This is a genomic window from Acidisoma sp. S159, assembly GCF_009766125.1.
Taxonomy (GTDB): domain Bacteria; phylum Pseudomonadota; class Alphaproteobacteria; order Acetobacterales; family Acetobacteraceae; genus Acidisoma.
The window spans coordinates 376,043-433,713 of sequence record NZ_LMUG01000059.1 but is presented as its reverse complement, the minus strand read 5'-3'; the positions used below and the strand labels follow the sequence as shown (position 1 = coordinate 433,713).

The window sequence follows — 57,671 nt, the reverse complement described above, 5'->3', positions numbered from 1 at the left end:
CCGCCACCGCGACCATGCAGGCCGCCCTCACCCAGCAGCGCGTCGAAACCGCCGCCAAGCTGCGCGACGCGGAGAACGCCACCGCCGCCGCCGCCGAGCAACTCGCGGCACTCGCCGCCAAGAAGAAGGCGGTGACGGCGGGCCTGGTTGCTCGCGCCGCGGCCTTCGCGCCGCTGCTGCCGCTCATCGAACGACTGGCGCTTTTCCCATCTGAGACGCTGCTCGCGGTGCCCGCCCCGCCCCGGGATACGCTGCGAGGGCTTCTCGTGCTGCAAGGGCTGTCGCAGGAGATCGAGCGGCAGTCGGCCGAGCTGAAGGCGCAGCGCGAGGCGCTCGACCAGATCAGCGCACAGATGGAGGCGGCGGCACCGGCTTTGGCCGAGGCGGAGGCAGTGCAGGCCCGGCAGGGTGCGGTGCTGGAGGCTCAGATAGCGAGCGCCCAGGCGAGCCAGCAGGCGGCGCTCGATGCGGCCGACCTCGCCGCCAAGGCGGCGGCGCAGGACGCGGCGCAAGCCCAGGACCTGCGTGCGGTGCTGGCCCGCATCGCCGCGGCACATCAGGCGGCACTGGCGAAGGCGGCACGGGCCGCGCGACTCGCCGAGCGCCGGAAGAAGACAAATGCCGCCGCCGCCCAGCAGCGCGAGGCGGAACTGGCGGCACCGGCCGGCCCCGGCCTCGGCGCGCCCTCCGGGCAGCTTCGCCAGCCGGTGGCCGGAAGGCTCACGCGCAAGTGGGGCGATCGTACCCTCGCGGGTCCTGCCACAGGCCTGTCCTTCGCGACGCCGCCGGGCGCACGTGTGATTTCACCCTGCGGCGGTAGCGTGGTATTCGGGAGTCCATTCCGCAGTTACGGGCTTCTGCTCATCGTCGATTGTGGCGGCGGCTATGATTTCGTGCTGGCGGGGCTGGATCGGCTCGATATCGCGGTGGGACAGAAAGTGGGGGCCGGGGAACCCGTGGGCGTGATGGCGGGATGGGACCCTGGCAAGCCCGATCAGCGTCCGCAGCTCTATCTAGAGTTACGGAAGGATGGGACTGCGGTGAATCCTGCTCCATGGCTGCAGGGTCGGGGCTGACAGGCCTTGATCGGCGACTGCATTCCTTCCCACAATGGCTCAGAATGGCAACGTCTCTGACGTTCGGGTACCGCCCCGGCTGCGCGGCACGAGGAAAGATCGGATGAAGTTTCGCTCAGGCTTGCTGCTTGGTGCCACTTTCGCGGCAGGGCTCGCCCTGACCCCAGTGTCGGACGTGCTTCTGCATCGCTATGGCGGCGACCTCTGGATCACCCATGCCCGGGCGGCCGAGGAAAGCGGCAGCGGCACCTACCAGCTGCTTAGCCTGTTCGGTGACGTCTTCGAGCGGGTGAAGGCCGATTACGTCGAGCCGGTGAAGGACAAGTCACTGGTCGAGAACGCCATCAACGGCATGCTTGCCGGCCTCGACCCGCATAGCGCCTACATGGACGCCCAGCAGTATCGGGACATGCAGGCGCAGACCGATGGCCAGTTCGGCGGCCTCGGGCTTGAGGTCACGCAGGATAACGGCGTCATCAAGGTCATCAGCCCGATCGACGGCACGCCCGCCGCCCGCGCCAACGTCAAGCCGAATGACTACATCATCGAGATCAACGGCAAGTCGGTGCAGGGCCTGGCGCTGGACGATGCCGTCGACATGATGCGTGGCCCGCCGGGGACGAAGATTTCACTGACGCTGAAGCAGGCGGACAAGCCGAAGCCCGTCGTGGTGACGCTGACGCGCGAAGTCATCAATGTGCCCTCCGTCCACCAGTCGCTCTATGGCGATGTCGGTTACATCCGCCTGTCGGTCTTCAGCGAGAATGCCGATCAGGGCATCCGGGACGCCATCAGCAAGCTCAAGGCCCAAGCCAAGACGCCGATCCACGGCTATATCCTGGACCTGCGCAACAATCCGGGCGGGCTATTGGATCAGGCGGTGTCGGTGGCAAACGACTTCCTCAACCAGGGCGAGATCGTCTCGACCCGCGCGCGTCATCCTGAGGATAGCCAGGTCTGGAGCGCCAAGCCCGATGGCGACATCGTCGGCGGCGCGCCGCTGGTGGTGCTGATCAATCCGGGTTCGGCCTCGGCGAGCGAGATCGTGTCGGGCGCCTTGCAGGATAATCGCCGCGCCATCGTTCTGGGCCTGCGCAGCTTCGGCAAGGGCTCGGTGCAGACGGTTATTCCGCTGCCGGGGAACGGTGCGATGCGCCTGACGACGGCGCGCTACTACACGCCGTCGGGCCGCTCGATCCAGGATCTCGGCATCACGCCGGATGTGCAGGTCGCCTCCTCCGACCACGAGGATGCGGATCTTCAGCCGCTGCGGGAGGCCGATTTGCAGCATGCGATGGAGAACCCCAACAGCAAGCAGCTGCCGCCCTTGCCGCCGCGCACGGATCTGCCGCCGCTGGCCCATGATATCGCGAGCAAGCCGCCCGCCGGCTGGCCGAAATTCGACGCCACCAAGCCCGCGACGGATTTCCAGCTTCAGGAGGCGATCAAGCTGGTGAACGCGATGCCCGGACAGACCCGCGCCTCCAACTGAGGTGGACGAGATGGTCTCGGCGGAGTCCCTGCCCTATCGCCCGAATGTCGGCGCGGTGTTGTTCAACCGCGCCGGCCGGGTGTTCGTTGCCCGGCGCGCGAAATTTCCCAACGCCGAGGGCCCGGCGGGCGGCTGGCAATTGCCGCAGGGCGGGATCGACGAGAACGAGGATCCGCGCGCGGCGGTATTGCGCGAACTGGCGGAAGAAATCGGCACCGACCGCGCCGAGATCATCGGCGAGCATTCCGAGTGGCTGTCCTATGACCTGCCGCCGGAGCTCATCGGCAAGGCGCTGCACGGCCGGTATCGCGGCCAGCGCCAGCGCTGGTTCGCGCTGCGCTTCACGGGCGAGGACAGCGACATCCGCCTGGACCTCGACCCGCATCCCGAATTCGACGCCTGGCGCTGGGACGAGCTCGCACAACTTCCCGAGCTCGCCGTTGGTTTCAAGCGCGAAATTTATGTGACTTTGGTGAAAGCGTTTGCTGAGTTTGCGGTTATTTGAGATTTTTGAGAATTCCGTGAGGCGCTAAGGTTTTTGGTTTTCCGCCCGCGGAAGGTATGAAGGCGATCGCGGCCCCACGGGAGACGGGGTAGGGGTAGGGGTACGGTTGGAAACAGCGAGGCAATGGGCGACGTAGGCGTCGGCAAAATCGAAGGCGGTACCACCCGTTGACCGAAAGTTGAAAAGCTTACGGCCCTACGGGGGATTCGGAAATTCGTTGTCTGGCGTCAGATGAGCTCAGGCGACTGCCCAAGCTCATCTTTGAATTGAAATTCGAAAATTGCGTGACTTAGGCGAAGCCGTTCGCCAAGTTCGCGTGTCTCGTTAAGACATACCCCAAGTGTGCAAAAAGTTGGCGGTTTGCAGTATCGCCGACTGGTACTCTTCTTCAGTCATACCGAGAGCCTGGCGTGAGCGGTCGCTGTCGAGGTAAGAAGAAGGCGAGCGCGACGGCGATGGAGACCTCGGGATTCCGCTTCTGGCAGCTTGTTGTTGGGCCGACCCTATTTAGGCCGCCATCCGAAAATCTTCTGGCCGAAGACTAGTTGTATAGACATGCTCAAACTGGTCGTTGATGTCACTGGTCGCACTAAAACCGGATTGACCCCCGTTAATAAGACCGTAGTCGCGAGCGCCTGACATGATTTTTCTCCTGTTGAGACCGCAAAATTTCCACAGTTCGCTTAAATTAAGATGAACGGTCCAGTGAAGGCTACGCGATTACGGTTTTGTAAGAAAGTTGTTCAACCCGCCAAATGGTATTTGCGGCATCGGAATGGCTGACCACGTCGCCATGGGGCTTGGGCGCAATTAGTTACAGCCCCCAATAGGTGTTGTGCGCCAGAATGGCTGTTAGCCCCTCACTATGGGCTCGCCTTTGTTGACCCCGAATTAAAAACGACCCACCGTTCCGCCTCGAAAACTGAACCTACCGGAGACTTCGCCATGTCCATGACCAAACTCACCGCCTCTGACGGCCACAGCTTCGGGGCCTACACCGCCGGTGCTAATCATCTGACGGTCGGCCTCGTCGTCGTGCAGGAGATTTTTGGCGTCAATCCCCACATGCGCCATGCGAGCGATGTGCTCGCCGCTGCCGGGTTCAAGGTGATCTGCCCGGCGGTCTTCGACCGCGCCGAGCGCGATGTCGAGCTCGGCTATACCGGCGAGGATATGCAGAAGGGCGTCGCCCTGCGCGGCAAGATCAAGGATGCGGATACGCTGCTGGATCTCGAGGCCGCGGCGACAGCACTCGGCACGCCGCGCGTGGGGATTATCGGCTATTGCTGGGGCGGCACGCTTGCCTGGCTGGGAGCGACCCGGAGCACGAAATTCCACGCGGCCTCAGGCTGGTACGGCGGCGGCATCGCGGCGGCCAAGACCGAGACGCCGCATTGCCCCGTGCAATTGCATTTCGGCGCCAAGGACGACCACATTCCGCTAACCGATGTCGAGGCAATCCGCCAGGCCCAGCCGGGCGTGGAAGTCTTCGTTTATGACGCGGGCCACGGCTTCGGCTGCGAGGAGCGCGGAAGCTTTGACCAGGCGAGCTACGATCAGGCCCAGGCGCGCAGCCTCGCCTTCTTCCGCAAGCATCTCGGCTCGACCGCCAACTAAAGCCAGAGGCTTTTCCGGACGCGGCGGAAGTTCTCCGCCCGTCCGGTCTAGGTGGCGCTCGGACGGCGCACCGTCATCATCTTGCAACACTACACGCTGATAGCTCGCCGTTTTGACAGGCGAGGGCCGCAGGCTGTACGGTCGCGCGTCGTCTTCGACTTCGCGTAAAGCGATCCAAGGCCCAGATGGCGGGATCTGACCCTCTCCCCGCCTTAGCTCATCGCTCGATTTAACGCCTGTCGATGTTGGAGGCCCTGATGGCCCAGCCTTTGTCACCCGAACTTCTTGAGAAAATGCATGCCTATTGGCGCGCAGCGAATTATCTTTCGGTGGGGCAGATTTATCTGCAGGACAATCCGCTGCTCGAAAAGCCGCTCACGATGGATCATGTGAAGCGAAGGCTTCTGGGGCATTGGGGCACCACACCCGGGTTGAACATGCTCTATATCCATCTCAACCGGCTCATCAAAGATCATGACCTGAACATGATCTATGTCATGGGCCCAGGCCATGGCGGCCCCGGCATCGTGGCGCAAACCTATCTCGAAGGGTCTTATACGGAGCGCTATCCGGCGATCGAGCGCAGCCGCAACGGGCTGCACCGGCTATTCCGCCAATTTTCCTGGCCCTATGGAATTCCCAGCCACGTCGCGCCGGAAACGCCTGGCTCGATCCATGAGGGCGGCGAGCTTGGTTATTCTCTGGCGCACGCCTATGGCGCGGCTTTCGACAATCCGGATCTGATCGTCGCCTGCGTCGTCGGCGATGGTGAGGCCGAGACCGGCGCGCTGGCAACAAGCTGGCACTCCAACAAATTCCTCAATCCCGCGCGTGATGGTGCGGTGCTTCCGATTCTTCATCTCAACGGCTTCAAGATCGCCAATCCGACGATCCTGGCCCGGATCAGCCGCGAGGAGCTTACCTCACTGTTCCAGGGCTACGGCTACGAGCCGCATTTCGTCGAGGGCGACGATCCGCAGCTAGTGCATCAGGAACTCGCGGCCACGCTCGACACCATCTACGAAAAAATCCGCGTGATCCAATCGGAAGCGCGCGCCGGCGACGCGAAGGATGTGCGGCGCCCGCGCTGGCCGATGATTATCTTCCGCACGCCGAAAGGCTGGACCGGACCGAAATTCGTCGACAACAAGCCCGTTGAGGGAACCTGGCGCGCCCATCAGGTGCCGATCGCGGACTTCAAGAACCCCGAGCATCTGCGGCAACTCGAAGACTGGATGCGGAGCTACAAGCCCGAGGAACTCTTCGACGCAGACGGCAAGTTTTTCGACAAATACGCGGAGATCGCGCCGACCGGACAGCGCCGCATGGGTGCTAATCCGCATGCCAATGGCGGCGAACTCCTCCAGCCGTTGTCGATGCCGCATTTCCGCGACTATGGCGTGAAGATGGATGCGCCCGGCACGGTTCACGCGGAAGCGACGCGGGTCTTGGGCCATTTCCTACGCGACGTGATGAAGCTCAGTCTCGGCAAACGCAATTTCCGGGTCTTTGGCCCGGACGAGACGGCATCGAACCGGCTGGAAGCCATCTTCGAGGTCGCCGGCAAGGAATGGATGGCTGATGTCGAGGATGTCGACATCAATCTGAGCAAGGAAGGCCGTGTCATGGAGGTGCTGAGCGAGCATCTCTGTGAGGGCTGGCTCGAAGGCTATCTCCTCACCGGGCGGCACGGCTTCTTCTCCTGCTACGAGGCCTTCATCCACATCATCGATTCGATGTTCAACCAGCATGCGAAATGGCTGAAGGTGACACGGAAGATTCCGTGGCGCGAGCCAATCGCGTCGCTGAATTATCTGCTGTCCTCGCATGTCTGGCGCCAGGATCACAACGGCTTCTCGCATCAGGATCCCGGCTTCATCGACCATGTTGCCGCCAAGAAGTCCGAGATCGTCCGCATTTATCTGCCGCCCGATGCGAACACGCTTCTATCGGTCGCCGACCATTGCCTGCGCAGCCGCAATTACATCAACCTGATCGTCGCTGGAAAACAACCGGAGTGGCAGTGGCTCGACATCGATTCCGCCACGCGCCACTGCGCGGCTGGTGCCGGGATCTGGGATTGGGCGAGCAATGATGATGGCGATCCCGATGTGGTGATGGCCTGCGCCGGGGATATTCCGACGCTGGAAACCATGGCCGCCGTCACGCTGCTGCGCAGATATGTTCCCGACATCCGCATCCGCGTCGTCAACGTGGTTGACCTGATGATATTGGAGCCGCAATCCGAGCATCCGCATGGCTGGGAAGACGAAAGCTTCGATGAGCTCTTTACCAAGGATAAGCCGGTCATCTTCGCGTTCCACGGCTATCCGGGCATCATCCACAAGCTGACCTATCGCCGGCACAATCACGACAACATCCATGTGCGCGGCTACAAGGAAGAGGGCACGACCACAACGCCCTTCGACATGGTGGTGCTGAACAACCTCGACCGCTTCCAGCTCGCGCTCGATGCCATCCGGCGCATTCCACGTCTCGCCGATCAGGTGGAAGCCGCGACGGCGCGTTACTGGACCGATATGGAGCGCCACAAGCTTTATATCAGCGAACATGGCGACGACATGCCGGAGATTCGCGACTGGCGCTGGATCGCGTGAACGATCGGCATGAGATGGAGGTACTCGCTCTCAACAGCGGCTCCTCCTCTCTCAAGTTTGGGCTATATCGTGTCGGCTCCACGCGGGCCGAATTACTGGTCACCGGGGAAGCCGAGTCGATCGGCGACCCCGGCGGCAAGCTCAGCGCGAAAGATGCGCATGGGAACAGCCTGCTATCCGAGACGGCATCGCTTCCGAGCCAGAAAGAAGCGATCGCGCGTATCGGCAAGCTTCTCGCCGATACCAAGCAGCCCTCGCCCAAGGCGATTGGCCATCGCATTGTGCATGGTGGCCCCAAGCTGCGGCAGCACTGCATCATCGATGACACTGTTCTCGATGAACTGAAGGCCGCGACAGCCTTCGCGCCGCTGCACACGCCGTCCGCGCTGGCGGTCATCCGCTTCGCGCAGGAGCATTTTCCTGGGCTACCGCAAGCCGCCTGTTTCGACACCACCTTCCATGCCGCAATGCCGGATGTCGCGCGGGTTCTGCCAATACCGAAAGTGCTGCTCGCGGAGGGCATCCAACGCTACGGCTTCCACGGCCTCTCCTGCGAATCAATCCTCCACCAACTTGGAAGCGATCCGCCGCGCCGTTTGGTGATCGCCCATCTCGGCAATGGCGCGAGCGTCACCGCTGTACGCGACGGCAAATCCATCGATACCAGCATGGGGCTGACACCGACCGGCGGTATCATCATGGGCACACGCACCGGCGACCTCGATCCCGGCGTGCTCGTCTATCTGATGCGCGAGAAGAAATTCGACGCAGCCAAGATCGAGGATCTCGTCGATCACCGATCCGGCCTGCAAGGCATCTCGGGCATCGGCCATGACATGCGCGGCCTGCACGAGGCAGCAGCGACCAACCCCGATGCACGCCTCGCCATCAGCATGTTCTGCTATTCCGTGCGCAAGCAAATCGCCGCGATGATCGGCGCGCTCGGCGGTGTCGATATGATCGTGTTCGCCGGCGGCATCGGCGAACACGACGACGCGGTGCGAGCGGAAATCTGTGACAACCTACCCTGGATTAGCGGCACCGCTTCCGGCTGCTCAGTGCGCGTCATCCCTTCACAAGAGGACGAACAAATCGCCCGCCACAGCTTCGCATTGTCGTCAGCCGCCCCGCGCTAGCCCGCCAGCGCCGCTTGACATCGCCCCGACCCGCGATCAAAGGCCGACCGGGGAGATAATAAACCATGGCCCGCCTCGACATCGCCGTTCGTGGACTCTTCGCGACGCCGGTCGCGGCGGTCGAGCTGCCGGATGCGGCGGCCCGCAATGCCGAACTCGCCGAGATCATCCTCCGCCGCCGGGCCGAAACGCCCTCCGTCCAAGCCTCCAACGCCGGCGGCTGGCATTCCGATCGCGACATCATCGAATGGGGCGGCCCGCGTATCACCGAAATCCTGACCCTCGCGCGGCAGGTCGCGAACCATCTCACCGCCGACCGTCAGGGCAAGCCCATCGCCCCGAGCTGGACCATGCAGGCCTGGGCCAATGTGAATGGACCCGGCGCCGGCAATATCAGCCACTACCATCCCGGCAGCTTCTGGTCCGGCACCTATTACGTCGATGATGGCGGCTGCGCGGAGAATCCCGCGCTCGGCGGCGAGTTCGAAATGCTCGATCCGCGCGGGCCCGGCCCCGGCATGTACGCCCCGGCGCTGAAATTCGCCGGCGAGGATGGCGCCTCGGTCGGCGCGGGGGAAACCATCCGGCCACGGCCTGGCCTTTTGTTCCTGTTCCCCTCCTGGCTCTTCCATCAGGTCCGCCCCTATCGCGGCGACGCGCTGCGCATCTCCATCGCCTTCAATCTGGGCCTGCCGCAAAGCGAGCGCGGTTGATGGCGGAGCTGCCGCGCCCCGTCTCCCGCCGGCAGCAGGAGATCGCGACGCTCATCCGGGAGACCGGCCGGGTGGCGGTGGAGGAGCTGGCCGCGCGCTTCGCCGTCACACCTCAGACCATTCGCCGCGACCTCAACGACCTCAGCGAGGCGCGGATCATCACCCGTACCCATGGCGGAGCGGTGGTCGGTTCCGGGGTCGAGAACCTCGCCTATGACGCGCGTAAGCTGGTGGCGCGGAGCGAGAAGCGACGGATCGGCGAGGCCGCCGCGGCGCTCATCCCCGACCACTCCTCGCTCTTCATCAACCTCGGCACGACGACCGAGGAGGTGGCGCAGGCGATTGCCGGGCGTCAGGGTTTGCTGGTCATAACGAACAATATCAACGTGGCAAACGCGCTTTATCGCAATACCTCGATCAGCGTGATCATCGCCGGGGGCACCATCCGTGCGAGCGACGGCGGCGTAGTGGGCCGCATGGCGGCAGAGGTGATCCGGCAGTTCAAGGTCGATACCGCCGTGATCGGCACCTCGGCGATCGACGCGGATGGCACGTTGCTCGATTACGACATCCGCGAAGTGCAGGTCTCGCGGGCCATTATCGAAAACGCTCGGCGGGTGGTGCTGGTGACCGACAGCAGCAAATTCAGCCGCCGCGCCCCCGTGCGGATCGGCCGGCTCGACGAGATCGACGTGCTGGTGATCGACCGCCTGCCCTCCCCGGAGATCGCCGAAATGTGCCGGAGGATGGAAATCGAGGTGATCGAGACAGGCGGCGGGCCGGAGGAGGATTAGTTTTCGGGTCGGCTACGCCGTCGCCCTTGCTATCACAACCGTCATGGCACGCCTTCGCGTGCCATGACGGAGGCGCACGCCCCTGCCCCAGCGCAAAACTCGCAAAAATGCTCGTTTTGGTCGCTTGCGTGTTCGTTTTTTTCGTGATGTAGTCTGATCCGAACGGGCGCACGAAAGAACGCGCCCTGGGATGCGGAACTTCCTTGGACGCGAGCACTTCACCATCGATCTATGACCTCGCCATCATCGGCGGCGGCATCAACGGTTGCGGCATCGCCAGAGATGCGGCTGGCCGTGGGCTGAAGGTATTCCTGTGCGAGCAGCATGATCTCGGCTCGGGCACGTCCTCAGCCTCGACCAAGCTGATCCATGGTGGGTTGCGCTACCTCGAATATTACGAATTCCGCCTGGTGCGGGAGGCGCTGATGGAGCGCGAGGTGCTGTGGGGCATCGCGCCGCATATCGTCTGGCCGCTGCGTTTCCTGCTGCCCTATCACGCGAAGCTGCGGCCGCAATGGCTGCTGCGCACAGGGCTTTTTCTCTATGACCATATCGGCGGCCGCAAGAAATTGCCGCCCACGCGCACGGTGAATCTGACGCAGGATAAAGTCGGGCTTCCGCTCAAGCCCGAATTCAAGCGCGGCTTCGAATATTCCGACTGCTGGGTCGAAGATTCGCGCCTCGTCGTGTTGAATGCGCGCTCCGCCGCCGAATTGGGGGCGACTATCGCGTCGCGTACCCGCTGTGTCTCCGCTGAGCGCGAGGCCGGCCTCTGGCACCTAACGCTGCGCGAGGAAACGGGCGGCGACACTCGGACGATCACGGCACGCGCCCTGGTCAACGCCGCCGGCCCCTGGGTCGGCGAGGTCGCACATTCCGTCGTGCGCAGCAATCAGCGCGCGCCGGTCCGGCTGGTCCAGGGCAGCCATATCGTCGTGCCCAAGCTCTATGATCATGCTGGCTGCTACATCTTTCAGAATGCGGACAAGCGCATTTTCTTCGTTATTCCCTATGAGCAGGATTTCACGCTCATCGGCACCACCGACCAGGACTACAAAGGCGACCCGACCGGCGTGCATGCCACCGCCGAGGAGATCGCCTATCTCTGCGACTCCGCCAGCGAATATTTGCGGGTGCCGGTGACCTCCGACCAGGTGGTCTGGACCTATTCCGGCGTCCGTTCGCTCTATGACGAAAGCGGCACCACCGACGCACAGGCGGCGACCCGCGACTATGTTCTGAAGCTGGAAGCAGAGTCCGGCGCGCCGCCGCTGCTCTCGATCTTTGGCGGCAAAATCACGACCTTTCGGCGCCTTGCGGAATCCGCGCTGGCCCAGCTCGGGCCGCATTTGCCGAAGGTTCAGGGACGCGCTGCGGGCTGGACAGGACGCGAGCCCCTACCCGGCGGCGACTTTCCGAAGGAGGGCTTCGAGCCGGTTCTGCGCAGCGTCTGCTCGCGCTATCCCTTCCTGTCCGATCGCCTTGCCCGGCGGCTGCTGCGGGCCTATGGCACGCGCGTCCACATTTTGCTGAACGGCGCAGGTAGTCTGGCGGATCTCGGCCAGGTTTTCGGCGCGGATTTGACCGAGGCCGAGCTGCGCTACCTTGCCGAACACGAATGGGCGCGCACCGGCGCCGACGTCGTGTGGCGGCGCAGCAAACTCGGTCTTCGGCTGAACGAAAGCGAAATACTTGCGGTGGATGCGGCTTTGGCGGACATGATTGCCGTTAGGGAGACGGCAAAATGAGTTTGGTACTCGATCACGTCGGGCTGACGGTGGGGCAGGAGGTCGTGATCAACGATGTCTCCCTCACTTTCGAGCGCGGCACCATGAACGTGCTGCTCGGGCCCACGCTCTCCGGCAAAACGACTCTGATGCGGCTGATGGCCGGTCTCGACAAACTGACCGCGGGCACAATTCATGTTCATGGCAAGAATGTCGCCGGCATCCCCGTGCGCCGCCGTTCGGTGGCCATGGTCTACCAGCAATTCGTCAATTACCCGTCTCTGACGGTCTACGAGAATATCGCCTCGCCGCTGCGCGTCGCCGGTCTGCCGAAGGCCGAAATCGAGGATCGTGTGACTGAGGCATCCCGCGTGCTGCGGCTCGATCCCTTTCTCGATCGCCTCCCCGCCCAGCTTTCAGGCGGCCAGCAGCAGCGTACCGCAATCGCCCGCGCGTTGGTGAAACGCGCCGAGCTCGTGCTGCTCGATGAGCCGCTCGCCAATCTCGACTACAAGCTGCGCGAGGAATTGCGCGAGGAATTGCCCCGCCTTTTCGCCGAAAGCGGCACCATCCTGGTGTACGCCACCACCGAACCCGCCGAGGCGCTGCTCCTCGGCGGCACCACGGCGACGCTGTGGCAGGGTCGTGTGACCCAGATCGGCGCCACGCCCTTGGTTTATCGCAAGCCGGCGAATATAGATGCCGCGCGAGTTTTCTCTGACCCGCCCCTCAATGAAATGGGCGTGACGAAATCGGCGAGTCAGGTAACACTTTCCGATGGTCGCGCGCTGACTTCTGACGCTTTGCTCGCCGGTCTGCCGGATGGGGCGTACCGGATTGGTTTCAGGGTCGAGGATGCGCGCATCGGGCCGCCGACCGGTGCCACTGACGCTTTTCCAGGTGTCGTGTCGGTCACCGAGATCAGCGGTTCGGAGAGTTTCGTGCATCTTGATGTCGGCTTCGCAACCTGGGTCAGCCTCGTCCTCGGTGTGCATGATTGGCAGCCGGGCGCGGCCGCCGAGATTCGTATCGATCCGCGACGCGTCTTCGTTTTCGATGCCGCCGGTCTGTTGCTGCGTGCGCCGGAGGCGATGTCCGTGTCGCCCCTCGCGGTCATGGCTTGAGGGCGCGCGCATGGCAACGATCACTCTCGACCATATCGCCCACGCCTACCCGGGACCCTCGGGCGCCGAAAAGCGCTATGCCCTCAAGCCGATCGAGCATGTCTGGCAGAATGGCCGGGCCTATGCGCTGCTCGGCCCCTCAGGCTGCGGCAAGACGACGTTGCTGAATATCATCTCCGGGCTGGTGATTCCCTCGGACGGCCGGCTGCTATTCGACGGCCAGGATGTCACACGGCTGCCGACCGAGAAGCGCAATATCGCACAGGTCTTCCAGTTCCCGGTGATCTACGACACCATGACGGTCGCGGAGAATCTCGCATTTCCGCTGAAGAACCGCGGCATGGAGCGCCGGCTGATCGAGGCGCGCGTCGCGGAAATCGCCGAATTGCTGGATCTCACCCCGGTGCTGCGCCGCCGCGCCCGAGGGCTTACCGCCGATGCGAAACAGAAGATCTCGCTCGGCCGTGGCCTCGTGCGGTCGGATGTCTCGGCCGTGTTGTTCGATGAGCCGCTGACGGTGATCGATCCCGCGCTGAAATGGGAATTGCGCTCGAAGCTGAAAGCAGTTCACCAGGCGCTTGATATGCTCATGATCTATGTGACGCATGATCAGGTCGAGGCACTGACTTTCGCCGATGAGGTCGTCGTCATGAAGGATGGCGCGGTGCTGCAGATCGGCACGCCGGCGGATTTGTTCGAGCGGCCGGCCCATAGTTTCGTCGGCTATTTCATCGGCTCGCCCGGCATGAACTTCCTGCCCGCCGTGATCGAGGGACGGCAGGCGGTTGTGGACGGCCAGCGCTTCGACCTCGGCGCGCAATACGCGCTGCCGGCCGGCGACGTGCAGATCGGCTTCCGCCCCGATTATGCGACCGTAACGGCGAGCGGCGGCATTCCCGTCAAGCTACAACGCATCGAGGATCTCGGCCGCCGCCGCCTCGCCCGCGTCACGCTGGGCGGTCACGGCCTTGTCGCCACTTTGCCGAATGACGTGACGCTGACCGGTGAAGCGGCGGGGTTGCATGTCCAGCCCGGCCATCTGCATGTCTATGTCGATGAGCATCGCATCGAAGGCCAACGGATGACGGAGCCGCTCCATGCTTGATAAACCATGGAACAACCGGGCGTGGTTTTTCGTCATCCCGGTGCTGGTCTTCGTCCTTTTCTCCTCGATTATCCCGATGATGACGGTCGTGAACTATTCGGTTCAGGACACCATGGGGCAGAACAATTTCTTCTGGAACGGCGCTGCCTGGTTCCAAAATCTACTCGACCCAACCACGGATATCGGCGGCCGATTCGCGGCCGCGCTGGTGCGCAACCTCATTTTCTCCCTCGTGGTGCTCTGCATCGAGCTGCCGCTCGGCATCGCGGTCGCCATCTGCATCCCACGTCATGGCTGGAGAGTTGGCGCCGCTTTGGTGCTGATCGCACTGCCGCTGCTGATCCCCTGGACCGTCGTCGGCACCATCTGGCAGATCTTCGCGCGACAAGATATCGGCCTGCTGGGAGCGGCACTCAACAGTGTCGGCATCCACTACAACGACACGCAGGATCCGACTTCCGCCTGGGCCACCATCGTCGTTATGGATGTGTGGCACTGGACCGGCATGGTGGCGCTGCTGGCCTATGCCGGCCTGAAGGCGATCCCTGATGCCTTTTATCAGGCGGCGCGGATTGACGGCGCCAGTCGCTGGTCGGTGTTCCGCAATATCGAGCTGCCGAAGCTGCAGAAGGTCTTGGTGATTGCGGTTCTACTGCGCTTCATGGAAAGCTTCATGATCTATACCGAACCCTCGGTGGTGACCGGCGGCGGTCCGGGTGAGGCCACCAGCTTCCTCTCGCTGGATCTCGTGAAAATCGCACTCGGCCAGGTCGATCTCGGCAATGCAGCGGCGATGTCGCTGGTTTATAACCTCATCACATTGTCCCTCTGCTGGATTTTCTTCACCGTCATGACGCAACTCGAGCAGCGGAAGGGTTCGTGATGCGTATCCAGGGCCGCGGCATCGCGATCACCATCTATCTCCTGGCCTTGTTCCTGCCGATCTACTGGCTACTGAACATGAGCTTCAAGACCAATGGCGAAATCATGTCGGGGCTCAACTTCTGGCCCCATCACGTAACGCTCCGCAATTATGCTCATATTTTCACGGACCCGGCCTGGTATCTCGGCTTTGTCCATTCGCTCACCTATGTCGCGCTCAACACAGTCATCTCTGTCTCTCTCGCGCTGCCGGCGGCCTACGCTTTCAGCCGCTACCGCTTCATCGGCGACAAGCACCTGTTTTTCTGGCTGCTCTCGAACCTGATGGCGCCGACGGCGGTCTATGCGATGCCGTTCTTTAATCTCTATTATTCGATCGGTCTGTTCGACACGGTCTGGGCCGTGGCACTCGCGCATTGCCTGTTCAACGTGCCTCTGGCGGTGTGGATTCTGGAAGGCTTCATTTCCGGCGTGCCGCGCGAGATCGACGAAACGGCGGCGCTGGACGGCTATTCCTTCCCGCGTTTCTTCATCAAGATATTCCTGCCGCTCATTGCCAATGGCATTGGCGTCGCGGCATTCTTTTGCTTCATGTTCTCCTGGGTCGAGCAGCTTCTGGCCACGACATTGACGACAGTTCATGCCAAGCCCATCGTTGCGGTAATGACGCGGGTGTATTCCGCCGAGGGAATGGATTGGGGCCTGCTCGCCGCCGCCGGGGTTCTCACCATGGTTCCCGGCGCGATCGTCATCTGGTTCGTGCGTAACCACATTGCCAAGGGCTTTGCCCTTGGTCGCGTTTGAGGAGGGCCGCGCCTCATGGCATGGATGGCCTGGACCTGGGCGACGGCGGGCTTCTTCGCGGCGATCGCGCTGATGCTGATCGTGATGACTTTGCTCGCGGTTTATCGTCCGGAAACGCCGCGGCGGGGGATTTTGCAGTTTCCAACAACGCGTGGCGATCGGTTGTTCGTGTCGCTGATCGGCACGGCGTTTATCTTTATCCTATGGATCCGTATTACCGGCGGTGACAATCTTTGGTATCCCGTCGTGATCGCGGTCCTGTATAGCGCGGCGATGTTCCGCTTCGCTTAGGTCAAGAACGAGAGCCGGAAGACCCTGAATGATGTCATTCAGGGCGCCGGATAGCTGGGGAAGGGAAAAATATGAAAAGACGTGACGTCATCAAAGGAGGTGCCGCAGCCGCTGCGAGCGCCGCCATCCTCGTCCATAGCGCGCCATCCCATGCGCAGCAGGTCGATGCCGCGAAGAAGTGGATCGACAACGAGTTCCAGCCCTCCACGCTCAGCAAGGATGAGCAGATGGAGGAGATGCAGTGGTTCATCAATGCGGCGAAGCCTTTCGCCGGCATGTCGGTGAACACCGTGTCCGAAATTCTCAACATCCACGAATATGAATCCAAGACTCTGACGAAGGCCTTCGCCGAAATCACCGGTATCAAGGTCAACCACGATCTGATGGACGAGGGTCTGCTCGTCGACAAGATCGAGGTCGAGATGCAGTCCGGCCATCCGATCTATGACTTCTGGATGAATGATTCGGACTTCATCGGTACGCATCCACGCTACAACGACATCGTTGACGGCTCGTTGACCGACTTCATGGCGAAGAACGGGAAGGACGTCACCAACCCGCATCTCGACCTGAAGGATTTCGTCGGCCTCTCCTTCGGCACCTTCACTGACGGCAAGCTCTATCAGCTCCCCGATCAGGCATTCGCGAACCTCTATTGGTTCCGCTATGACTGGTTCAAGCGGCCGGAGCTGAAGGCGCAGTTCAAGCAGAAGTTCGGCTATGAACTCGGCGTGCCGGTAAACTGGTCGGCCTATGAGGACATCGCCGACTTCTTCACCAATGACGTGAAGACGATCGATGGCGTGCGCGTCTATGGCCACATGGATTATGGCAAAAAGGACCCGAGCCTCGGCTGGCGCTTTACTGATGCCTGGCTGTCAATGGCCGGCGGTGGCGATCGCGGGCTGCCGAATGGTCTGCCGGTCGATGAGTGGGGCATTCGCAACGAAGGCGGGCGTCCGCGTGGCTCGTCTACGTCGCGCGGCGGTGATGCCAACGGGCCGGCGGCGGTTTATGCGCTGACGAAGTTCGTTGAGTGGCTCAAGAAGTATGCGCCGCCCGAAGCGGCCGGCATGGACTTCCTGGAAGCCGGACCAGTGCCGGGCCAGGGCCATATCGCGCAGCAGATCTTCTGGTACACGACCTTCTCCGCCACCATGAACCAGCCTGGCTCGCCGATGATGAATTCGGACGGCACGCCGAAATGGCGCATGGCGCCCTCGCCCCATGGCCCCTACTGGAAAGAGGGCATGAAGCTCGGCTACCAGGATTGCGGCTGTTGGACGATGCTGAAATACGCGCCCATGGAGAAGATCAAGGCCGGCTGGCTCTACGCCCAGTTCAGCGTCTCCAAGACCGTCAGCCTCAAGAAGGCGCTGCTCACCCAGCATCTGATCCGCGCAAGCGACATCAACAGCTCTGCGATGTCGGAAGCTGCTCCCAAGCTGGGTGGTCTCGTCGAGTTCTATCGCGGACCGGCCGTCAAGCAATGGACGCCTACCGGTGTCAACGTGCCTGACTACGGTAAGATGGCGCAGGTCTGGTGGCAGAACGTGTCGAACGCGATCGCGGGCTCGGTGACACCGCAGCAGGCGATGGACGGGCTGGCACGCGATCAGGACGCCATCATGACGCGTATCCAGCGTTCGGGCGTGCAAGGAGATCTTGGCCCGCTGATGAACAAGGCACGTGATCCGGAATACTGGTTCAAGTATGCCGAAACCAACGGCCATCTCGCACCTCAGCGCAAGCTCGCGAACGAGAAGCCGCAAGGCGAGACGGTGGACTACGACGAGCTCATCAAGAGCTGGTCCGCGCCGGGCACCAACAAGACCTGAGCCTCGGCTGACGAATGAAAGGGGAGCCGGCAACGGCTCCCCTTTTCTCGCGACGATAGGAACGAATGAGCCGTGGCCGCGCATATTCTCGTCATCGACCAGGGCACCACCTCCACCCGTGCGATTGTCTTCGATGCGGCGATGAAGCCCGTCGCCAGCGCGCAGGAAGAGTTTCCGCAGATTTTCCCGCAGCCTGGCTGGGTCGAGCATAATCCCGAAACGCTTTGGGCAACGACACTCGGCACCGCGCGCGCGGCGCTGGCGCAAGCGGATCTCGAAGCGAGCGACATCGCGGCACTCGGCATCGCCAATCAACGAGAGACGACGCTGATCTGGGACCGCGCGAGCGGCCGTCCCATTTACAACGCCATTGTCTGGCAGGACCGCCGCACCGCCGCGCATTGTGAGGCGCTTGAGGCTGAGGGCCATGCGGCCCTTGTTGCCGAGCGCAGCGGGTTGCGGCTGGATCCGTATTTTTCCGCGACCAAGATCGGCTGGATGCTCGATCACGTCGCCGGCGCCCGCAAACGCGCGGAGGCGGGCGAACTTGCTTTCGGCACCGTCGACAGTTTCCTGCTCTGGCGTCTGACCGACGGCGCGGTGCATGCGATAGACGCCACCAACGCCTCGCGTACTCTGCTTTGCGATATCCGCAGCGGGACTTGGGACGCGGACCTACTTCGCCTTTTCAACGTGCCCGCCTCGCTGCTTCCCGAGATCCGCGATTGCGCCGGCGATTTCGGTGCCACGCGGCCCGACCTATTGGGTGGCGCCATTGGCATCCGCGGCGTCGCGGGCGACCAGCAGGCGGCGCTTATCGGGCAGGCGTGTTTCGCGCCCGGCATGGTGAAGGCGACCTACGGGACAGGCGGCTTCGTGCTGCTCAATATTGGCGACACGCCGAAGGCTTCCGCGCATCGGCTGCTCACCACGATTGCCTGGCAGCGCGGCGGCCATCGCACCTATGCCTTCGAGGGTTCCATTTTCTCCGCGGGCGCCAGTGTGCAGTGGCTGCGGGATGGTCTCGGTCTGGTCGAAAATTCGGCGGAGACCGGCAGGCTCGCCGAAGCCTCTGATCCGCAGCAGCCGGTTTATCTGGTGCCCGCCTTCACCGGGCTCGGAGCGCCGCATTGGAACAGCCGCGCGCAGGGGCTGATTTCCGGCATCACACGCGGCACGACGAAAAAAGAGCTCGCCCGCGCAACCTTGGAAAGTGTGGGATATCAAACGCGCGATCTGCTGCAGGCGATGCTCGCCGATTATGGCCAGCCCGCTGACGACATGATCGTGCGCGTCGATGGCGGCATGTCGGCCAGTGATTGGACGATGCAATTCCTCGCCGACATGCTTAACCGCCCCGTCGATCGCCCAGCTTTTCGCGAAACCACCGCAATGGGCGCGGGTTACCTCGCGGGGCTGGATGCCGGGATTTATCCCGAGCCCGAGGAATTCGCGAAACTCTGGTCAGTCGATCGGCATTTCGTGCCCGGTTTGGACGCTGCGACGCGCGAGCGGAAATATCGGGGATGGCAGAAAGCGGTGAAGCTCGCGATGATTCCGGATGATGAAAGTTAGAGCAGATATCTTTGGTTTGAACCGCTGTCATTCCATCGTCATGCTCGGCGCAGGCCGAGGATCCAGGCCTTCCTCCCTCGTCGAAAGCGAGGCGTGGATGGCACGCCTTCGCGTGCCATGACGGATCTCTGAATCGTAATTCAAAAAGATGCAGATCATATTTCGCTGTGATCCGGCGCTGATCGATCGCATTCCGCGGCCGGTGCCGGCGCGGGATGCGCTGCCCGATTGGCTGCGCACAATGCCGCGCCACGCCTTCTCCGATCTGCATGGCGAGAACATTCGCACGGTCAAGCACTGCCCGCCCTTCGTCGATGCGATGTCCTTGGGCTTCGTGATTCCGCTGCCCTGCGATGTTCATGTCGAGAACGGCCGGCTCTCGTGGAATTGGGACATCCCCGCACTGGCCGCACGCACCCATCCCCGCGCGCCGATGAGCTTTCATGCGCCGGCGCAAGTCGACGGCACGCCTTTTCAGCAGCCAGGCCAGATCATCGTCAAGTTCAACAGTTTCTGGACGGTGGAATTGCCCGAGGGCTGGTCTTTGTTCGCGACACATCCGGTGAACCGCGACGATCTGCCGTTTCGGCTGTTGAGCGGCCTCGTGGACTCCGACCGGTTCCATGATGTCGGCATCCTCTTCCCCGCCGTCTGGCTCGATGCAGGCTTCTCGGGCGTGCTCCCTAAGGGCATGCCGGTCGCGCAATGTGTGCCGGTACCGCGCGTGCCGCTCGATCTCACCTACCAGAGTTTCGCGCCCGATGAGACCAAGCGCTATGACGAGACCGCGCAAACACTCCTCAGCGGCCCTGGACATTATCGAAAGACTTTCCGTGCCGCCCGCTCAGGAGCCGATAGCGCCACGGCGGAGGAGGTCGCGCCTCAAAACGGAAGGGTCGAGCCATAGGGCGCCGGTCCGCCCGGAAGCAAGTGCCTGAGCGATCCGCCCGAAGCTATCCGGCCGCAGCCGCAATGCCACGCCATAGGCATCCAGTGCCGCCTCCAGCTTCCCCGCCTCCTGCAACGCGATGCCGAGGTTGAGCGCCGCTTCGTGGAAATCCGGGCGCTGCCTGAGTGCTTCGGCATAGGCCTCGGCAGCCTCCGCATGCTCACCCTTATCCTGGCGCGAAAGGGCGAGGCTATACCACGCAGCGGCCAACCCCGGATCGAGCGCAACGGCCTTGACGAAAGCCGCGAGCGCCGCGTCTCCCCGGCCCAACTCCACCAGCACCTGTCCTAGGCGATGCGCTCCGGGCGCTGAACTCTGCGCTGCCCGGCCGAGCGACGCCAGCGCGGCGTTGGTTTGTCCGGACTGATGCAACACCTCGCCGAGGGCTAGCCAGCCTTCGGCGTAGGCGGGAAAGCGTTCCAGTTCGGGAAGCAATGCCGCAACGCTGGGGTCGCGCGCTTGCAGCAGCGCAACGGCGCGGCGAAACAGATCCGCGGCGCGTGTCACCGGCGCGGGAGGTTGGTGGTATCAAGCATGTGCAGCGAACTAACAGATCCAACACCCGCGCGACACGCTTGTAGGGTTGCATGGTTGCAATCTTCCCTTCCCGAGAGGGTGAGGCCGGGTTGGGTTCGCTCGGGCGGCGAAGCGTGCCCGTGGCTGCCGACCCCCAACCCCACCCTCACAGTTGAGGGGCTACACGTCTCGCCTATCGGCTTTTCTTGTAAAGCTTGCTTGCGATGTCAAAGATTTCCTCAGGCGCGTAATCCGGTGCGAAGGCGCCGTAATTGCCCAGCAACTCGGGGATCTTGCCGCCCTCTGGATGTCCTTCGACAACCTCGAGGTTGCCCGGCGGATCGCCCGGCAGTGCCACTTCGTCGTTCGACCAGATGCCCGACATTTCCTTGTAGTCATTGGGGCTGAAGCGGTACAGCCTCCGGTGGCTGCCCTCGTTGAGGTATTTCTGACACTCCGGCACGCGATCGAGGTTGATGTTCGGCGTCGGCAGCATCTTCTCGATCTCGACGCCCGTCAGCTTCTTCAGCGCCAGCGCATAGGCATGCGCGTGCACGGATCCGCGCACGAGCAGATAGCCGCAAACCTCGCGCCCCGTCGGCTCCGTCATCGTCTCATACACGCGCAGCTTGTGGATACGGGCGCCGCATTCGAGATGGAAGTTGTGCAGCAGGTCGATGATCAGATTGCCGGTTGTGGTTACCATGTCCATGTTCCAGGACGCGGCGTTGCTGTTCATCGGCAGAGCGCCGCCGCCATTGCTGAGAAAGCTCCCAGCGAGGCGAATGCCCTGCATCTCATTGAACGGCGCTTCCGAAACATCGACATCCGGTGTCGGATCGCCCGGCCCACAATTCAGCATGGAGATGCCGGTGCTTACCAGCTCGACATGCCCGAGTTCCTCGGCGAAGATGCTTGATACTAAACTATAGAATGGTTTCAACTTCGTCTTATTGCGAAAGTTGAAGCTCTGAAACATGTAGTTGCCGAGCGTGGACATCTCGCCGTACTTGCCGCCGAGGAGTTCCTGCAGTGCCGCCGCCGCGTTGGGGTCCGGCTTCTTCGGTTCCGGCAAGGCGGCCTGAAGCTTGTCGATCCGCATGAACATGGCGTGTATTCCTCGTGATGGTGTAACCGGGCGCTACATGGCCCGATGCCTTGGCCGTAACAGGACACTTTGCCGCTGCTGCTAAGACTGTGATCAGACGGCAGGGCACACCGAGCCAGCTACCCCGATCGATCGCCCGGACAGGCGAGGTCGACACACGAGAGGCGATGGTAAATTATCGCCCCCGAGAACCACGATGTTGGGACGCTATATGAGTACGACTAGGATTGCTGTCATAGGGGCCGGGTTCAGCGGCACGCTGCTGACGCTGCACCTGCTGCGGCAGTGTCCAACCGCTGAAATCGTGTTGATCGAGCGCAATCCGCAATTCGGCCGGGGCCAGGCCTATGCGACCGGCAATGCCAATCACCTCCTCAACGTGCCGGCCGGGCGGATGAGCGCCTTTCGCGATCGCCCGAATAACTTCCTCGAATGGCTACAAAGCACGCCGCATCCCGAGCTTGGCGAGGCACCCACCGCCGGCAGCTTCGTGCCGCGCCTGCTTTTTGGCCGCTATATCCGCCACCTGCTCAAGGAGCAGATTCGGCACGCCGACAAGGATGGCCGGCTGGAGCTGGTGCGCGGCGACGTGCTGCGAATGGATGCCAGCGATAGCCGCCTTGCTCTCGAGCTCGACCGGGACCGCCGAACCGTCGCCGATGCAACCGTGCTCGCGGTTGGCAATTTTCCGCCCGAGCCGCCGCCTGTGGCCGACCCCGGTTTCTATGATAGCGCCCTCTATCGCGCCGATCCTTGGGCGCCGGATGCGCTCACCGACCTCGACCCCGAGGCGCCGGTGCTGCTCATCGGCACCGGCCTTACCATGATCGACACCGTCGTTTCCCTGCTCGATCAGGGCCATACCGGGCCGATCCACGCCCTTTCCCGCCGCGGCCTGCTGCCGCATCGGCACAATGGCAGCGGCCAGCCACCACGGAACGAACCGTCATCCTACCCCACCGTTCTAAGCGACCTCGTACGCCTCATGCGGCGGGAGATCACGCGCATGACTGGGCTGGGCGGCACCTGGCATCCGGTGATCGACGCTCTTCGCCCCATCACGACAGAGCTGTGGCAGACCGCCTCGGCCGAGGACAAGGCGCGCTTCGTGCGGCACCTGCGCCCCTGGTGGGATATCCACCGTCACCGCATCGCGGCGGATGTCTCCGACCGCATCGAGGCGGCACGGGAACGCGGTCAGCTCACGAAATGCGCGGGCCGTATCCGCGAGTACCGGGAGACGCCGGGGGGCGTCGAGGTCACGTTCCAGCCGCGCGGCACATCCTCGCTGGCCTCCTTCCAGGTCGCGCGGGTGGTGAACTGCTCCGGGCCGTCCTGCGACTACGACCGCATCACGCATCCTCTGATTCGCAACCTGCTGGCCGAGGGGCTCGTGCGCCCCGACCCGCTGCGCCTCGGCCTGGATGTCACGACGACCTGCGCCGTGCGGGACCGGCAGGGCGCGATCTCCCGCCGCGTCTTCGCGGTCGGGCCGGTGACCAGGGGCGCCTTCTGGGAAATGACCGCGGTGCCCGACATCCGGCGGCAAACAGAACTGCTGGCGGAACATCTCGGCAATATGACCGCACGCAAGGCCTTCGCATTGCCCGCCCTTGCCAGCCACAAACCGTGATGACGGTTGCCGCCCCTCTGACCTAGCGAGGCAGGGCACGCCATGTCCTGCTTTCCCAGTCGAATTCCAAGCGCCGTCGTGGCAGGCTGAGCGCCGAAGCGGACCGCCGGCCGCGTGCTGGCCGCCCTCGGGGATTAACTCCCCGCGGATCGGACCTCAGACCCAGGCCAGGCCCCCGATCCGTGCTGGAGTCTGAGCCATGACCACCGACCGCATCGCCACCCTCGCCGCCCTGGAACGCAAGGTCCTCTGGCTCGCGACCTGGATGATCCACAATGCCAACCACCTGCGGCCCAGCGCGGACGGGCTGAAGGTCGGCGGCCATCAAGCCTCCTCGGCCTCGATCGCCACCATCATGACGGCGCTCTATTTCTCGGTGCTGGGGCCGGAGGACCGAGTCGCGGTCAAGCCGCATGCCAGCCCGATCTTCCACGCGATCCAGTACCTGTTTGGGCAGCAAACCCTGGAGAAGCTCCAGAATTTCCGCGGCTACAAGGGCGCGCAATCCTATCCGTCGCGCACCAAGGACGTGGATGACGTCGATTTCTCGACCGGCTCGGTGGGGCTCGGTGTCGCCCAGACGCTCTTCGCCTCGCTGGTGCAGGACTATGTCCGCGCCAAGGGCTGGGGCCTAGACCGTCCGCAGGGCCGCATGGTCGCGCTCATCGGCGATGCCGAGATGGACGAGGGCAATATCTTCGAGGCCCTGCTGGAGGGCTGGAAGCACGGCCTTCGCCGCACCTGGTGGGTGGTCGATTACAACCGCCAGAGCCTGGACGCCGTGGTGCGCGAGGGGCTGTGGGCGAAGTTCGAGTCGATGTTCCGCAATTTCGGCTGGGATGTGGTGGTGCTGCGCCATGGGCGGCTGCAGCAGACCGCCTTCGCGGAGCCCGGTGGCGAGCGGCTCCGCGACTGGATCGAGGCTTGTCCCAACCAGCTTTACTCCGCGCTGACCTTCCAGGGCGGTGCCGCCTGGCGCAAGCGCCTGCTCGACGAGCTGGGCGACCAGGGGCCGACCTCCGCCCTCATCGAGCGCCGGTCCGACGATGAGCTGGCGCAGCTCATGGGCAATCTCGGGGGCCACGACCTGCCCTCGCTGCTCGACGCTTTCGAGGCAGCCAAGACGCATGACCGCCCGGTCTGCTTCATCGCCTATACGATCAAGGGCTTCGGCCTGCCGCTGGCCGGACACAAGGACAACCACGCCGGGCTTATGACGGCGCCGCAGGTCGAGATCATGCGCAACGCCATGCGGGTGCGTGAGGGCCATGAATGGGAGGCATTCGAGGGTCTCTCGCTCCCCGCCGAGGATCTGCGCGCCTTCATCGACGCCGCGCCCTTCATCCAGCAGGGCCGCCGCCGTTACGAGGCGCCCTTGGTCGAGGTGCCGGAGGCGCTGGCCGTGCCGCAGCAACCCGTCATGTCGACGCAGCACGGCTTCGGCCTGCTCATGCACGAGATCTCGAAGGGCACGACGGATCTCGCGCGACGGATCGTCACCACCTCGCCGGACGTCACGGTCTCCACGAATCTCGGCGCCTGGGTAAACCGTCGCGGCCTCTTCGCGCGAGAGGAGATGGTGGATCTGTTCCGCAAGGAGCGCATCCCCTCGACCTTCAACTGGCATTTCTCACCGCAGGGTCAGCATCTTGAACTCGGCATCGCCGAGATGAACCTCTTCATCATGCTGTCGGCCCTCGGCCTGTCGCATTCGCTCTTTGGCGAGCGGCTGCTGCCAGTCGGCACGCTCTATGATCCCTTCATCGAGCGCGGGCTCGATGCGCTGAATTACGCCTGCTACCAGGATGCGCGCTTCATCATCGTGGCCACGCCTTCCGGCATCACGCTCGCCGGCGAGGGTGGCGCGCATCAGTCGATCGCGACGCCGCTGATCGGCATGGCGCAGGATGGGCTGGCCAGTTTCGAGCCGGCATTCGTCGATGAGCTGGCGCTGATCCTGCGCTGGGCCTTCGACTATATCCAGCGCCCGGCGGATGCGGCGCCTGACGCCTTGGCGGGTTTGCGGGACGAAAGCGGCGGCTCGGTCTATTTGCGGCTCTCCACACGCGGCATCGCGCAGCCACAACGGCAATTGGCCCCCGAGACTGCGCGGGACGTGATTGACGGCGCTTACTGGATGCGCCGACCTGGCCCGAATGCCGAGGTCGTCGTCGCCTATACCGGCGCGGTGGCGCCCGAGGCTCTGGCGGCGGTTGGGCTGATCGGCGAGGACCGTCGCGATGTCGGACTCCTCGCGATCACCTCTGCCGATCGGCTGCATGCCGGGTGGACGGCGGCGCAGCGCGCCCGCGAGAACGGGTTGCCTGGCGCGCGAAGCCATATCGAGCGGCTACTAGCGGATGTGCCGCAGCGTTGCGGCCTGGTGACGGTGCTTGACGGCCACCCGGCGACGCTCGCCTGGCTCGGCGCCGTGGGGGGCCATCGCACCCGCGCGCTCGGGGTCGAGAAGTTCGGGCAGACGGGGACGCTGGCGGATCTCTACCGCCATGCCGGGATCGACGCCCAGGCAATAGCCGCCGCCGCCCAGGCCATCGCACCCGGCCGCCCGATCCGGCATCTGGCGGCGGTATCGTTTACGGCGGCTTAGGGCGGAGTTGCAGGCGGCCTGTTATGCTGGCCGACAAAGAGACTGCCCGATTCGGCGAGTATTTCGTCATGCTCGGCGAAGGCCGAGCATCCAGGCCTTGCCTTCACTCCGCGAGCAAAGGCGTGGATCTTCGGCCTTCTCCGAAGATGACGTTGCTACTGCCGCAGCGTCGCCAACTCCCGCCCTAGCTCGGTGCGCCCACCTGCGCCATCGGATCGGCCTTCGCGAAAGCTGGGATTTCCGCACAGCGAGCGGAGATCCGGTTCACCGTCGGGATGTCTGGCACCTCGACCTTGAAGACCCTGGCGACGGCAGTGACGCTCGCGAGGCAGATATCCGCGAGCGTCGGCGTATCGCCATGGCAGAAGACGCCGGTGGCCGACTCCTTGCTGAGACGCGCCTCCATCGCCTGAAAGCCACGCGTGAACCAGTTCACCTGCCATGCGCGCCAAGCGGCATCGTCGAAACCACCAGAGGCCGTCAAATACTTCTTCACGCGCGGCACGATCAGCGGATGCGTGTCGCTCGCCATCAAGGCCGCGAGCGATCGCACCCGCGCCCGGCCATGGGGATCACTTGGGAACAGCGGCGGCGACGGAAAGCGCTCGTCCAGAAACTCCAGGATCGCCACGGATTGCGTAAGCGGCGGATATCCCGGCTCGATCAAAGCCGGAATCGCGCCTTGCGGATTGATCGCGAGGAAGTCGGCGCTGAGTTGTTCCCCAGCATCGAGGTCGATCAGGATTTCTCGCGCCGTGAGTCCCTTGAAGTTCAGCGCGACGCGCACACGAAAGGTCGCTGACGAACGCCAGAAAGCATAGAGTTCGAAGGCTGGCTCTGCCATTTTCTTATCCCTCAGTGCCGCCGCTCATAGCTCACGCCGCGCGCCAGCCAGCAGCCGGCTTCCAGCCCCGCCACCTCGCCTCGCTCATCCCGGCGGAACTTCAGGGTCCAGTCGCCGGGCGGGTGAAAATCCAGCGCGCGCGGACAGGGCAGCAGCCAGCGGTCGGGACCAAACGGGGTGAGTTGCAGCATCTCGCCCTCGCCCAGCGCGCCCGAGAAAGCACCGTAAAGCGCGCCGCCGGACGAGGTGCAGGTGAGAGTCGCATCGAGTTCATCGGAGTGGAACAGGCCCTCGATATCCGGCGAAGCGTCGCCCGTGCACGGTATCAATGGCGCGTCGAGATTGTCCGACGGCCGGTTCAGCCAGAGCGTGTCTCCGCGACGATACAGCCGGTTGCCGCCGCCGCGGTAATCGCGCTGCGCGGTCGGCCACAGGATGTCGGGCAGCGGCCCATAATGAAATTGCAGGCTGCCGTCATGGACCGGCTCGACCCGAACCGAGAGGCCGCTCGCCGGTTCGATGTAGCGGCCGGCCCAGCCAGAACCCAGCGAGATCGCGGGCGTCTTCGGCTCCACTTCGCCCAGCGCCGCGCCGAGCAGGTCGAGCGCCGCCGCCTGCGGATCGGCCATGTGATTAAACAGGACGACGACGGAAACGCGCTCCGCCGGCACATAGAGGCGGAAGCTGCGGAAGCCGCGCAGGCCGCCGGCATGGCAGGTCGCCCGGCGGCCAAACAACGTCGCGTGGCTCAGCCCGAAGCCATAGAAGGCGGGCGCGCCGTTGCGGAAAACCTGCGGCGCCGAGAGCCGGTTGTAGAGGCCCTGCGGATCGTCGCGCGTGGCGTCGATGAAGCTCTCCCACGCGATCATGTCGTCCAGGGAGGCGGTGAGCCCGGCGTCGCCGGTCCAATGGATACGATTGACCGCCGGGCGGAAGCCGAATTCCGCCGATCCCTCATAGCCCAGCGTGCCGCCGGGAACTGTCGTGGTGACGGCGTTCAGCGCCGCATGGGGCATCGCGGCGCGATCGAAGATGCGATAGCGCAAAAGGTCGGCGAAGGACTGGCTGGTTTGCCGCTCGATAATCTCTGACAGAATGCGAAAATTCTGGTTCACGTATGAATAGGCGGTGCCCGGCTGGAAATGCAGCGTGCGCGTGCGGCCGATCAGGCGATGCGCATCCTGCGGCCCGAAAACACCCTCCACCGGCGCGCCGCATAGCATCGCGAGCGCCCAATAGTCCCGCAGCCCGGACTGGTTGTGGCAAAGATCGAGGATGCCGGGCGCCTCCTGCTGCAAATCCGGCATCAGGCGCCGCACTTCGTCATTCAGCGTGGTGGGCTCGGGGAACAGGTCGAGCAACAGGCCGCAGGTGAACTGCTTGGTGATCGAGCAGATCAGCGACATGGTTTGCGGCGTGAAGGGCAGCCGCTGCTCGGTATCCGCCCAGCCCCAGGCGTGCCGCACCAGCACCTCGCCATCCCGCAACACGGCGACGGCGCCGCCGGGTCCGGCATAGCGTCTCGGCAGAGCGCCGACCGCTCTTTCGAGACGGGTAAAGGTCGAGCCGCTATCGGTCATTCAGAAGATCCCGGGCGCTGTGGTGGCACGCCGAGCCTAACCTAGCGGCGCCGGACGGGGGAGGGGGAGGACTTGGCTCACCGTCATGGCACGCGAACGCCTGCAATCCACGCCTTTCGGGGCCGGGACCATCACCCGAGGAAGGCGTGGATGGCATGCCTTCGCATGCCATGACGTATTGAGGGCGTCGGCTGCGCCGCAGCCCGGCCTAGCCGCCTTTCGCGTAGATCTCCTTCGCATTATCGGCATCGATCCGACTCGTCGGCACCGTCACCAGGCGAGGCACCGAGGTTGCGCAGTCGATCAAGATCTTCTTGGCGAGATCCAGGGCCTCCGCCGCGCCGGTCGGATAAACGAAGGTCGCCGCCCATTCGCCATCCGCCACCGAGCGAATGCCGCCCGATGGACCCGGCAACCCATCCGTGCCGATGATCTTGACCTGGCCAAGCTTATTCGCCTGCTTGACAGCGATATAAGCGCCCGCCGCCGCCAGATCGTTGCTGGTATAGACCAGCTTGATGTCCGGATGGGCCTGCAGCATCGCGGAGAATACCGTCACCGCCTTGTCCTGCATCCAATCCACCGGCTGCGTCGCCACAACCGTGATCTTCGAATTGCCCGCAATGCCCGCCTTGAAGCCTTCGAGGCGTTCGATGGCGGGCGACGAACTCGGCAGCCCTTCGAGGATCGCGACCTCGCCGCCATCCGGCAGCAGTTTGGCGGCGTATTCGCCGGCCTCCTTGGCGATGGCGCGGTTATCGCCACTGACGAAGCTCGTGTAGTCATTGCCCTCGGTCGCGCGATCCATCTCGATGACCGGGATGCCGGCCTTGTAGATTCGGCTGACCGCCGGCGTCAGCGGTGCCGCCTCGAAGGCCGAGATGAACAGGATATCAACTTGTTGCGTCAGGAAGTTCTCGACTTGCGAGACCTGCGTATTGTCATTCGCCTGACCATCCGCGATCACCAGCTTGAACTGCGGATAGTTCTTCACCAGCGTTTGCAGGTCGTGGTTGACGTGCTCGCGATACGGCTCCTTGAAGTTCGCCTGGCTGAAGCCGATCACGTATTGGTTGTTGGGACCGCAGGTCTTGGCGATCGATTGCGCCGCCTGCGCACCCGGCGCGACCATCGCAAACGCGGCCGCCGCGAAAGTGGTGGCCATCAGCGAGGCTTTGACTGTCTTCATCTCATCTCTCCCCATTTTTAAGTTAGCGCGAGCTTCCGTCGCGTCCTCCGACGAGCGTTTGCAGCCCGGCCGCGAGAACGATGATCGCTCCCGTGGCGAGAAGCTGCATGGCGGCGCTCACGTCGTTGAGTTGCAAGATATTGGCGAGCGCGCCCAGCATGACCGCGCCCGCGATGGTGCCGATCATGCTGCCCGCGCCGCCGAACAGATCCGTGCCGCCGATCACCACCGCCGCGATGGCGCTTAATTCGTAGCCGGAACCGTCATTCGGGCTGCCGAAACTGAACTGTCCCGCATGTACGATGCCCGCGATACCCGCGCAAAGACCGCTGAGCCCATAGACGGAAATCTTGATCCAGCGCACCGGAATGCCCGAAAGCCGCGCCGCGCGCTCATTGCCGCCCACCGCGAAAACATAGCGGCCATAGCGTGTCTGGTTCAGCAGGAAGGTCGCGACAATCGCCAGCGCGAGAAAGACCAAGGTAGCGACCGGGAAAGTATCACCGAACAGCCGCTCGCCGAGGATCGCGAAGGCCGGCGGCGCGCTGCCTGGACCGTGGCCGTAATTGATGTTGATGAAGGTATTGTCGGAAGCGATCAGCGCCAAGCCACGCGCCGCCTGTAGCCCCGCCAGCGTCACGATGAACGCCTGGATGCGCAGCCGCGTCGAAAGATAGCCCTGCATCAAGCCGAAGAGTGTGGCGACGACGACCACCAGCGGCAGCGTCGTCGCCAGTCCCCAACCCTGGTTCACCAGCAGCGCCGCCGTCAGCACACTGGAAAGACCAAGCACGGCGCCGACCGAAAGATCGATCCCCGCCGCGATGATGACGAAGGTCATGCCGAGTGCGAGAATGCCAGTCTCGGAAATCGAGCGCACGATATTCGCGATATTCTCCGGCCCGAGAAACAGAATGTGGCCATGCCGGCGTGGCGAGAAAATGATGCCGCCGACCACCACGAGAATCAGGCCGAGCAGGCTCTGGAAGCGAATGAGATAGCTCAGCGGATGCTTGCGCGGTCGAGGCGCGGTGGCAGCGACCGGCGCAGGATTCTCCTCAGTCGCACCGCTCATGCTGCCTGAACCTCTCCAAGACTGTAGCGCCGCAAGGTTTCCTCGCTGACGCCGGCATCGAAACTCGCGACAGTGATGCCGCCATGCATGACGATGATGCGGTCGCAAAGGCCAAGCAGTTCGGGCAATTCCGACGATGCCACCAGAACACCGAGGCCGGCACTGGCGAGATCCCGAAGCTGGCGATAGATCTCGGCCTTGGCGCCGACATCGACGCCGCGCGTCGGCTCGTCGAGCAACAGCAGATGCGGGCCGCTGAGCAATTCCTTGGCGAAAACGACTTTCTGCTGGTTCCCGCCGGAGAGGTTGACGACGCGGGTGGAGGGCACGCGCGGCCGCACATCGAACCGGGAAAGCGCTGCCGACACCTCGGCCTGTTCGCGGGATGCGGAGGCGAGGCCCCAAGGGGTCACGCGCGGCAGCGTCGACATCACGATGTTCCGCGCGACCGACTGGCCGAGCACGAGCCCGGTGCCGCGCCGGTCATCCGTGACATAGGCCATGCCCGCGCGACGGGCCGTCGCCACTGAACCAAGCTTTACGGGCCGGCCGCCGATCTCGACCCTGCCGACCCAACGCCCCCGCGCCTCGAAGCCGTAGAGCGCCGACAGGAGTTCGGTGCGCCCGGCGCCCATCAAGCCCGAGAGGCCGACGATCTCGCCCTCATGCACGGTCAGCGAAACATCCTGCGGTGCCTGCCAGCCGGCGCGATCCACCAGGGGGACGAAGCGCGCATGCACGAGATTCAGAATCGGCTCGCCGAGCAGACCGGCGCGCGGCGGGAAAAGATCCTTGAAGTCCTTGCCGACCAGCATCCGCACCAGCTCAGCTTGCGGCGCATCGGGCGCCGCCTCGCCGACCACCCCGCCGTCGCGCATCACCGTCACGCGGTCGGCGATGCGCGGCACTTCCTCCAGCCGATGCGAGATGTAGATGATGCCGACGCCGCGCGCCCGAAGCTCTCGCACCGTGCCGAAGAGATATTCGGCCTCGGTCGCGGAGAGCGCCGCCGTGGGCTCATCCAGGATCAGAATTCGGGCCTCGGCAGCAAGCGCTTTCGCGATCGCAACAAGTTGCCGCTCGCCCATGCGAAGAGACGACACCAAAAGCGCCGGATCGAGACTGACGCCGGCGCGGCGCAATAGCTCATGCGCCTCCCGCATCATGCGCGACCGCGCCAGGGTGCGGATGCCCGTCAATTGTTCGTGGCCGAGGAAAAGATTGGCGGCGATGTCGAGCCCCGGAACGAGATCCAGCTCCTGCGGGATCATCACGATGCCGGCGGCATGGGCGTCCCTCGGCGTCTGGAAATTCACCGGAGCGCCATCGAGCGACATCGCGCCGTGGTCGGGCTGGGCCGCGCCGCTGATGATGCTCATGAGGGTCGATTTGCCGGCGCCGTTCTCGCCGAGCAGGACGTGGATCTCGCCCGCGGACAGGGTGAAGTCGACGCCGCGTAGCGCCTGCACTCCGCCGAACCGCTTCTCGATCCCTGACAGAACCAGGATGGGCAGGCTCATGCCCGCTGACCGTCCATTCGCACTCTCCCCGCGCCATCGGCCATCTCAGCCGCTCTCTTGCTTGTCGTTCACGCTAGGCTTGGGCAAGTCCTTGTCAAGCACGCGTCAGGGACCGCGCGGGAGTGGATATTCCGCCAGAGCGGGATGTCTTTGGCTTGAACCGTGCCCATTCCACGTCGTCATGGCATGCGAAGGCATGCCATCCACGCCTTCGGTCAGGCGCCATAACTGAGGCGTGGATGGCACGCCTTCGCGTGCCATGACGGATTCTCTGGATCGCGATTCAATACAAGACCACCACGCCCTACCCCGTCCGCGCCAACACATCCGCCACGCGCCGAGCCAGTTGCTCACGCTTGAACGGCTTTCCGATGAGTTGCACGCCCTCATCGAGACGGCCGTGATGCACGATCGAGTTTTCCGTGTAGCCGGACATGAAGAGCACCTTAACCCCCGGCCTCATTGCCGTGATGCGCCCCGCCATCTCGCGCCCGCGCAGCTCGCCCGGCAGCACCACGTCCGACAACACCAATGCGATGCTGTCGGCCTGGGCGGCGAAAACCCTGAGGCCTTCCTCGCCATCCGCCGCCTCCAGCACGCGATAGCCAAGATCGTTGAGGATAGCGACCGCTACCTCCCGCACCGCAGGCTCGTCCTCCACCACCAGGATGGTCGCCGAACCGCGCGGCAGAGCGATGGGCGGACCAGAGCGCTCCACAGCCTCGAAGGCGGCATTATGGGCGCGGGGCAGGTAGATACGTACCGTCGTACCCTGTCCCGGCTCGGAATAGATCTTCACGTGGCCACCCGACTGCTTGACGAAGCCGAAGACCATCGCGAGGCCGAGGCCGGTTCCCTTGCCGTCCGGCTTGGTCGTGAAGAATGGCTCGAAGACGCGGCGCGCCACCTCGGCGGTCATGCCATGCCCGGTGTCGGATACCGCGAGCATCGCGTAATCCCCCGCGTCAACCTCCGCGTGGCGGCGGGCGTAATCCTCGTCGAGCACCCGGTTGCCCAGCTCGATCGTCAGCCGACCCCCGCCGGGCATGGCGTCGCGTGCATTCAGCGCGAGATTGAGCACGGCGCTTTCCAACTGCGCGGCGTCCGCCATCGCGGGCCACAGTCCGGCAGTTTCGACGTATCGCACGTCGATGTGCTCGCCGAGCGTGCGCCGGAGAAGCGGCACCATCGCCGGCACGGTGGCGGTCAGATCCAGCGGCGCCGGCGCCAAGGGCTGCTTTCGCGCGAAGGACAGCAATTGCGCGGTGAGCGTGGCGCCGCGCTCGGCGGCCCAGGCGGCGCGCTCGATGCGAAGCTGCAGCGCCGGATCCGTGCCGAGCCTTGTCGATACCACTTCCAGATTGCCCATGATCACGGTGAGCAGGTTGTTGAAGTCATGCGCGATGCCGCCGGTGAGCTGGCCGATCGCCTGCATCTTCTGGGCCTCGCGCATAACGCTCTCGGCCTGCGCCCGCTTCGTCATATCGGTCACGGTGATCACGAAACCGCCATCCGGCATAGCGGTGCGACGCAACTCAAGCGTATGGCCGCCGGCCCGCATGCCCTCATAGACGGTCGCCTCGCCGAGACCGTGGCGCCCATGGCGGAGCTGATCTTCGGTTTCCAGGATCATCCCGTCTTCGGCGGCGTGCCCGGCTATGTCGGTATATCGCGTGCCGGGGCGGAGCATCGGCTCGGGTAGATCCAGCAGCACCTGGAAGCACTCGTTCCAGTTCGTGAGATGTCGCTCGACATCGAAGACCCCGACACCCTGGCTCAGACTGTCGAGCGAGACACGCAAGCGCTGCGCGGCGAGCCGCTCCTCCGATTCCGCCCGGTATGAACGCGACCATGCCTGATTGAGCAACCAGGCGGCATAGATCAGCGCCAGAATCGCGAGAGCGGTGCCGCCGAAGAAAAGCCAGCGGATCAGCAGGGCTCGCTCATCCAGCACCGCGAGGCGCTTGGCGAGCAGACTGTGTTCCTCGTTCGCCATGCCGGCGATCGTGGATTCAATCTCGACCATGAGATCGCGGCCGAGGTTGGTCTGGACGATCCGCAACGCCGCGGAAGCGCCGTCGTCGCGGCGGATCACGATGGTCTGGCTCATCTCCTCAAGCTTGCGCTGGACCAGGGGGCCCAAGGCCGCAAGCCGCGCCTGCTCGGCTGGATTGTCGGCCGTCAACTGGTTCAGCGCGGATTCCAAAAGGGTCACTCGCCCGAGAGCCGCGTTATATGGCTTGAGATAGTCCTCGTTTCCGGTCAGCAGGAAGCCACGCTGGCCGCTTTCGGCGTCGTGGATGCTGAGGTCCAGATCCTTTATGGCGCCGATCACACTATAACTGTGCTGCCACCATTGCCGCGCGCTGCGGGCCGCATTCAGGCGATCCCAGGTCGCGATGCCGACCAGCAGCAAAAGGACGACCAGAACTCCGAAACCGAGAAGATTAGCGCGGGTGACGATATACTTGGTCACTACTTACTCGCTGCGCCGCTTCTGGACCTAGGCGATCCGCTCTCCCGCGCGAGAAGGTCGGTCCCGGCGGTAGAGTGCACGCGAAGACGTCCCTAATTCAAGAATACTCGCGTGTCCCAGTACAGTGTATCCTGGTTGGGCGGAACCCCTCACGATTTCGCGCGCGCGCGGGGCCAGCGAGAGGTGGCGGCGAGGCAGGCAAAGAGGATCAGCACGGCGCCTGCCACGGTCCAGATCGCCGGACGCTCCGCGAAGAAGACGTAGCCGTAAATTGCGGCCCAAAAGAAGGCGGTGTATTCCAGCACACCCAACCGTCCCGCCGGCGCACGGGCATAGGCCCAGGCCATGCAATAATGGCCGCAGGTTCCCATCAGCCCCGAGACGACAAAAGCCAGCCAATGCGAGGCTGTCGGCGCCTGCCAATGGATCAGCATCACGGGCGAGATCAGCAAAAAGGCAAAGCAGTTCGACAGCATGACCAGCGTGCCGATGCGGTCGAGATGGCTCTGCTTCCGCATCAGGACGTTGGACAGGGCGTAGAAGAACGCGCAGCTCAGCGCCGCGAGGATCCCGACGAGGTCGAAGGCGCGGCGCGGATCAGCGATCTGGCCTTGGGCGATCACCACCACGCCGGCCAGGCCAATCACGATCCCCAACAGCGCACGCGGGGCAATCGGCTCCTTGAGCACGACGCGGCCAAGAAGCGAAAGCAGGAGCGGCGCGATGAAGGTGAGCGCGACAGCCTCGGCCAAAGGCAGGCGGGCGATGGCGGTGAAGAACGAGGCTGCGGTGATCAGCACCACGATGGAGCGGCTGAAGTTGCGACGAAGTGACCCGAGGCTCGGCGTCTTCTCTCGCGTTACAAAGAAGGCGAGCACCGCGAAGCCGGCCCCAGTCGCGTAACGCAGTCCGACGACCTCGCTGATCGGATAGACCGGGGAGACGACCTTCATGACGGCATCCATCGCCGACATGATCGCGATGCCGCCGGCAGCCGCCAGCACGGGGAAGATCGTCGTTTCGGTGCGGAACTGCATCGTCGGCGCTTCTAGCCGCCCGCGGCCGCGACGGGCCGCCGGCGCACAATGCTAGAGACTGACCTGACCCGGGATGTGCATCCCCGGCATCAGAACGTGCAGCACGAGCAAGACGAGCAGCACCGTGATGAGCAGGCCGAACACTCCGCCCAGCAGGCGCAGCGCCGCGACGATGAGGAGGATCGCCACGATCACCAGGATCGCCGCCTGGAGCTGTCCGTTGACCCCGGCATCGATCAACAGACGGCGGCAGAAGGTCTCGACCACGCCGATCACCGTCATGACCGCCGCGACCAGACGCAGCAACAGGGTCAGAACGAAATTGATCGCCGACATAACGCCTTGGTCCATCGTAAGATCCGAACTCTCTGCCCTGGCCGCATCCTAGCGGCGGGAACCACCGCAGGCGAGCCCAGCTGCCGCCCGTTCGCGCGCGAGGCGCTAGTGACGCAGCTCCGTCGCCACGCCGCCGGGGGGAAGCTGGTCGAATACCAGCAGCCGGACCGTCGCAGTGCCGACCGGCGTCGCGGAGTGCCAGACGTTGATCATCTCCACGATCACATCGCCCGGACCAAAGACCTTGGCCAAGCCGGTCTGCACATTGGTGATCTTCAGCCGGCCGGCCTGGACATAGCCGTAGCGGGCATAGGGGTGCCGGTGCACGGGAAGCACCGAGCCGGGCGGGATGACGTATTCCGACACGACCAACCGCACCGGTCCCGAAGGCAGAGTGATCGGCTGCCCGGCCGCCGTCTCCGTGCCGCTGAACAGCGTGGTGACGGTCACGGCGGGAGACTTCGCCTGCGCTCCAGCCAGCACCGGACCGAATGCGGTCGTGGCGAGAACGCCGAGAGCCAGGGCCGCGTTACGTCGTGTCATCGCCAACCTCCGTCGGGTGTCCCATGGCTTCACCGGCCGACTTGCCTTGGCGGAAAGGAGCCATGAAGGTGTCCGCCCGGCACAATCGGGGCAGCCCCTGTGCACCGAGCAGCCGTTTGCCAGATCCCGGCACCTTCGTCACCGCCCTCCTGTCTGAGATGTCACGGGCTCGACAGCGAATGATGAGCATCCCCCGCCTCTCCCACGGAAAGCTGATGCGACACGTGCCGCTTACGGTGCATCCCTGGTCGAAAGGCCGTATCGCCAAAAGGAGTATGTCCCCGCTAAAAACCGGTCACATCCTCGCCAGGTACGCCAAAAATATTTCCGCGCGCCTCTCTTCCGCACTACTTGATTAATTCTATGGCCGCGTCATCTGGACGCTCGGCTTTTTGAAATTCGACTACGTGACAAGACCACTGAGAGTTCGCGCCTTTGCGAGAATCATTGCGGAAAGCGAGAGATGGTAGAGCGCCTTCACATTGAAGCGGCAGAACTACATGACCAAGCGGCCAAAGCACATCGGGCGGCGGCCGAGAAGCATGGAACGAGCAACCATGGAGCCGCCAGCGAGTATTCTTCGCGGGCTCATGCCCACTCTGAAGCGGCCTATAAGGCATCTGCAAGGGCGCACGGAAAAAGCGCCTCGAAGGGACCGTAGGGACAGCTAGAACAATTTATATGCAGCGGGCTTTGCCGTCGAGACTGTTCACTCGCTTACGGTATCCGACAGACTGCCGCGAACGTAGTTAAGGCTCGCGCGCAGTGTCGTTTCTATCGCCGCCAACGCCACGGCCTCGGGCCGGCGCACCGGCAAGGCGTCCAGACCGCGATGGAGCCGAAGCGGAATCTCGATGCTGATGGGAAGCCCCGGGAAACCTGTTAGGCCAGACAAAACCGGTCGGTAGTCGATATCTCCGGCGCCAAGCGTCACAAAATACCAGCCACCCGCGCGCCGCTTGACATCCTTGATGTGGAAATGCGCGCTGCTCGGCAGGGCTAGCAAGCCGTCTTCCGCCGCATCTTTGTCGTCCTTCATGTGCGACACGCGATTGCCTGGATCGAAGTTGAGCCGCACCTGCGGCGACCCGATCGCGCGCACCAGTTCCACCCCGTCGGCCGCCGTGTTGACGAGATCATCCTCTCCGTTCCCCGGATTCTCCAGTCCGATGGTGAGACCGATCGCCGCGCCGTGTTGCGCGAGCGCATCGATGTTCATGCGGAATTGTTTCGCGCGGACGCGCAGGCTGGCATTGGTGTTGATGATCCCGGCGCCGAGCGTCCGCGCGAAATCCATGCGGCGCCGAAAGACTTCCAGCGCGTCCGGGGTGCCAAGATCCATGTGAGCGGAGACGGCGTGGCAGCGCAGACCGCTCGCGGCCATGGCTCGACGGTAAGCGGTGGCAGCGGTCTTGGAGAAAGCCTCTTCCGTGAAGGGTTCCGTATAGCCAACGATATAAGCTGGCTCGACATGGCTCACCCCGCAATTGGCGAGGCTGTCGAGGGTCGCGCCAAGCGGGTAGCCGTCATAGGGCGCAGCCGAAACCGAGAGAATGCGGTTGCCCATCAGAGATTAGGATACCGCGTTCCCAAGCACTGCGCAGGTCATCATCCAGCCGATGGCGTCAGCGATACTACAACCGTCGAAGGCAATGCTCAGCGGCGCGGGACGCAGCGAACCGGGAATGCGCGCGCAGATGTCGGCGAGCGTCACGCTGGTCAAGTCAAAGGCAACACTGCAAGGCTCGGATACGCGATAAGGCTTGATCTCACCGGCGCGCTTGACGGCGGCCTCCGCGCCCGCACGGATACGCTCGCGCGCGACCTGCGGCGAGAGCGAACGCGCCGCGCGCTGGCCGAGCGCCGTCTTCACGCGAACGAATTCGGCACCGGGAAACAGAGTGCCGCAGGTCCGCTCGGTCACGTCGTCACCCGAGAGCAGGATCACCGGCACGCCCATCGCACCACCATAGGCGCCGAAAAACATCGCCTCCGAGGCACGCTCGCCATTCAAGCGAACCTCGGTGAAGGCGCGCGAACTCACTGTATGAGCGAGCACGCCGTGATCGGCACCCGGCGCGTGATAGCCGACGCACATCGCACCGGCGTACGAGGGATCCAGACCCTCAAACATTGAGGCCATCTTGATATTGCCGCGGATGAGTTCGGCGCGCGGGTCGAGCAGGTCCGGGATGATGTTGACCATCGGCCCATGGCTGTCATTGACCAGCACCTCCGTCGCGCCGCCATCGAAGGCACCGGCGACCGCGGCATTCGCCTCTTCCGTCATCAGGCGGCGGGAGTGCTCGTATTCAAGATTACCCGGCTGGCCTTGCTCCGGGATCACGACGCCCGCAACGCCCTCAATGTCCATTGAGATGAAGATTTTCTTGGTCACGTCTTTGTCTCCTCCCGATCGACGGCGCTCAGGCCGACTAATCAAAGCGCCAGCGAAGCCTCAGCGTTGAACCGCTCCCACATCGCGCCATAGCCCTTATGCGCGAAACCATAAGTGCGGGACTGCAGGCGCTCGATCAGAGTATCCGTCGCACTGGCCGCCGTTTGCCAGCACCACTCCACGAATTCTGATTGCTCCTGTAGCGTGCCGGTTCGGACAGTCTCGGACTGGCGATGAAACTCCCGCTCGAGCACGTCGAATTCCGCGCGGATTTCCGGCTTGACCTCGCGGTAATGCGCCATCGCCCGGCGATGCAGCCGCTCATGCCGCCACCACAGCGTGCCGTCGGTATCGACGCCGCTTGGCTGAAGCCCAACGCTCGGTAGGGGAATGCCGAAGAACAGCGGCTTGAAGATCGACAGATCGGTGGCCGAGGTACCCGTCATCCACACCACGAGGCTATCCGCGCGCGTCTCGGTGATCATGGCACCGGTCGCGTGCCAGAAACGCTGCGGCGAGGGTCCGGCATGCATGCACAGTTTCGTCGAGCGATCGCCCTCGGTCACGTCATACGTTGCCTCGTCGCCGACATCCCGCAGCACCGCCGCCATGTCGTGCATCGTGATGCTGCCACGCCGCGCCGCGAGCAGCCCGGCGGCGCAGCTCTCACGCTCATCCGCGCCGCTGTCGTATTCGCGCGCGGGATCGACGAACATCGCGCGGAAATCCGGCTTGGTGCCGTTGGCCGTCAGCGAAGACAGGTCCCAATCCGCGCCGATCTGGATGCGGTTGGAGATCGCCTCCGTCGCTCGCGCCCGCCGCGCGGCCCAGTGATGGCCGGCGCAATTCACGATCCACGCCTCATGGCGATCGGCGATGAGCAAACCAGAATCGAAGCAGTAATTGCCCATCATTTGGCAGTTGCCGCCCTGGCCGAACTGCACGACATGCGCGCCGATGACATCCACCGCCTCACGCGCCGTCGTCGCGCGCTCCAGACCGAGGCGCAGGAGATCGAGCACGACAACCCCGTCCTTCTCGGCGCGCTGATTGGTGAAGATCGCCTCGTCACCGATCGCCACGCCATGCTCATTACAGCCGATCTCCCCGCCCCAGCTCCAGAAGGAACGGTCGAGGATGATCTCATGCGTATGGAGCGCTTGCGGGATCGTCATATGCGTCACGCGCACCGCCGCGCCGGGAAGGTAGTCGCGCGCCGGGAAACGCAGAATCTGCTGCGCCTCATTGACTTCGGTGTCGGCGTTTTTCGCCAGCAGCATCGCGCCGTCGGCTGTCGCCTCGGGCAGTGCTACGATCGTGTCGCACATCGCTTCTTCCTCTCAGCAGTCAGAACCGTTCGGCACGGTACGGCGTGGGATCGGTGAAGGGCTTGTCCCCCATCATCATCTCGGCGATGAGGCGGCCGGTGGTGGGACCGAGGGTGAGGCCGTGATGCGCGTGGCCGAAGGCATACCACAAACCCGGCTGGCCCGGCGCCGGCCCGATGATCGGCATCATATCCGGCGTGCAGGGACGCGCACCCAGCCAAGGCTTGGGATCGAGCGCTGTGCCCAGCGCCGGCATAAGGCGCCGCGCGGCGGGCTCTGCGCGGCCGAGCTGCACCGGGGTCGGCCGGGCATCGCGGTCGGCGAACTCCGCGCCGGTGGTCAGCCGGATGCCGCGCCGCATGGGCGCCAGCATATAGCCGTTGGTGACATCCAGCACCGGCCCGTTCAGTAGGGCGTTGCCGTCCGGCTTGTAATGCATGTGGTAGCCGCGCTTGACGAAAAGCGGCGCGTTGTAGCCGAGCGGCTTGGTGATCTCCGGGGCCCAGGCGCCCAGCGCAACTACCGCCCGCCGCGCCGTCACCGCGCCGTCATTAGTCCCGACCCGCCAGCCGCCGCCGCTCGCCGATAAGGTGCGCGCGTCGCCTACCCGCAACACACCGCCGAGCCGCTCGAACAATCCGACATAGGCGAGGGTCAGCGCATGCGGATCGCTGACCGCCACCGCCTGCTGCCAATGCAGCCCGCCCACCAAGCCTTGCCGCAAATGCGGTTCGTGCCGCGCCAATGCGCCCGCGTCGAGCGCCTGATGCGTGACGCCGAATTCGCGCTGCATGACCTCAGCTTCCGCCAGCGCTTCCTCAAGCTTGCGCGGATCCTCATGCGCCTGCGTCCAGCCGGTCGGGCGGAGCAGATCCATTGCACCCGCTGCCTCGGCGAGCGCCGCATGGTCATGCACGCTCTCGGCGATCAGCGGCGCGTAGAGGCGGGCGATGGCGAGGTAACGATCCCGCTGTGAGTGATGCCAATAGCGGAAGAAAGGCGAGACCAGGCGCGGCAACATCGACGGATGATAGAAAGCCTCGGTCGAGCGGTTGCGCGCGTAGCGGAAAAGCTCGGCGAGGCCGCGCGGGAAGATATGCGGGAACACCGCCTCGCGCTGGATGATGCCGGCATTGCCGAAAGAGGTCTCCTCACCCGGCGCCCGGCGATCGACCAGCACCACGCGCAACCCGCGCATCTGCAGATGCACCGCGACGGAAACACCGACGACGCCACCGCCTAATACGATGGCGTCGAACTCCTCCACGCGGTCACTGCACATGGTCGGCCGCGAAATGGCAGGCGGCCCAGCGGCGTCCGGGCAACGTCACACGCGGCGGAGGCGTCTCGCAGATCGACCGCGCCTCCGGGCAGCGCGTGCGGAAGGGACAGCCGCTCGGCGGATCGACGGCGCTTGGCGGCTCACCGGCCAGCGGCGCCTCGCTCGACACCGCCGAGGGGTCGGCGCGCGGCACCGCCGCCAGCAGCGCGCGGGTATAGGGATGCGCGGGATGCGCGAAGACCGCCGCGGTGGGTCCGTTTTCAACCATGGTGCCGAGATACATCACGCCCACGGTCTCGCAGAGATATTCGATCACGCCAAGATCGTGGCTGATGAACATAAGCGCGAGACCAAGGTCTCGCCGCAGATCCGCGAGTAGGTTGAGCACCTGCGCCCGTACGGACACATCCAGGCCCGACACCGCCTCATCCGCGACCAAAAGGCGCGGCCGCAGGGACAGCGCGCGGGCAATGCCGACGCGTTGCCGCTGCCCGCCCGATAGTTCGGAGGGGTACCGCGCTCCCGCCGAAGCCGGTAGGCCGACGCGTTGCAGCAGCCGCGCTACCTCCTCCGCCACTTCGCCACTCGGCACGACGCCGTGCAGTCGGATCGGCTCGGCGATGGCGGCACCGATGCGCATGCGCGGATTGAGCGAGGAATAGGGATCCTGGAAGACCATCTGAACCTGCCGCCGCAACGCGCGCTTACCGGCGGCATCGAGGCGCGCGATGTCCTGCCCGTCGAACAGGATCACCCCATCATCCGGCGGCAGCAGACCCAGCACCATGCGGCCGAGCGTCGTCTTGCCACAGCCCGACTCGCCGACCAGCCCGAAGCTTTCGCGCGGCGCTATGGTGAAACCAACGTTATGCGCCGCCTGCACGCGCCTCTGCGCTTGCCCGGCGAGCGCCGCCATCAGCGGCCGCCGCAGCGGGAAATACTTGTAGAGTGCCTGCACGGAGAGGAGCGGCGTCTCAGCCATGCCCCGCCTCCATCGGATGATAGCAGGCGAAGCCACCGCCGCCCGAATGCCGCGTCCAGGATGGGAATGTCGTCTCGCATACCGTGGAGCGGCGGGGGCAGCGCGGCGCGAACGGACAGCCGGGAGGTTTCTGCGCCGGATCAGGCGGCATACCGGCGATCGGGTGCAGCGGATGCGCGGCGCGGCTGCCGCGCGGGATCGAGTCCAGCAGCGCCACCGTATAAGGATGCGCGGGGGCCTTGAAGATGCGCGCGATCGGCGCTTCCTCGACAATGCGCCCGGCATACATCACCGCGACGCGGTCGCAGGTCTGCGCCACCACGCCAAGGTCATGCGTCACCAGGATCAGCGCCATGCCGAGCCGTTTGCGCAGATCCGAGAGCAGTCGCAGGATCTGCGCCTGGATGGTGACATCCAGCGCCGTCGTCGGCTCATCCGCCAGCAGCAAGCGCGGCGAGCAGGCGAGCGCGATGGCGATCGCCGTGCGCTGCCGCTGCCCACCCGAAAGCTCATGCGGATAGGCTGCCGCTATGCGCTGCGGATCGGGCAAGCCGACCAGCCGCATCACCTCCTGCGTGCGCTCGCGGCCACCGTCCCGGCCGCCTTTGCCGTGGGTGCGCAAACCCTCCGCCACTTGCTGGCCGACCGTGATGACCGGGTTGAGCGCGGTGAGCGGATCCTGGAACACCATGCCGATGCCGGCGCCGCGTATGGGCCGCAGCGTCGCCTCGGACGCCTGCGCCAGTTGGTTGCCCTCGAAAGCCACGGTTCCGGCGGTGATCCGCACGCGGGCCGCCAGCAGGCGGATCACCGCCCGGATGGTCGTGCTTTTGCCGCAGCCAGATTCGCCGACGATGCCGTAAGCCTCGCCCTGGCGCACCGCGAAGGACACATCCTCCACCAGCGGCACCGTCGCACCCCTGCGGGTGAGACCGATGCCCAGACCCTGCACTTGCAGAAGCGCGCCGCTCATCAGCGCCCGAGCTCCGGCCGCAACACATCCGCCAGGCCGTCACCGAGCAGGCTGAAGGACACCGCGAGCGCCACGATGGCAAGGCCCGGAAACGCGCTGATCCAGGGTGCCTGGCTCACGAAACTATAGCCGTCCGCGATGATCAGCCCCCATTCCGCCGCCGGCGGTTGCGCGCCGAGGCCGAGGAAGCCGAGCGAACTGCCCGTGAAAACCGCGAGGATGACATCCGAACTCGCATAGATCAGCGATTGCGTGATGACATTGGGCAGAACATGGCGGGCGAGGATGCGGGTATTGCCGAAACCCAGGATATTCGCCGCCTGCACGTAATCCATTTGCTTGACGACGAGAATTTCGGAGCGGGTGATGCGGGCATAGCTCACCCAGTTCACCACCGCGACGGCGATATACATATTCGTCAGGCCCGGCCCAAGCACGGCGACGATGGCGATGACCGCGACGAGGAAGGGAAAGGCGACAGCGACATCCGCAAGCCGCATCGACAGCCCGTCAAAGAAGCCGCCGAAGTAGCCGCCGATGATGCCAATGGTCGTGCCGATGATAAAGACCGGCACCACGCAGAACAGGCCGATCTGCAAATCCAGCCGTGTTCCATAGACGACCCGCGTAAAGACGCCGCGTCCGAGATTGTCGGTGCCGAACGGAAAGGCGAGGCTCGGCGGATGCAGCGAATGCATCAGATCCATCGTCGTCGGATCGCCGGTGAGCAGCATCGGTCCGAAGACCGCGAGCAAGATCCAGGCGATCAGCAGCCCGACACCGAGCTTGAGATTGCGGGGCCAGTTTCTCACCCGATCTGCGCCTTTCGCACACGCGGATCGAGCAGCATCTGGAGCAGATCGGTGGCGAGGTAGATCAGCACCACGATGACGCCAAAGATCAGCGTCACCATCTGGATCGTCGGGTAATCGCGCGTGTTGATCGAGCTGATCATGAGCTGGCCCAGACCGGGCACCGAGAAGACATTCTCCACGATCACCGTCGAGCCGACGAGGAAGCCGATGTTGAGACCCAGCACGCCAATCGCCGGCAGGATCGCAACTCGAAGGGCGTGGCGCAGCAACACCGCCCAGCCGCTCAGCCCCTTCGCGCGCGCCGTATCAATGAAGCCGGCACCCAGCGCCTCGGTCATGCTGCTGCGCAGGGCCCGCATCACCAGCGGCGCCACATTCAGAGAAATAGTCAGCGCGGGCAGGAACAGGTTGAACATCCGCTGCCCCCAGGTATTGCCATAACCGCCGATGGGGAAAATCTTGAAGGTGACCGATAGGAGCAGGATCAGGATGAAGCCCGTCCAATAGGGCGGCAGACCGACGCCCACGGTCGAGACGATCCGCACGACATGATCCGCCGCGCGGTCGCGCCGCGTCGCCGCGAGGATACCGGCGGGAACGGCGAGGACGAGCGTGAGCACGGTGCTATAGGCCAGCAGCAGCAGGGTCGGCACCGCGCGCTCTCCGACCAGCCGGGCGATCGGCTCGCCGTAGTAATAGGACTGCCCGAAATCGCCCTGCACCAGGTTGCGCAGGTAGATCAGATACTGCACCACGATACTGTCATTCAGCCCCAGCCGCGCCCGCACCGCCGCCAGCAAATCGGGCGTCGCATGAATGCCGAGGATGGCACGCGCCGGATCACCCGGAATCAGCCTCACGAGCAGAAAGACCGCGAGCGTGATCCCGAGCGCCACCGGGATCATCAGCAACAGGCGGCGAAGGATATAGCTCAGCATGAGGCGGGTCTCGCGGCCACCGCTGGCATCGTCAGCGGAGGGTGCCCTGCCAGGGACCGAGCAACCACGACTTGCTTGGGGCCAGCAGGCAAGGCGTGGATGGCACGCCTACGCGTGCCATGACGGGAGAGGCGTGGCGGTGGGAAGCCGTAGACCACCACCGTCATCCTCGGCGAAGGCCGAGGATCCACGCCTTCCTTGCGGTCCGAAGGGGTGCACGGCATAGGGCGTCCGACACGCCTATGTGTGCCATGACGAGGGAATCCTTGCGCCGCGAACCCAAGCCCGCGCCTCAGCTCTTCCAGACGTCTTCCAGCCAGTAATTGCCCGTCGGCAGAACCGCGAAGCCATGCACGCCGTCGCGCACCGCTGTCACCGCTGGCGTCCAGTAGAGCCAAAGGAATGGCGCGTCTTCGAAAATCTGGCGCTGCATGTCGAGATAGATTTGCTTCCGCTTACTCTCGTCCAGTTCGCCCAGCGCCTGTTTGGCAAGCGTGTTGACCTTGGCGTTGTTGTAGTAGGTCCAGACGGCGAAGGTGCCCTCGTCTCCGGCGCCCGCGAAGGCCACCAGTTCACAGGGGTCGAAGATGTCGCTGGTCATATAGCCCTGCGACATCTCGTAATCGGCGGAGGCCTGCTGGGCGTTAAGCGTATCCTGCTCCACCTGCTCGATCGACATCTTGATTCCCAGCGGCAAGACCATCTGCTGGACGATTTGCGCCACCTGATTGAAGATCGTGTCGCCCGCGTAGATCTTGCACTTGACCGGGAAACCATTCGGCATGGTGCTCGCCGCCATGAGTTGCTTCGCTTTGGCGAGGTCGTAGGGATAGGGCTTGTTCTCGGTATCGGCGAGGAACATCTTCGGCAGGAAGGTCGTCGGCACCTCGCCATAGCCGAATAGCACCGCCTTGATAATCGCCTCGCGATCGACCGCGTAATTGAAAGCCTGGCGAATCTTTACATCCTGGAACACCGGCAGCTTCTCGTTCCACTGGAACCAGTCGATGCGATCATAGGTCGCGACCTGAACATCCAATCCCGAAACATGCTTAAGTTTGTCGATCTGGTTAAAGGGCACCTGCGTGCCGACGTCGATCTCACCGGACTGCACCTTCAGCATCCGAACATTGTCGTCGGCGATGACCGACAGCACCACGGTATCGAGATAGGGGCGGTTCGGATCCCAGAAATGCGGGCTCCGCTGCATCGTGCAGCTGTCGCCCTTCTTCCACTCCGTCAGCATAAAGGGCCCCGACCCGATCGGCTTGTCGCCGAAAGTCTTGACGCCGACCTTGTTGAAATAGGCCTTCGGCACGATGCAGGCGCCATGCACGGAGACGGCCGCCAGGAAAGGCGCCCAGTCCTGCTGCAGCTTGAAGACGATGGTGTGTTTGTCCGGCGTCTCCATGCTGAGCTTGGGAAACAGCGACGCGGCCCAAGAATCCTTGTCGTAAATCGCGCGCTGGAACGAGAATTCGACATCCTCGGAGGTGACGGGCGTGCCGTCCGAGAAGGCGGCGTTCTCCCGGAGGTGGAAGGTGTAGGTGCGCTTGTCGTCCGATACGTCCCAGCTGCTGGCGAGATCCGGAACCACGTTGTCGCCGCCCGGGCTGGTGCGGATGAGTAGCTGGAAGATCAGCAGCTTCGCCCAGATCGACATGTTCGGTGGGCACCACCGGCTCAAAGGACACTACGTCGGCGGTGCGCGCCATGGTGAGGGTCCCGCCCTTCTTGGGCGTATCGGCATAGGCGCCCGACCGCGGAAGGCCGACGCCGACGGTCGCGGCGGCCATCCCTAGGCCGGTGGTCGCGAGCAGGCGGCGACGCGAGAACAGGAAAGCGGAGAGAGGATCGGTCGGAAGCGCCATCGTCAAAGCCCCTCAATGTCTGAAAACGTCGCGCATTTCCGATCTCTCCGAGACGGCGTGTCAAGAACTTCGTTCTTGGGCTGTTTCGCTTCTCCGTGGCTCAATTGCTATGCAAAGCATCCTATTCTTGCACCACATTTAATTTTGGAACGCACCAAAGCTGCATCAAAAAACGGCAGCTGGCTCATGAAAACCCACCCCCGGCCCTTCCTTTTCAGGGGCGGGAGTTCGCGTCTCTTCACCCCTCCCTGCAAGGGAGGGGCTGGGGGTGGGTTTCTTATGTGCCGAAAGGCTCGGGGCTCCAGGCTCGCAAGGAGCAGGCCACCAAGGCCACGCCCTACCCGCACCTGCCACCCTCGCCCCGTCCCTTGCCGTTACGCGCGCGCTGCGATTAGGGTCCGCGCCCAGGACGCGACCTAGGGGATACCAAGATGGCAACGAAACCCGTTTATCAGCCAGCCGCCGATCGCTACGGCGCCATGCCATACCGCCGCTGCGGCAGATCCGGCCTCGACCTGCCGGCGATCTCCCTCGGCCTGTGGCATAATTTCGGCGGCGAGGATGTCTTCGAGACCGGCCGGGCCGTGCTGCGCCGCGCCTTCGACCGTGGCGTGACCCATTTCGACCTCGCCAATAACTATGGCCCTCCCTACGGCTCGGCCGAAGAAAACTTCGGCGTCTATATGGAGCGGGACTTCAAGCCCTACCGCGACGAGCTGATCATCAGCAGCAAGGCCGGCTGGGACATGTGGCCCGGCCCCTATGGCGTCGGCGGCAGCCGCAAGTATCTCATCGCGAGCTGCGAGCAGAGCCTCAAGCGGATGAACCTCGACTATGTCGATATTTTCTATTCGCATCGCCCGGACTTCTCGACGCCGCTCGAGGAGACTATGGGCGCCCTAGCTCAGCTCGTTCGGCAGGGCAAGGCGCTGTATGTCGGCATCTCCTCCTACGGGCCGGAGCGGACCCGCAAGGCGGCGGCGATCCTCAAGGATCTCGGCGTGCCGCTGTTGATCCACCAGCCCTCCTATTCGCTGGTCAACCGCTGGATCGAGGACGACCTGCTCAGCACGCTGGAGGATATCGGCGCGGGTTCGATCGTCTTCTCGCCGCTCGCCCAGGGGCTGCTGACCGACAAATATCTGAACGGTGTGCCCGCCGGCACCCGCGCTTCCAAGGGCACTTCCTTCGCGCAGGAGCTGCTGACCGAGGAGAATCTTGCCCGCGTGCGGGCGCTGCACGCTATCGCCCAGAAGCGCGGCCAGTCTCTGGCGCAGATGGCGATCGCCTGGGTGCTGCGGCTGCCCGGCGTGACCTCCGCGCTCATCGGCGCGCGCAATGTGCATCAGCTCGACAATGCGCTCGACGCGCTGAAGACCGCGACCTTCTCCGCCGCGGAACTCACCGAGATCGACCGCCACGCCACTGAGGGCGGCATCGATCTGTGGCGCGAGGTCGCCACGCGCGGCGACTGAACCACGCCTGCCCGCCGCGGTCTCACACACCGCGGCGGACAACTTCCAAGTCGGCCCCTTCCGCCGGAAAGGCTTGCAGTGACAGACGCCATCGAAGCCGTCCAAGTCGTTCCCTCGCCCAACCTCGCCGCGACCGGAGCGCCGCCCTATGCGGTGGGTGCCACGATCTCGCTGCAGGAACAGCAGTTCCGAACGCTGAAGAATGGCGACATGTTCGGCGTCTTCGACCTGACGGGAAGCATCAGTGACGGCGGCACCGAGGGCCTCTACAACCGCGATACCCGCCACCTTTCCCGCTTCGACCTGCGGATCGGCGGCGGCCGGCCGATCCTGCTGAGCTCGACCTTGCGGGACGACAATGGCTCGCTGACATGCGACCTCACCAATCCTGATCTGTCGATTGGCGACAAAGTCGTGCTGGAGCACGACACCATCCATATCCGCCGTTCGCGTTTCCTGATCAACGCGACATGTTTCGAGCGGATGGCGGTGCGCAATTTCTCGGCCTCGCCGCAGCTCCTCCGCCTGGAACTTTTCTTCGACTCCGATTTCGCGGATCTTTTCGAGGTGCGCGGCACACCGCGTGAGCATCGCGGTACGCGCCTGCCGACCGAAATCACCGAAACCGGGGTCGTTCTGGGTTATCTCGGCCTCGATGATCGCAAGCGTTACACACGAATCCGCTTCGATCCTGCGCCGACAACGCTGGAACCCAATCGCGCGGTGTTCGACCTCATGCTGCAGCCGCACGAGCGCGCGCTGATCTTCTTCGAGATTACGTGCCACGACGGTACTTTCCCGATCCGGGGGGTGCGCGAGAATTTCATGCTGTCGATGATCGAGGCGCGGCGCTGGATGCGCGCGAACTCAGCCCAGGCGGCGGCCATCGCGAGCTCGAACGAAGTCTTCAACGAGGCGATCCGCCGCTCGATCTGCGATCTTTATATGCTGATCACGCAGAAGCCGACCGGCCTCTACCCCTATGCCGGAATTCCCTGGTTCAGCGCGCCCTTCGGCCGTGACGCGCTCATCACCGCGATGCAGACGCTGTGGCTAGACCCGAGTATTGCGCGGGGCGTGCTGAGCTACCTCGCGGAGAACCAGGCGACGGAGGTGGACGCAGCGGCGGATGCCGAGCCCGGCAAAATCCTGCACGAGGTCCGGCACGGCGAAATGGCCCTGCTCGGCGAAGTGCCTTTTGCTCACTACTATGGCAGTGTCGATAGCACGCCGCTTTTCGTCATGCTGGCCGGCGCTTATGTCGAGCGCACACATGATGACACCACCGCGCGCCGGTTGTGGCCGCATCTCGAAGCCGCCATCGCCTGGATTGACAATTACGGCGACCGCGATGGCGATGGCTTCGTCGAATATTATCGCGCGACCGAGAATGGTCTCGCGAACCAGGGCTGGAAGGATAGTTGGGACAGCGTCTTCCACGCCGATGGCACGCTCGCAAAAGGCTCGATCGCGCTTTGCGAAGTGCAGGGCTATGTCTATGCCGCGCGCCGTGCGATGGCGCTGATCGGCCGCCGCCTCGGACATGCGGATGTCGCCACGGTGCAGGACCAGAAGGCCGAGGCTTTGCGTGTCGCTTTCGAGGCGAGCTTCTGGTGTGAGGAAATCGGCACTTACGCGCTGGCACTCGATGGCGAGAAGAAGCCTTGCCGCGTCCAGACCTCGAATGCCGGTCAGGTTTTGCTTTCGGGAATTGCCTCGCCTGACCGCGCGGCGCGGGTGACAGAGGGCCTCATGGCAAGCCGGTTCTTCACTGGCTGGGGCGTGCGCACCGTCGCCACGACAGAGGCGCGCTACAATCCGATGGCCTATCACAACGGATCCGTCTGGCCGCATGACAATGCGATGATGGGCATGGGCCTGTCGCGCTATGGCCACACCGCGGCCGTCGCGAAAATCTTCCACGGCATTTTCGATGCGGCGCTTTACATCGAGCTACGCCGGCTGCCCGAATTGTTTTGCGGCTTCGCGCGCCGGCGCGGCCAGGGTCCGACCTTCTACCCGGTCGCCTGCTCGCCACAGGCTTGGGCGGCGACCGCGCTGCCCGCTTTGCTGCAAGCCTGCCTCGGCATCAGCTTCGATCCGGCGGAACGCTCGGTCACCTTCAACAAGCCGACGCTGCCGGATTTCCTCGATGAGGTAACGCTTTACAACCTCATGCCTGGCCTGGGACCCGACAAGATCAGCGTTGTCCTGCGGCGCGTCGGCACGGAGGTCGCAATGAACGTCATCGCGCGCTCTGGCGATGTGCATGTGCTGATGCGGAGCTAATTGCCCCGACGTCATCCTCGGCGAAGGCCGAGGCATTCGCCGAGCATGACGATACGTCCGCCGCGCCGCGTTTTTGCGCCGCGCCTACCTCAGACGACGCTCAGATGAACGTCCAGGTTATTGCGGGTAGCGTTAGAGTATGGGCACACCTGATGCGCCTTTTCGACCAGCGCCTGGGCTTCCGCTTTGTCGATGCCCGGCAATGACACCGCCAGCGCCACGTCGAGACCGAAGCCACCTTCCGAGCGCGGGCCGATCCCCACAGTCGCGGTAACGGTCGCATCGTCCGGCACCTTGGGGCCGCCCTGGGCCGCGACGAATTTCATCGCGCCGAGGAAGCAGGCGGAATAGCCGGCCGCGAAAAGCTGCTCCGGGTTATTGCCGGTGCCCCCGCCACCGCCGAGTTCTTTTGGCGTGGACAAACGCACATCGAGCGCATTGTCCTTGACGATGGAACGCCCATCGCGTCCGCCCGTCGCCGTCGCGGAGGTCGTGTAGAGCACGTTCGTAGGCATTGTCTGTCCTCCAACAAAATCGAAACGCGCTCGCATCATAGCCGAAGGCCGTGCAAGACGAGAAGACCAGTCGGCTGCCGAACGACAGCCGCCCGCAGTCCCGTTACTCCGCGGCGGCCGCGACGTTGGCGGCGGTGGTCGGTGCGGAAGCCTCGCTCGTATGGATGCGGCGGATTGCCTCCCTCACACCCTCGGCCCAAGCGGGATCGGCGCGGTGGAAATGCTCGATCTGCCGGTCGATGATGTAAGGCGGCACGCCCTGCATCGCACCCGCGATGTTATCGAAAAGACGCTTGCGCTGCCCTTCGTCGAACATGCGGAACAGGTTGCCCGGCTGCGCATAGTCATCGTTGCCATCGCGATGATTGTAGTGGTCGGCATCGCCGTGAATACGCAGTGGCGGCTCTTTGGTGGACGGCGCCTCCACCGGGCCATCGAAGGAATTGGGCTCGTAATAGGCGTCCGTGCCGCGCGGCGCGTCGAAACGCATCGGGCCGTCGGCATGGTAGGTATGGACGGGAACCTTCGGCTTGTTAACAGGCAGCTTCTCGTAATGCGTGCCGACGCGATAGCGATGCGCATCGGCATAAGCAAAGATGCGGCTCTGCAACACCTTGTCCGGCGAGTAGCTGATGCCGGGCACGACATTGGACGGCGAGAAAGACGCTTGCTCGATCTCCGCGAAATAATGCTCGGGATTGCGGTTGAGCTCGAACTCGCCGACATGGATCAATGGATATTCGCCATGCGGCCAGACCTTTGTGAGGTCGAAGGGATTGTAGCTGGTCTTCTCGGCATCGGCCTCGGGCATGATCTGGACGAAGAAGGTCCATTTCGGAAAGTCGCCGGCCTCGATCGACTCGTACAGGTCGCGCTGGTGGCTTTCACGATCATTCGCGATGACGGCGTTGGCTTCCTCGTTGGTCCAATGCTTGTGACCCTGCTGGGTCTTGAAGTGGAACTTCACCCAGTAGCGCTCACCGGCGTCGTTCCACAGGCTGTAGGTGTGGCTGCCATAGCCGTTCACGTGACGGTAGCTGGTGGGCAGGCCGCGATCGCTCATCAGGATGGTGACCTGATGCAGACTCTCCGGGCTCAGCGACCAGAAATCCCACATCGCGGTGGGCGAACGCATATTGGTGCGCGGATGGCGCTTCTGCGTGCGGATGAAGTCCGGGAATTTCATCGGGTCACGGATGAAGAAGACCGGCGTGTTATTGCCGACGAGGTCCCAATTGCCCTCCTCGGTATAGAACTTCAGCGCGAAGCCACGCACATCGCGCTCGGCATCCGCCGCGCCACGCTCGCCGGCGACGGTGGAGAAGCGCAGCAGCAAGTCAGTCTTGGAGCCGGGGGTGAAGACCTTGGCGCGAGTATATTTCGTAATGTCGCCCGTGATCGTCAGCGTCCCATAGGCGCCGGAGCCCTTGGCATGGACGACCCGCTCGGGGATGCGCTCACGGTTCTGGTGAGCCAGCTTCTCAAGCAGCTGGTAGTCCTGCAACAAAATCGGGCCGCGCGCGCCGGCGGTGATGCTGTTTTGGTTGTCGGGGACGGGTGCGCCCGCCGTGCTGGTGAGCGTGGGGCGTGTCACATCATCGGGCATCGGGACCTCATCTTCATGCGGGGCTTGGAACAGCCGCAACCTACGCTTCCAAGTATGATCGGCAAAATCGATTTCTCGATATCGATCAATAGCGCCACTCTATCACGACCCCCGCTGTGGAGGGCTCGGCTTAAACCTGGCGAGCTGGGGGGTTTCGAATCGACTGCAAGCCCTTACATGCGCTAACGCTGACCGATCGGTCAGCGCGCTGGTTGAGCCGGCCCGGACTGGCGCCTCCTGCTTCCGCATCAAGGATACCTCATGGCTGAAGACGACGACGAGGCGCGGGCTGCCGGTCCAGACGACGAGAAGAAAGCTGACTCCGGCCAGTCGAAGGGCGGTGACGCGGGGGGCGACAAAGCGAAGGACGGCAAGCAGGACGATCAGAAGGACCGCCGCACGCCCGCCCAGAAGCAGGCCGACGAGCGCAAGGCGCGGCGGCGCAAAATCCTGATCCGGCTGATTTTCGTTCTCGTCCTGGTCATCGCCGCGATCGGCGCGTTTCTCTACTGGTTTTCCATCCGCGACCTGATCGATACCGACGATGCCTATACCGAGGGCCGCGCGGTCACGATCGCGCCTAGGATTGCGGGCCAGGTCATAGCGCTCGATGTCAGCGACAACCAGCGCGTCCGGAAGGGCGATGTGCTGATCCGGATCGATCCACGCGACTACAAGACCGCGCTCGACAAAACGGCGGCGCAGCTTACCCAGGCCCAGGCCCAGCTATCCTCGGCCCGGATCGACCTCGACAAGGCAGCGACCACCTATCCCGCCGATCTTCTCTCCGCGCAGGGCAGCCTGGAGCAAGCGCAGGGTAACCTCGCTAACGCGCAATCCGACTTCAAGCGACAGCATGTAGTCGCCCGCGCCGCGACCACGCAGCAGCAGATCGACCAATCGACCGCCACGCTCCGGCAGGCCGAGGGCCAGGTGAAGGTCGCCCAGGCCAAGGTCGATACGGCGAGTCTCGTGCAGCAGAACATCGACCAGGCGAGCGCCCGCGTGCAGCAGCTCCTGGGGTCGGAGCAGCAGGCCCAATCGCAATACGACCAGGCGAAGCTCAATCTTTCCTACACCACCGTCCGTGCGCCGCAGGATGGCTGGGTGACGCGCCGCAATGTCGAGGTCGGCTATTATCTTGAGGCTGGCCAGGGAATCATGTCGCTGGTGACGCCCGAAGTCTGGGTGATCGCCAATTACAAGGAGAATCAGCTCAATCGCATGCGGCCTGGCCAGGTCGTGGACATCACGGTCGATGCCTATCCCGGCCTGCATCTCAAAGGCCATGTCGATAGCGTGCAGATGGGCTCCGGCAGCCGCTTCAGCACCTTCCCGGCCGAGAACGCGACCGGCAACTTCGTCAAGATCGTGCAGCGCGTGCCGGTAAAGATCGACATCGACCATGGGCTGGACCCCAATTTGCCGCTCCCCCTCGGCCTCTCGGTTGAGCCCACGATCAAGGTCAGGGAATACGTCCGAAACGGCGCGCAAAGTGAGCAGACCCAGCCGTGAGTGGTGCCGCTGCCGGGACGCATGACGAATCCGATGCCGCGTGGAAGCCGAAGGGCAACCCCTGGCTCATCGCCGTGGTGGTCACAATCGCGGCCTTCATGGAGATTCTCGACACCACCATCGTCAATGTCTCGCTGCCGCACATCGCGGGGTCGGTCTCGGCGAGCTATGACGACGCGACCTGGACACTGACCTCCTATCTCGTCGCCAACGGCATCGTGCTGCCGATCTCGGGCTTCATCGGCCGAGTCATCGGCCGCAAGCGCTACTTCCTGATCTGCATCGCGGCCTTCGTGGTCTGTTCCTTCCTCTGCGGCACGGCCACTTCGCTCGGCCAGATGGTGATCTATCGCCTGCTTCAGGGCTTCTTCGGCGGTGGGCTGCAACCGAACCAGCAGGCCATCATCCTCGACACTTTCGAGCCCAAGAAGCGCGGCGCGGCCTTCGGGGTGGTGGCCATCGCGGTGATTTTCGCGCCGGCGATCGGCCCGACACTCGGCGGCTGGCTGACCGATACCTATTCCTGGCGCTGGATCTTCTGGATCAACATCCCGGTCGGCGCGGTCGCGTTTTTCTCCGTTCTGGCGCTGGTCGAGGATCCGCCCTGGGTGAAGCGGCAGAAGGCCAAGTTCATTGACACCGACTGGATCGGCCTCGGCCTCATCGCGCTCGGCCTCGGCTGCCTGCAGGTCATGATGGACCGCGGCGAGGACGAGGACTGGTTCAGCTCACGCTTCATCGTGACCATGGGCGTTCTGGCGGCGATCGGGATCAGCGGCGCGATTGTCTGGCTGCTGACCACGCCCAAGCCGGTGGTCGATCTGCTGGCCTTCAAGGACCGCAACTTCGCGGCCGGCGCGCTGATGATCACCGGGATCGGTGCCACGCTCTATTCCGGCGCCGTGCTGGTGCCGCAACTGGCACAGCAGGACCTGGGCTATACCGCGACCCTTGCCGGACTGATCCTGTCGCCCGGGGCGATCGCGATCGTCATATTGATACCCTTCGTGCAGCGGCTGCTGATGCCGAGAATCCAAACGCGATACCTTATCGCCTTCGGCTTCCTGCTGGTCGGGACGTCCTATCTGTATTCCAGCCTGATCGTGGTGCCGACGGTGGATTTCGCGACCCTGGTCTGGACCCGCATCTTTCAGGTCAGCGGCCTGGCTTTCCTGTTCGTGCCGGTCAGCACGATCACCTATTCCACCTTGCCGCGCGCGCTGAACTCGGACGGCAGCGCGCTCTATGTCATGCTCCGCAACGTCGCCGGATCGATCGGCATCTCGCTCGCGACGGCCACGGTGACCAACCGGGTGCAGATCCACCAGGCGTATCTCGCCCAGTACATGACCGATCTGCACGAGCCCTATCGCCTGCTGGAACAAACCCTGAGAGGAAGCATACGGAGTTTCGGCTACGGGATGGGGCAGATCTCAGAGCTCGTTCCGGCGACGATCCTGCGGGATTTGCAGACCCAAGCCGCTGTGCTCGCCTATCGGGACGTTTTCATCTACTGCGCCATCGCGGCCTTCTGCGTGATCCCCTTCACCTTCATCTTCTCGCCAACCAAAAGCGGCGGCGGCGGGGGCGGAGGGCACTAGCGCGCGGGGCCGTCTCGTCTTGACCCGCGCCAGCGCAGGCGTGCACATCCCCCAAACGCCACCGAGGTTTCCACATGACGGCAGACGACGACATCCCGACCCAGCGCGCCGAGGCGCTCGTGGTGCGGCTTCGCAATGAGGGGCATCACACCGAGGCGGACCGCGTGCAGGAAATGCTCGACCGCCACGCGATACCGAGTGACGACGACCTGCCGGCCGAGCAGGTCCGCCACAGCTTCCTGCACGGCCTGCGCGACGTCTGCCAGGCCATCCTGACGGCGATCGAGGCGATCGACCCTTCCTCCGGCACCGCGATCGAGGAACTCCGCCTCGAAGTCGACAAGCGCCTCTTCCCCCATGGCGTTCACGACGAGGAGCCGATTTAGGCTCCGTCCTATGGCGCCGGCGTGCCCTGGCCGGTGGTCGTGCCGGTTGCGGCAATGGGATCGGTCGCGGTCCGGCCGTCATCGGGCGCCAGCATATGGGCGAGCGCATCCCGCTCCGGCCCGCTGGAGATCGTGAAAAAGCCGTTGTCGAAAAGCGTGTTGAGGTCGACCACAACGAAAAGTGCCGAGGTCAGCGAAACCGCGCTGAGCAGAATCACCGCACCGGCGAGATAGTTGAACGGCGCACTCAGCCCGAAACACAGAAAGATCACCGCCAGCCAGAAGACCAGCACGACCACAAATGGCGTGGAGAGCTGCGCCTGCAACGCCGAGATCAACTGCCAGCGCTGGCTCAGCACGTTCTGCATCTGATGCTCGCAGTCCAGCTGGTCGCGCTTCTGCTGCGGTGTTGTAACCGGAAGTGCGTGGATACCGCGGCCCACCTGCGTCAGAAGGCGGCCCAGGAACGTACTTTCCTCCGTCATGTCAGACGCCGAGCTCGGCACGACGCGAGGATAATAGTTGCCGGGCGGAGCTTTTTCACTCGTCCAAGTCGAGGCGATCGCGCTCGCGGTATAGGTCCGCAGCTGTGCCCTGATGGCATCGGCCCCCGGCCCGTAGTCGCGCAGACTAAGGTCAAGCTGCACTAGCGCGATTGAATAGCTGCGGAACTGGGCGGCGGCGTCGTCGAAGCTTGCCTTGGCCGAGGTAATGAGCAGGCCAAGAACGATGGCCGCGAAGGTGACGAGCATCGTCACCGTCACCTGAAGCAACTCGATGGTTTCCCGTGTTTTGTGCCGCTCGCTCAGCAACGGCCGGATGACGATGCCGGCGCCGCTCGCGGCGAGAAACAGAACCAGAGCGCCGAGGGTGATCCAAGGGGAAGTCAGGCCCGCTCTCCTCCTAGGTCGTCAGCGCGCGGCGAAGGCTAAACGGCGCGGCGGCGCCGTGTCCAATCACGGTGCGAGCGCGTGGCGATCTGATAT

47 protein-coding genes (1 of these 47 cut by a window edge) are annotated in these 57,671 nt (G+C 64.0%); 24 read left to right on the top strand and 23 right to left on the bottom strand.

Annotated features, from left to right (window positions below):
• From GSQ92_RS18795 to GSQ92_RS18715, 17 genes are all read left to right on the top strand, one after another.
• Nucleotides 1-1,076, top strand: partial view of a murein hydrolase activator EnvC gene (locus tag GSQ92_RS18795; RefSeq protein WP_158804763.1) — the 3' portion only. Its footprint begins 175 nt before the window's first position; only the last 1,076 of its 1,251 coding nucleotides appear in the window; its start codon lies beyond the left edge, outside the window; it ends in the stop codon at nucleotides 1,074-1,076.
• 103 nt (nucleotides 1,077-1,179) lie between these two features.
• Nucleotides 1,180-2,568 carry a S41 family peptidase gene (locus tag GSQ92_RS18790; RefSeq protein WP_158804764.1) on the top strand — a complete coding sequence of 463 codons (1,389 nt, stop codon included), beginning with the start codon at nucleotides 1,180-1,182 and terminating at the stop codon, nucleotides 2,566-2,568.
• A 10-nt stretch (nucleotides 2,569-2,578) separates the two neighbouring features.
• Nucleotides 2,579-3,073, top strand: coding sequence for an RNA pyrophosphohydrolase (locus tag GSQ92_RS18785; protein WP_158804882.1), 495 nt, complete (start codon nucleotides 2,579-2,581; stop codon nucleotides 3,071-3,073).
• Between the two features lie 945 nt (nucleotides 3,074-4,018).
• Nucleotides 4,019-4,690, top strand: a complete 672-nt coding sequence (locus GSQ92_RS18780; RefSeq protein WP_158804765.1) for a dienelactone hydrolase family protein — start codon at nucleotides 4,019-4,021, stop codon at nucleotides 4,688-4,690.
• A 242-nt stretch (nucleotides 4,691-4,932) separates the two neighbouring features.
• Nucleotides 4,933-7,308: a phosphoketolase family protein gene (locus tag GSQ92_RS18775; protein ID WP_216850397.1), complete on the top strand. Its 2,376-nt coding sequence runs from the start codon at nucleotides 4,933-4,935 to the stop codon at nucleotides 7,306-7,308.
• Nucleotides 7,305-8,444, top strand: a complete 1,140-nt coding sequence (locus tag GSQ92_RS18770; protein WP_216850399.1) for an acetate/propionate family kinase — start codon at nucleotides 7,305-7,307, stop codon at nucleotides 8,442-8,444. Before GSQ92_RS18775 ends, GSQ92_RS18770 begins: the two co-directional genes overlap by 4 nt.
• A gap of 65 nt (nucleotides 8,445-8,509) precedes the next feature.
• On the top strand, nucleotides 8,510-9,157 hold the full coding sequence (locus GSQ92_RS18765; protein WP_158804767.1) for a 2OG-Fe(II) oxygenase family protein: 648 nt from the start codon (nucleotides 8,510-8,512) through the stop codon (nucleotides 9,155-9,157).
• Complete coding sequence (locus GSQ92_RS18760) at nucleotides 9,157-9,951, top strand: DeoR/GlpR family DNA-binding transcription regulator (RefSeq protein ID WP_158804768.1); 795 nt, start codon at nucleotides 9,157-9,159, stop codon at nucleotides 9,949-9,951. Before GSQ92_RS18765 ends, GSQ92_RS18760 begins: the two co-directional genes overlap by 1 nt.
• Nucleotides 9,952-10,154: 203 nt before the next feature.
• Nucleotides 10,155-11,699: a glycerol-3-phosphate dehydrogenase gene (glpD, locus tag GSQ92_RS18755; protein WP_174246702.1), complete on the top strand. Its 1,545-nt coding sequence runs from the start codon at nucleotides 10,155-10,157 to the stop codon at nucleotides 11,697-11,699.
• On the top strand, nucleotides 11,696-12,802 hold the full coding sequence (locus tag GSQ92_RS18750; RefSeq protein ID WP_158804769.1) for an ABC transporter ATP-binding protein: 1,107 nt from the start codon (nucleotides 11,696-11,698) through the stop codon (nucleotides 12,800-12,802). Before glpD ends, GSQ92_RS18750 begins: the two co-directional genes overlap by 4 nt.
• A gap of 10 nt (nucleotides 12,803-12,812) precedes the next feature.
• Entirely contained in the window at nucleotides 12,813-13,907 is a 1,095-nt protein-coding gene (locus GSQ92_RS18745; RefSeq protein WP_158804770.1) for an ABC transporter ATP-binding protein, read from the top strand.
• Complete coding sequence (locus GSQ92_RS18740; RefSeq protein WP_158804771.1) at nucleotides 13,900-14,790, top strand: carbohydrate ABC transporter permease; 891 nt, start codon at nucleotides 13,900-13,902, stop codon at nucleotides 14,788-14,790. The genes GSQ92_RS18745 and GSQ92_RS18740 overlap by 8 nt, the downstream gene beginning before the upstream one ends.
• Nucleotides 14,790-15,593: a carbohydrate ABC transporter permease gene (locus GSQ92_RS18735; protein ID WP_216850401.1), complete on the top strand. Its 804-nt coding sequence runs from the start codon at nucleotides 14,790-14,792 to the stop codon at nucleotides 15,591-15,593. The genes GSQ92_RS18740 and GSQ92_RS18735 overlap by 1 nt, the downstream gene beginning before the upstream one ends.
• 15 nt (nucleotides 15,594-15,608) lie before the next feature.
• Nucleotides 15,609-15,884 carry a DUF2160 domain-containing protein gene (locus GSQ92_RS18730; protein ID WP_158804773.1) on the top strand — a complete coding sequence of 92 codons (276 nt, stop codon included), beginning with the start codon at nucleotides 15,609-15,611 and terminating at the stop codon, nucleotides 15,882-15,884.
• 71 nt (nucleotides 15,885-15,955) lie between these two features.
• Nucleotides 15,956-17,722, top strand: coding sequence for an ABC transporter substrate-binding protein (locus GSQ92_RS18725; protein WP_158804774.1), 1,767 nt, complete (start codon nucleotides 15,956-15,958; stop codon nucleotides 17,720-17,722).
• Between the two features lie 72 nt (nucleotides 17,723-17,794).
• The gene (gene glpK, locus GSQ92_RS18720) at nucleotides 17,795-19,297 is read left to right on the top strand and encodes a glycerol kinase GlpK (RefSeq protein ID WP_158804775.1); all 1,503 of its coding nucleotides are present in this window, start codon (nucleotides 17,795-17,797) and stop codon (nucleotides 19,295-19,297) included.
• A gap of 148 nt (nucleotides 19,298-19,445) precedes the next feature.
• Complete coding sequence (locus GSQ92_RS18715; RefSeq protein ID WP_158804776.1) at nucleotides 19,446-20,204, top strand: hypothetical protein; 759 nt, start codon at nucleotides 19,446-19,448, stop codon at nucleotides 20,202-20,204.
• On the opposite strand, the gene GSQ92_RS18710 is transcribed toward GSQ92_RS18715, so the two are convergent.
• Both GSQ92_RS18710 and GSQ92_RS18705 read right to left on the bottom strand, forming a co-directional pair.
• Nucleotides 20,142-20,753: a tetratricopeptide repeat protein gene (locus tag GSQ92_RS18710; RefSeq protein ID WP_158804777.1), complete on the bottom strand. Its 612-nt coding sequence runs from the start codon at nucleotides 20,751-20,753 to the stop codon at nucleotides 20,142-20,144. The two genes, GSQ92_RS18715 and GSQ92_RS18710, sit on opposite strands and share 63 nt — an antisense overlap.
• A gap of 202 nt (nucleotides 20,754-20,955) precedes the next feature.
• A complete protein-coding gene (locus GSQ92_RS18705; protein ID WP_158804778.1) occupies nucleotides 20,956-21,870 on the bottom strand; it encodes a manganese catalase family protein in 915 nt (304 codons plus the stop codon).
• A 211-nt stretch (nucleotides 21,871-22,081) separates the two neighbouring features.
• Between GSQ92_RS18705 and GSQ92_RS18700 the strand changes: the two genes are divergently transcribed.
• On the top strand, nucleotides 22,082-23,503 hold the full coding sequence (locus GSQ92_RS18700; protein WP_158804779.1) for an FAD/NAD(P)-binding protein: 1,422 nt from the start codon (nucleotides 22,082-22,084) through the stop codon (nucleotides 23,501-23,503).
• Between the two features lie 199 nt (nucleotides 23,504-23,702).
• Nucleotides 23,703-26,111 (top strand): transketolase, encoded by a 2,409-nt coding sequence (locus tag GSQ92_RS18695; RefSeq protein WP_158804780.1) that lies wholly within the window; start codon nucleotides 23,703-23,705, stop codon nucleotides 26,109-26,111.
• Between the two features lie 184 nt (nucleotides 26,112-26,295).
• Here GSQ92_RS18695 and maiA read toward each other — a convergent pair whose 3' ends face one another.
• The 18 genes from maiA to GSQ92_RS18605 form a co-directional block, all read right to left on the bottom strand.
• Complete coding sequence (gene maiA, locus GSQ92_RS18690) at nucleotides 26,296-26,955, bottom strand: maleylacetoacetate isomerase (protein ID WP_158804781.1); 660 nt, start codon at nucleotides 26,953-26,955, stop codon at nucleotides 26,296-26,298.
• 11 nt (nucleotides 26,956-26,966) lie between these two features.
• A complete protein-coding gene (locus tag GSQ92_RS18685) occupies nucleotides 26,967-28,535 on the bottom strand; it encodes a D-aminopeptidase (RefSeq protein ID WP_158804782.1) in 1,569 nt (522 codons plus the stop codon).
• A 208-nt stretch (nucleotides 28,536-28,743) separates the two neighbouring features.
• Nucleotides 28,744-29,724: a substrate-binding domain-containing protein gene (locus tag GSQ92_RS18680; RefSeq protein ID WP_174246703.1), complete on the bottom strand. Its 981-nt coding sequence runs from the start codon at nucleotides 29,722-29,724 to the stop codon at nucleotides 28,744-28,746.
• Between the two features lie 22 nt (nucleotides 29,725-29,746).
• Entirely contained in the window at nucleotides 29,747-30,799 is a 1,053-nt protein-coding gene (locus tag GSQ92_RS18675; RefSeq protein ID WP_158804784.1) for an ABC transporter permease, read from the bottom strand.
• The gene (locus GSQ92_RS18670) at nucleotides 30,796-32,319 is read right to left on the bottom strand and encodes a sugar ABC transporter ATP-binding protein (protein WP_158804785.1); all 1,524 of its coding nucleotides are present in this window, start codon (nucleotides 32,317-32,319) and stop codon (nucleotides 30,796-30,798) included. The genes GSQ92_RS18675 and GSQ92_RS18670 overlap by 4 nt, the downstream gene beginning before the upstream one ends.
• Nucleotides 32,320-32,623: 304 nt before the next feature.
• A complete protein-coding gene (locus GSQ92_RS18665; RefSeq protein WP_158804786.1) occupies nucleotides 32,624-34,795 on the bottom strand; it encodes a CHASE3 domain-containing protein in 2,172 nt (723 codons plus the stop codon).
• A gap of 149 nt (nucleotides 34,796-34,944) precedes the next feature.
• Nucleotides 34,945-35,832: a DMT family transporter gene (locus GSQ92_RS18660; protein ID WP_158804787.1), complete on the bottom strand. Its 888-nt coding sequence runs from the start codon at nucleotides 35,830-35,832 to the stop codon at nucleotides 34,945-34,947.
• Nucleotides 35,833-35,883: 51 nt separating this feature from the next.
• Nucleotides 35,884-36,183, bottom strand: coding sequence for a hypothetical protein (locus GSQ92_RS18655; protein WP_158804788.1), 300 nt, complete (start codon nucleotides 36,181-36,183; stop codon nucleotides 35,884-35,886).
• A 90-nt stretch (nucleotides 36,184-36,273) separates the two neighbouring features.
• The gene (locus GSQ92_RS18650; protein WP_158804789.1) at nucleotides 36,274-36,711 is read right to left on the bottom strand and encodes a cupin domain-containing protein; all 438 of its coding nucleotides are present in this window, start codon (nucleotides 36,709-36,711) and stop codon (nucleotides 36,274-36,276) included.
• Nucleotides 36,712-37,420: 709 nt separating this feature from the next.
• On the bottom strand, nucleotides 37,421-38,278 hold the full coding sequence (locus GSQ92_RS18645) for a sugar phosphate isomerase/epimerase (RefSeq protein WP_158804790.1): 858 nt from the start codon (nucleotides 38,276-38,278) through the stop codon (nucleotides 37,421-37,423).
• A gap of 6 nt (nucleotides 38,279-38,284) precedes the next feature.
• On the bottom strand, nucleotides 38,285-39,109 hold the full coding sequence (locus GSQ92_RS18640) for a M55 family metallopeptidase (protein ID WP_254065809.1): 825 nt from the start codon (nucleotides 39,107-39,109) through the stop codon (nucleotides 38,285-38,287).
• A 41-nt stretch (nucleotides 39,110-39,150) separates the two neighbouring features.
• Nucleotides 39,151-40,437, bottom strand: coding sequence for a C69 family dipeptidase (locus GSQ92_RS18635; RefSeq protein ID WP_158804791.1), 1,287 nt, complete (start codon nucleotides 40,435-40,437; stop codon nucleotides 39,151-39,153).
• A gap of 19 nt (nucleotides 40,438-40,456) precedes the next feature.
• A complete protein-coding gene (locus GSQ92_RS18630) occupies nucleotides 40,457-41,719 on the bottom strand; it encodes an FAD-binding oxidoreductase (RefSeq protein WP_158804792.1) in 1,263 nt (420 codons plus the stop codon).
• Complete coding sequence (locus tag GSQ92_RS18625; RefSeq protein WP_158804793.1) at nucleotides 41,709-42,701, bottom strand: ABC transporter ATP-binding protein; 993 nt, start codon at nucleotides 42,699-42,701, stop codon at nucleotides 41,709-41,711. The genes GSQ92_RS18630 and GSQ92_RS18625 overlap by 11 nt, the downstream gene beginning before the upstream one ends.
• On the bottom strand, nucleotides 42,694-43,674 hold the full coding sequence (locus tag GSQ92_RS18620; protein ID WP_158804794.1) for an ABC transporter ATP-binding protein: 981 nt from the start codon (nucleotides 43,672-43,674) through the stop codon (nucleotides 42,694-42,696). The genes GSQ92_RS18625 and GSQ92_RS18620 overlap by 8 nt, the downstream gene beginning before the upstream one ends.
• Entirely contained in the window at nucleotides 43,674-44,486 is an 813-nt protein-coding gene (locus tag GSQ92_RS18615) for an ABC transporter permease (RefSeq protein WP_216850403.1), read from the bottom strand. Before GSQ92_RS18615 ends, GSQ92_RS18620 begins: the two co-directional genes overlap by 1 nt.
• Nucleotides 44,483-45,427: an ABC transporter permease gene (locus GSQ92_RS18610; protein WP_158804795.1), complete on the bottom strand. Its 945-nt coding sequence runs from the start codon at nucleotides 45,425-45,427 to the stop codon at nucleotides 44,483-44,485. Before GSQ92_RS18610 ends, GSQ92_RS18615 begins: the two co-directional genes overlap by 4 nt.
• 292 nt (nucleotides 45,428-45,719) lie before the next feature.
• Nucleotides 45,720-47,090 carry an ABC transporter substrate-binding protein gene (locus tag GSQ92_RS18605; RefSeq protein WP_159013835.1) on the bottom strand — a complete coding sequence of 457 codons (1,371 nt, stop codon included), beginning with the start codon at nucleotides 47,088-47,090 and terminating at the stop codon, nucleotides 45,720-45,722.
• 639 nt (nucleotides 47,091-47,729) lie between these two features.
• On the opposite strand from GSQ92_RS18605, the gene mgrA reads away from it, so the two are divergent.
• Nucleotides 47,730-48,773 carry an L-glyceraldehyde 3-phosphate reductase gene (gene mgrA, locus GSQ92_RS18600; RefSeq protein ID WP_158804797.1) on the top strand — a complete coding sequence of 348 codons (1,044 nt, stop codon included), beginning with the start codon at nucleotides 47,730-47,732 and terminating at the stop codon, nucleotides 48,771-48,773.
• A gap of 78 nt (nucleotides 48,774-48,851) precedes the next feature.
• Entirely contained in the window at nucleotides 48,852-51,062 is a 2,211-nt protein-coding gene (locus tag GSQ92_RS18595) for an amylo-alpha-1,6-glucosidase (RefSeq protein WP_254065810.1), read from the top strand.
• A gap of 89 nt (nucleotides 51,063-51,151) precedes the next feature.
• Here the strand turns inward: GSQ92_RS18595 and GSQ92_RS18590 are convergent, their stop codons facing one another.
• On the bottom strand, nucleotides 51,152-51,577 hold the full coding sequence (locus tag GSQ92_RS18590) for an organic hydroperoxide resistance protein (RefSeq protein WP_158804798.1): 426 nt from the start codon (nucleotides 51,575-51,577) through the stop codon (nucleotides 51,152-51,154).
• Nucleotides 51,578-51,680: 103 nt separating this feature from the next.
• Nucleotides 51,681-53,183 carry a catalase gene (locus tag GSQ92_RS18585; protein WP_158804799.1) on the bottom strand — a complete coding sequence of 501 codons (1,503 nt, stop codon included), beginning with the start codon at nucleotides 53,181-53,183 and terminating at the stop codon, nucleotides 51,681-51,683.
• Nucleotides 53,184-53,444: 261 nt separating this feature from the next.
• On the opposite strand from GSQ92_RS18585, the gene GSQ92_RS18580 reads away from it, so the two are divergent.
• The 3 genes from GSQ92_RS18580 (at nucleotide 53,445) to GSQ92_RS18570 (ending at nucleotide 56,685) form a co-directional block, all read left to right on the top strand.
• Complete coding sequence (locus GSQ92_RS18580; RefSeq protein WP_159013834.1) at nucleotides 53,445-54,698, top strand: HlyD family secretion protein; 1,254 nt, start codon at nucleotides 53,445-53,447, stop codon at nucleotides 54,696-54,698.
• Nucleotides 54,695-56,299, top strand: a complete 1,605-nt coding sequence (locus GSQ92_RS18575; RefSeq protein WP_216850405.1) for a DHA2 family efflux MFS transporter permease subunit — start codon at nucleotides 54,695-54,697, stop codon at nucleotides 56,297-56,299. The genes GSQ92_RS18580 and GSQ92_RS18575 overlap by 4 nt, the downstream gene beginning before the upstream one ends.
• A gap of 74 nt (nucleotides 56,300-56,373) precedes the next feature.
• Nucleotides 56,374-56,685 carry a hypothetical protein gene (locus tag GSQ92_RS18570; RefSeq protein ID WP_158804801.1) on the top strand — a complete coding sequence of 104 codons (312 nt, stop codon included), beginning with the start codon at nucleotides 56,374-56,376 and terminating at the stop codon, nucleotides 56,683-56,685.
• 8 nt (nucleotides 56,686-56,693) lie between these two features.
• Here GSQ92_RS18570 and GSQ92_RS18565 read toward each other — a convergent pair whose 3' ends face one another.
• Nucleotides 56,694-57,449: a hypothetical protein gene (locus GSQ92_RS18565; RefSeq protein ID WP_158804802.1), complete on the bottom strand. Its 756-nt coding sequence runs from the start codon at nucleotides 57,447-57,449 to the stop codon at nucleotides 56,694-56,696.
• Nucleotides 57,450-57,671: the final 222 nt, after the last annotated feature.

Bases quoted from the DNA above. Each gene is read 5' to 3' on its own strand.
- GSQ92_RS18790 (WP_158804764.1), top strand. From the start codon at position 1,180: ATGAAGTTTCGCTCAGGCTTGCTGCTTGGTGCCACTTTCGCGGCAGGG.
- GSQ92_RS18785 (WP_158804882.1), top strand. From the start codon at position 2,579: ATGGTCTCGGCGGAGTCCCTGCCCTATCGCCCGAATGTCGGCGCGGTG.
- GSQ92_RS18780 (WP_158804765.1), top strand. From the start codon at position 4,019: ATGTCCATGACCAAACTCACCGCCTCTGACGGCCACAGCTTCGGGGCC.
- GSQ92_RS18775 (WP_216850397.1), top strand. From the start codon at position 4,933: ATGTTGGAGGCCCTGATGGCCCAGCCTTTGTCACCCGAACTTCTTGAG.
- GSQ92_RS18765 (WP_158804767.1), top strand. From the start codon at position 8,510: ATGGCCCGCCTCGACATCGCCGTTCGTGGACTCTTCGCGACGCCGGTC.
- GSQ92_RS18760 (WP_158804768.1), top strand. From the start codon at position 9,157: ATGGCGGAGCTGCCGCGCCCCGTCTCCCGCCGGCAGCAGGAGATCGCG.
- GSQ92_RS18750 (WP_158804769.1), top strand. From the start codon at position 11,696: ATGAGTTTGGTACTCGATCACGTCGGGCTGACGGTGGGGCAGGAGGTC.
- GSQ92_RS18745 (WP_158804770.1), top strand. From the start codon at position 12,813: ATGGCAACGATCACTCTCGACCATATCGCCCACGCCTACCCGGGACCC.
- GSQ92_RS18740 (WP_158804771.1), top strand. From the start codon at position 13,900: ATGCTTGATAAACCATGGAACAACCGGGCGTGGTTTTTCGTCATCCCG.
- GSQ92_RS18735 (WP_216850401.1), top strand. From the start codon at position 14,790: ATGCGTATCCAGGGCCGCGGCATCGCGATCACCATCTATCTCCTGGCC.
- GSQ92_RS18730 (WP_158804773.1), top strand. From the start codon at position 15,609: ATGGCATGGATGGCCTGGACCTGGGCGACGGCGGGCTTCTTCGCGGCG.
- GSQ92_RS18725 (WP_158804774.1), top strand. From the start codon at position 15,956: ATGAAAAGACGTGACGTCATCAAAGGAGGTGCCGCAGCCGCTGCGAGC.
- GSQ92_RS18715 (WP_158804776.1), top strand. From the start codon at position 19,446: ATGCAGATCATATTTCGCTGTGATCCGGCGCTGATCGATCGCATTCCG.
- GSQ92_RS18705 (WP_158804778.1), bottom strand. From the start codon at position 21,870: ATGTTCATGCGGATCGACAAGCTTCAGGCCGCCTTGCCGGAACCGAAG.
- GSQ92_RS18700 (WP_158804779.1), top strand. From the start codon at position 22,082: ATGAGTACGACTAGGATTGCTGTCATAGGGGCCGGGTTCAGCGGCACG.
- GSQ92_RS18695 (WP_158804780.1), top strand. From the start codon at position 23,703: ATGACCACCGACCGCATCGCCACCCTCGCCGCCCTGGAACGCAAGGTC.
- maiA (WP_158804781.1), bottom strand. From the start codon at position 26,955: ATGGCAGAGCCAGCCTTCGAACTCTATGCTTTCTGGCGTTCGTCAGCG.
- GSQ92_RS18685 (WP_158804782.1), bottom strand. From the start codon at position 28,535: ATGACCGATAGCGGCTCGACCTTTACCCGTCTCGAAAGAGCGGTCGGC.
- GSQ92_RS18680 (WP_174246703.1), bottom strand. From the start codon at position 29,724: ATGAAGACAGTCAAAGCCTCGCTGATGGCCACCACTTTCGCGGCGGCC.
- GSQ92_RS18675 (WP_158804784.1), bottom strand. From the start codon at position 30,799: ATGAGCGGTGCGACTGAGGAGAATCCTGCGCCGGTCGCTGCCACCGCG.
- GSQ92_RS18670 (WP_158804785.1), bottom strand. From the start codon at position 32,319: ATGAGCCTGCCCATCCTGGTTCTGTCAGGGATCGAGAAGCGGTTCGGC.
- GSQ92_RS18660 (WP_158804787.1), bottom strand. From the start codon at position 35,832: ATGCAGTTCCGCACCGAAACGACGATCTTCCCCGTGCTGGCGGCTGCC.
- GSQ92_RS18655 (WP_158804788.1), bottom strand. From the start codon at position 36,183: ATGGACCAAGGCGTTATGTCGGCGATCAATTTCGTTCTGACCCTGTTG.
- GSQ92_RS18650 (WP_158804789.1), bottom strand. From the start codon at position 36,711: ATGACACGACGTAACGCGGCCCTGGCTCTCGGCGTTCTCGCCACGACC.
- GSQ92_RS18645 (WP_158804790.1), bottom strand. From the start codon at position 38,278: ATGGGCAACCGCATTCTCTCGGTTTCGGCTGCGCCCTATGACGGCTAC.
- GSQ92_RS18635 (WP_158804791.1), bottom strand. From the start codon at position 40,437: ATGTGCGACACGATCGTAGCACTGCCCGAGGCGACAGCCGACGGCGCG.
- GSQ92_RS18630 (WP_158804792.1), bottom strand. From the start codon at position 41,719: ATGTGCAGTGACCGCGTGGAGGAGTTCGACGCCATCGTATTAGGCGGT.
- GSQ92_RS18625 (WP_158804793.1), bottom strand. From the start codon at position 42,701: ATGGCTGAGACGCCGCTCCTCTCCGTGCAGGCACTCTACAAGTATTTC.
- GSQ92_RS18620 (WP_158804794.1), bottom strand. From the start codon at position 43,674: ATGAGCGGCGCGCTTCTGCAAGTGCAGGGTCTGGGCATCGGTCTCACC.
- GSQ92_RS18610 (WP_158804795.1), bottom strand. From the start codon at position 45,427: ATGCTGAGCTATATCCTTCGCCGCCTGTTGCTGATGATCCCGGTGGCG.
- GSQ92_RS18605 (WP_159013835.1), bottom strand. From the start codon at position 47,090: ATGTCGATCTGGGCGAAGCTGCTGATCTTCCAGCTACTCATCCGCACC.
- mgrA (WP_158804797.1), top strand. From the start codon at position 47,730: ATGGCAACGAAACCCGTTTATCAGCCAGCCGCCGATCGCTACGGCGCC.
- GSQ92_RS18590 (WP_158804798.1), bottom strand. From the start codon at position 51,577: ATGCCTACGAACGTGCTCTACACGACCTCCGCGACGGCGACGGGCGGA.
- GSQ92_RS18585 (WP_158804799.1), bottom strand. From the start codon at position 53,183: ATGCCCGATGATGTGACACGCCCCACGCTCACCAGCACGGCGGGCGCA.
- GSQ92_RS18580 (WP_159013834.1), top strand. From the start codon at position 53,445: ATGGCTGAAGACGACGACGAGGCGCGGGCTGCCGGTCCAGACGACGAG.
- GSQ92_RS18570 (WP_158804801.1), top strand. From the start codon at position 56,374: ATGACGGCAGACGACGACATCCCGACCCAGCGCGCCGAGGCGCTCGTG.